A 55,147-nucleotide genomic window follows, 5' to 3' on the forward strand; every position below is an offset into this window, starting at 1 on the left:
GTGACTGCCGCGAACAGGCCGCCTCTTCCGGCAAGCCGCTGCCTGTACTGAGGTGACATGGATGGGCATTGCGCGTTAAGCATCTCAACGGAAAGGCTTTTCTGTGCGTCCGCCGGCTTGAGCTCACGCGTCGGCAGTTTTTTACACATTGCTCGTCACGTACTCGTACCCCGAAGATGCAGCGAACCACGTGCAAGGGGGGCCGCCGCTGACCCAGGATGAGCAGACCAGGGTGCGCATGGGGTACAAACCTACGTGTATGCTCGGGGCAATCATACTCGAACGAGTGGGCGTCCTTCCAGGCGCCGTTGTCCCAGGCGCAGTTGTCGCGGGCACGCGGTTTTTGACGACACCTCCGGAGGCGATGCGTGCCGCCTGTCTTCGGGATGGGCGGTTGGGCCGCGTGTTCTGGAGCGGTCTGGACGCACCGGAGCCGTACGAGGGACAGTCCTGCCGCGACCCGGGCCTCGCAGGCGCCTGTCGCGGCCAGAGGCCGCTCCCACAGCGCGCTGGCTCTGTGGGAGGGGCATTCCTGCCGCGACTCGGGCTTCGCACGCGGCTGTCGCGGCCAGAGGCCGCTCCCACAGCGCGCGGGCGCTGTGGGAGCGGCATTCCTGCCGCGACTCGACCTCGCACGCGGCTGTCGCGGCCAGAGGCCGCTCCCACAGCGCACGGGCTCTGTGGGAGCGGCATTCCTGCCGCGACTTCGGCATCGCACGCGGCTGTCGCGGCCAGAGGCCGCTCCCACAGCGCGCGGGCTCTGTGGGAGCGGCATTCCTGCCGCGACTTCGGCATCGCACGCGGCTGTCGCGCGACCTGAGCACAGGATTGGAGACATGCACATCCATCACCACGGCGCCGGCAACGGCGTCACCAGCTCCTGCCACCAACTGACGCTGGATGCCGGCCGCGCGCTGCTCATCGACTGCGGGTTGTTTCAGGGCGACGAGGCGGGGCCGGTCGGCGCGCGCCGGGCAGCTCGAGATCGGCTTTGCGGTGGCGCCCATCACGGCGCTGATTGTCACCAACGTGCACATCGAGCACGTCGAGCGCCTGCCATAGCTGCCGGCGGCCGGCTACCGCGGGCTGATCCTATGCAGCCCGGCGTCGGCGGCGCTGCTGGCGCTGGTGCTGAAGGACCCGCTGGAGATGGGCTTTACGGGCAACGGGCGGCCGATAGAGCAGGTCCTCGCCGTCCACGCCGGCGCTTACTTGACTCGGGCTTCGGCACCCAGCGTGCACGCATGACGCAATGGGGTACACTCGACCCCAGGACGTGTTGCGCTGACGGACATGCCGAGCCGTCGCAGGATCTGCATCATGCTGCATGAGCGTTTCGAGGCGATCCTCGCGGCCCTGAAGTCGGCATGCGTTGAGCACTACGGCGACCGACTGGTCAGCGCCGCCGTGTTCCGGTCGGTGGCGCGCGGCACGATGCGTCCGGATTCTGACATCGACCTGCTGCTGGTGGTGGGCGGTCTCCCGCGGGGCCGGATGCCGCGGGTCGGAACGTTTGACGCGGTCGAGTCCAGGCTCTGCGTACGCACCGCGAAAACGGCGGCCAGATGCTGGTCCCGGTCCTGGCACAGCTTGGCTGTGTACGCCGGACCGCAGTCCTGACACGGCTTGTTCTCCGTGAGACGCCGTTCTATTCTGACCACATCGTCACGCTTCAGGATGCCCTCATGCGCCAAGTGCAGATAGCAGAAGCCAAGGCAGAACTCTCCGGATTGCTCGCCGCCGTCGAAGCGGGCGAGACGGTCGCCATCATGCGCCGCGGCCGAGTCGTTGCCAGATTGGTGCCGGAGGCGCAGATCATGGCGGCGGAGGCCTTCCGGCCGCTGTGGCAAACAGCCGGCGAGATCGACCTGGTCGCGCCTGATGATCGCCCGCCCGAAGCCGCGACCACGCTTTAGTATGCGCTGGCTGCTCGACACCAACATCTTCATCGCTGCCATGAAGGGCGCCGATGCAGTGCGCCCAAGGCTGGAGCAAACGCCGCTGAGTGCCATCGTGCTCTCGCCCGTTGTCTTGGGCGAGCTTGAAGTGGGTGTGGCAAAGAGTGCCTAGCGGGAGCGCAACGCGGCTCGCCTGGCGAAACTGGTCGAGAGGATCGAAGTGGCGCCACTGGACGGCCGGGTCAGCCGAACGTACGCGCAGGTCCGAGCCCACCTGGAGCGCCTCGGTACCCCGATCGGCGCCAATGATTTTTGGATCGCCGCGCAGGGTCTCGCGTTGGGCGCGGTCGTCGTGACGGACAACCTCGCCGAGTTTACGCGCGTCCCGGGCCTGATCACGGAGAATTGGCTGTAACCCCGCCTGCGACCTGGAAGGCCAAGGCCCGAGAGCGCCGCGCGATCACGAGGGGAGCATCCAAGCGCATCCACCACCGCTTCGGCGTCGGCGGCGTCACCGGCTCCTGCCACCAGCTGCCGCTGGACGACTGCCGCGCTGCGCGCATCGAATTGCGGGGACGGTAAACTTAATTGGCCGGTCTGGATGCCGCTTGCGGAGCCGTCCACTCCTTGGAAGACGTGGTGGACTGCGCTTCGCCTGTCCACTCTCCGGGCTGCGGGCCTGCGTTGCATGGGCTTCGGCGTTGTGCTCGGGCTGCGGTGACCACTTTTGAGGTCATTGCGGGCAAGCCTCCCCCTGTATCAGGCTGGTTGTCGCGGCAGGGATGGCGCTCCCAAGTCCGGCCCGTGCTCTGTGGGAGCGGCATCCTTGCCGCGACGCGGACCTCGGCGCTGGCTGTCGCGGCCGGAGGCCGCTCCCACGATCTGGATGATCGGAAGCTCAGTGCTCGTCGAAGACCTCGGCGAGGCTGGCTGCATCGAGCAGGCGCTTGGCCCAGCGCTCAAGCTGGGCGGCGTCGGCCTGCTCCAGGCGCGCGCGGGTGTCCTCGCTGAGCGGGCCGAAGCGTTGGGATAAGAGCATCACAAGCAGGGCGGCCTCGCCTTCTTGCTTGCCTTCCTGCTTGCCTTCCTGCTTGCCAGCGAGTTGGCCTTCCTCCCAGCCGATGCGGCGGCCGATGCGTTCGACACTGGTGATGTAGCGCATTGTCTGGGCTCCTTCGAGGGCTTGGATGTCTTGCCACAGCTGCTGAGCCAGATTCTCCGGCAGGCGCATCATCCAGTCCAGCACCGCGAACAGGTCCAACACGCGCTGGCGTGTCCAGCCGTGGCGATAGAGCAACTGCACCAGCCGGCGCTTGAAGCGGTAGCGGGCGTTAGGGTCCTCGCGCGTGCGGGCAGTGTAGAGATGTGCGGCGGTGACAAGCGCGAAGGGGTTGGAATCACGCTCCAGTTGGTGGAGCCGATCAGTGAAGTCGAGCAGCTTCACGACCGGGAAGCGGAATTGGTGCGTGCAGCCCAGTTGCTCCAGGTCGAAGCCGGCGGGCTTCCACTCGGGGCTCAGGTCGGCGAGGATCGCAAGGCTGGCGATGGGTTGGTCGTAGCGGTCGTAGAGTCGGTAGTTGTAGGTGAACATGCGCTTGGCGAAGTCCGCATCGCGCTGGCCTTGGACTTCGATGTGGATGTAGACCCACTGCTCGGCGCCGTCCCGGCGCGTGACCCGCACCAGGGCATCGGCGTCGCGTTTGCCGAGCTCGGCGTCGCGGACCACCTGACGCAGCTCGGTATCCAGAAAGCTGTGCTCGTGGGTCCAGTCGATGCGGGCATGAGCACCGGGGAAGTAGAACGCCATCAGCTCCGGGAAGGCATGGGCCAGCATGGTCTTCCACGGGTTGTCGTAGTCGTCTGCCGGTGTTTCGGGCTCGGTCATCGGGCTCGATGTCGGACCGTGCTGGGGCGAGAGGCGCACTATCGTACACGCCAATAGGCTCGGCGTCTTGGCAGGGAGGCCGCCGCCACGGCTCGGAACGGGTCGTGGGAGCGGTATTCTTGCCGCGACGCGGGCCTCAGTGCTGGCTGTCGCGGCCGGAGGCCGCTCCCACGATCTGGATGATCGGGAGCTCAGTGCTCGTCGAAGACCTCGGCGAGGCTGGCTGCATCTAGCAGGCGCTTGGCCCAGCGCTCGAGCTGGGCGGCGTCGGCCTGCTCCAGGTGCGCGCGGGTGTCCTCGCTGAGCGGGCCGAAGCGTTGGGATAAGAGCATCGCAAGCAGGGCGACCTCGCCTTCCTGCTTGCCTTCCTGCTTGCCAGCGAGTTGGCCTTCCTCCCAGCCGATGCGACGGCCGATGCGTTCCACACTGGTGATGTAGCGCATTGTCTGGGCTCCTTCGAGGGCTTGAATGTCTTGCCAAAGCTGCTGCTCCAGATTCTCCGGCAGGCGCATCATCCAGTCCAGCACCGCGAACAGGTCCGAATTGCGGGGACGGTAACCTTAATTGGACGGTCTGGATGCCGCTTGCGGAGCCGTCCACTCCTTCGAAGACGTGGTGGACTGCGCTTCGCTTGTCCACCCAACGCTTCGCTTGTCCACTCTCCGGGCTGCGGGCCTGCGTTGTATTGGCTTCGGCGTTGTGCTCGGGCTGCGGTGTACACTTTTGAGGTCATTGCGGGCAACGCTGCCGCTGTCTCAGGTTGTGAGCGGAAGTGGAATTGAGATCATGCAGATTCTCCACCACGGCGCCGTCGACGGCGTCACCGGCTCCTGCCATCAGCTGACGCTGGATGACGGGCGCGCTGTGCTCGTCGACTGCGGGCTGTTTCAGGGTGCCGAAGCCGGGCCGGACGGCGCCCGGGCGGAGCAGTTGGAGATCGGCTTTGCGGTCGAGCCCATCGCGGCGCTGGTGGTGACGCATGTGCACATCGACCATGTGGGCCGATTGCCGTACCTGCTGGCGGCGGGCTACCGGGGGCCCATCCTGTGCAGCCCGGCGTCGGCAGAGCTGCTGCCGTTGGTGCTGGAGGATGCCCTGAAGGTGGGCTTCACGCGCAACCGCCAGCTCATCGAGCAGGTGCTGGAGGTGCTGCGCGCGCGCATCGTTGCCGTGCCCTATGGACAGTGGGTGGACCTGTCGGGCAAGCCGATGCCGGGGGACGGCGGCGATGGGCAGGTGCGGCTGCAGCCGGCGGGGCACATCCTGGGCTCCGCCTATGTGGAGTGCCAGGCCGATGGCCGGCGTGTGGTGTTCTCCGGTGACCTGGGCGCGCCGGACACGCCGCTGCTGCCGGCGCCTGCGTCACCCGAGCGCGCCGACGTGCTGGTGCTGGAGAGCACCTACGGCGACCGCCGTCACGAGGACCGCACCACCCGCACCGAGCGCCTGCGGGAGGTGATGGAGCACGCCCTGCGCGACGGCGGCACGGTGCTGATCCCGGCCTTCAGCATCGGGCGCACCCAGGAGCTGCTGTATGAGCTGGAGGCGCTGTTCCATGCCCACGGCGACGAGGGCGACATGCCCCGCGCGGCCTGGCAACGCCTTCAGGTGGTGCTGGACTCACCCCTGGCGGCGGATTTCACCGCCGGTTACCGGCGGCTGCGCGACCACTGGGACGCGGAGGCCCTGCGGCGCGTGCAGCAGGGCCGCCACCCGCTCGCGTTCGAGCAGCTGGTCACCGTGGACGGCCACGACGACCACCTGCGCATGGTCAACTACCTGGCCCACAGCCGCCAGCCGGCGGTGGTGATCGCCGCCAGCGGCATGTGTGCGGGCGGCCGGGTGGTGAACTACCTGAAGGCCCTGCTCGGCGACCCGCGCCACGATGTGCTCTTCGTCGGCTACCAGGCGGCGGGCACGCCGGGGCGCGACATCCAGCGCTACGGGCCCCGCGGCGGCTATGTGGTTCTGGACGGGGAGCGTTACGACATCCGTGCCCGGGTGCAGACCATCGGCGGCTACTCGGCGCATCACGATCAGCAGCACCTGATGGACTTCGTCACCGGGATTCCGAGCGCGCCCGGGGAGATTCGCCTGGTGCACGGCGACGACGGCGCCAAGGCCGAGCTTGCCTCCAGATTGCGGGCAGCGCTGCCGCAGAGCCGGGTCTTGGTGCCGGGCTGAGCGGGCTGCGCATGCGCTGTGGGAGCGGCATTCCTGCCGCGACTTGATCCTGCTCGCGGCTGTCGCGGCCGGAGGCCGCGCCCACAGCGCGCGGGCTTTGGCCTAATTGCGGGGACGGTATATTGAATTAATCCGCATCGGCCGACCACGTCTGGTGGATGCGCTGCGGTTAGGAATGGTTCAAAAACAACTGAAACGGAGGAGCTGTAGGGTGCGTCAGCTGGTACTCCCACTTCAGCAGATGGCCGAGCAGTATGTTGAGCCGGCTGCCAAGCTCTTGGTGATCGCGACGAGCCAGGTTCTCCAGCTCCTCGGTCAGATGCTCGACATCGATGTCCTGACAGCGACGCGCCTTGGGCAGCTCAGCGGTCTGCCGAGTCCAGGCATGGATATCGTGCTGGTACAGGTTGATCGTGGTCATGTCTGTAGGCGCAAGCTGTAGGGTGCCGATGGGGCGGCGTTGGCGACGACGGCACGTTGCCCCACCACGTCAGCATCGACCACCACCGGATCGGGTTCCGGGCGCTCGGGCGCCCGCGCGGGTCCGACTCTGCTCTGTCGGCTTCGAAATCAGTGATCTCCTCTTCGCCCTACAGTCATTCAGCAAGGGGCAGATGTCTCGCCTACATTGGCACAGAGGGCCGGAGCTGCTCGCCGCGCTCGACCGGACGCTGGCCTATGCGAAGGATCGGATCGGCTTACACGTGGCCGCAGGTCGGCGGTGAGGACTCCTGGCAATGAGACTCGATCCGGCAACGATTGCCCCGGTGTTGCAGGCGGTCCGGGAGAGCTTCGGCGACACTGCCCAGGTCTGGCTGTTCGGCTCCCGCACCGACGACGCCAAGCGCGGCGGGGATATCGACCTCTATATCGAAACCGACTTGGACCGGGATATCGTCACCCGGCGCTCGGACCTGTTGCGGAGGCTGGAGGCGATCTACGGCGAGCAGAAGATCGACCTCGCCATTCGGCCGCGCAGCCGCGCGCCACATCCGCTGCACGAGATTGCGCGTGAGCGGGGCATCCGGCTCAGCGATGCCGCGCGCTGACACCCCGCGCTGATGTGGCAGCGGCATGCCTGCCGCGAGCGCGCGTAGACGCCGAAACGGATCCGGTTACTGGTCAGGCCCTCGCCCGATGCCGGGAAAGTAATCCGGATTAAGCACCTGCTCTGTGGTGTAAGGGCAGATAGCGGGCACCCGGACATCCGCGCGATGCAGATCGAACGTGCGCTGGGCTGCTCTGCGCGCCCGCTGCCATGCCTTGTCGAACAGCTCCGGCGCATGGTGCTTAGGTTTGCTGGATCATCGTGGCACCTTTAAACCGCCCCGCTCGGCTCCGGGGACCTGTTCGGGAACGGCTGCGACGCTGTGTCTCCAGGCTGCACGTCAGCCGATGAGTCCGCCGGTCGGCGAGGCGGGCTGTGGCGGCCGCAGGCCGCTCCCACGTCAGCCGGTGTTGCGCATGCCGGCGGCGACGGCGTTGATGGAGCGCAGCAGCGGGTCCAGCCATTGCTCGCGGCCGTCGTCATCGCCGCTGCTGCGGTAGCGCTGCAGCAGCGCGATCTGCACGTGATTCAGCGGGTCCAGGTAGGTGTTGCGGCGCGCGAGCGAGAGCTGCAGATCCGGCGTTTCCTCCATCAGCCCATGCAGGCCCGCGATGTTCAGCACCTGGGTGCGGGTGCGCTCGTACTCGGCGGCGATGAGGCCGTAGATGCGCGCGGCGCGGTCCTTGTCGGTGGCGAGCTGGGTGTAGCTGGCGGCGATGTGCATCTCCGCCTTGAACAGCGACATCTGGGTGTTGCTCAGGATAGCGCGGAAAAAGGGCCACTCCTCGTACATCTTCTGGAGCTTGGCAAGGCGCTCCACGTCGCCGGCGCGCCAGCGCTCGATGGCGCTGCCGATGCCGTACCAGGCGGGCAGGGTGTGGCGTGACTGCGCCCAGCCGAACACCCAGGGGATGGCGCGGATGGAGTTGAGCGAGCGGTCCGCCTTCTTGCGATGCGAGGGCCGTGAGCCGATGTTGAGCAGCGCAATGGCGTCCACCGGCGCCACCTCGTAGAAATAGTCGAGCAGGCCCTCGGCGTCCACCAGGCTGCGGTAGGCCTCCTCGCCGTAGCGCGCCAGCTCCGCCATGATGCCCAGGAAGTCCTTGCGCGGCTTCGGCGGCGGCTCGATGACACAGCGGCTGGCCTTGATGAGGCCGCTGATGCCCATGGTGAGCTCGTAGAGGGCGGTCTCGGGGTTGGCGTAGCGGTAGGACAGCACCTCGCCCTGCTCGGTGAACTTGATCTGCCCGTGCACCGTGTCGTCCGGCTGCGACAGGATGGCCTCGTGGGTGGGGCCGCCGCCGCGGCCGATGGTGCCGCCGCGGCCATGGAAGAGCCGGCAGTGCACGCCGCGCCCTTCCGCCAGGGCCACGATCTTCTCCTGCGCCTCGTACAGGTTCCAGGCCGACGACAGGATGCCGCCGTCCTTGCAGGAGTCCGAGTAGCCGAGCATCACCTCCTGCAGGTTGCCTGACGCCTTGAGCAGCGCGGCATAGGTGGCGTTGTCGAACAGCGCCGACATCACGGTGTCGATGCGCTCCAGGTCGTCGATGGTCTCGAACAGGGGGGCGATGCGGATGTCGCAGAACCAGCCCTGGGGCGTCTTGCCGGCGAGCCCCGCCAGGCGGGCCAGCAGCATCACCTCCATCACATGGCTGGCGTGATGGGTCATGGAGATGACATAGGACCCGAACACGTGCTGGCTGATCTCGGCGCGCATGCGCGCCATGACCTCGAACACCTCCAGCGTCTCCCGCGTCTCCGGGGTCAGCGTGCCCTTGTCGATGAGGAAGGGATAGGGGTGCGCGATGGCCTCGGCCAGGGCCTGGAGCTTCTGCTGCTCGGAATAGGACTCGTAGAAGGGCGCCCCCGGCTGGCGGGCGAACAGCTCGGTGACGGCTGCCGTGTGCCGGGTGGACTCCTGGCGCACGTCGAGCTGCACCAGGTGGAAGCCGAAGCTCTCCACCAGCCGGATCAGGTCCGCCAGCGGGCCGTCGCCGGCATTGGCATCGCCGTGGCTCTCCAAGGAGTCGCGGATCAGGTACAGGTCCGCCAGCAGGGCGTCGGCGTCGTCGTAGCCCTTCACCGTGTCCGTCGGCGCCTCCGGGTGCTCGATGCGCGCCTGCACCCGCGCCAGGTTGGTCTCCAGCCGGTGGCGGACGATGGCGAGCTTGCGTCGATAGGGCTCGTGGTAATAGCGCCGCGGGGTCTGGCCCATGGCGCCGAGCCAGTAGTCCTCGTCCTCGTCCAGGCTGTCCAGGAAGGCCTGGGACGGCTGCACCAGGGTGCTGGAGTGGCTCAGGATGCGGGTGAGTGCCTTGACCCGGCGGATGTACTCCGTCAGCGCCTCCTCGCAGTGCATGCGCACGGCGAGCGCCGTGGTGTCCGGCTTCACGAAGGGGTTGCCGTCGCGGTCGCCGCCGATCCAGGAGCCGAAGGCCACGAAGCTCGGCACCCGAATACCGGAGTCCGGCCCGTAGGCGCGGCGCACGGACTTCTCCAGGTTCTGGTAGATGCGCGGCAGGGTCTCGAACAGGGAGGCATGAAAGAAATACAGCCCCTGGCGGACCTCGTCCGTCACCTGCGGCTTGTGCACCCGCACCTCGTCCGTCTTCCAGAGGATCTGGATCTCGCGCAGGATCTCCGCCATGCGGTCCTGCTCTTCCTCGGCGTTCAGCACCGAGCGCCGCCAGTCCAGCATCAGCAGAAAGATGCGCCGCTGCGTCTCCAGCGTGGTGCGCCGCTTGGCCTCGGTCGGGTGTGCCGTGAACACCGGCAGGTAGAGCAGCCGGTCCAGCAGCGCCTGGAAGCGCTCGGCGCTCACGCCCTCTTCGGCGAATTGCCGCAGGGTGTGGTCGAAGGAGCCCCGCCACAGCCGCCCGCCGGCGCTGATGCGGGCGCGCCGCGCAAGGAAGCTCTGCACCTCTTCGGCGATGTGCGCGAGCGAGAAATAAATGGTGTAGGCGCGGATCACGTCGGAGAGCGTCTGCGGATCGAGCTGGTCGATGCGCTTCATAAGCTTCGCTCGCAGCTCCGGGTCGTCCTGCTCGCGCAGGGTCAGAAAGCCGTCGCGCAGGCGCTCCACCACCACCAGCACACGCTTGCGGCTGTGCTCGCGCAGCACCTCGCCCAGCAGATTGGCAAACAGCGTGATGTCCTGCTCCGCATTGGGGGCGGACACGTCGAGGCGCTCGGAGGGGTCGGCGGCGAGATCGGTCATGGTGCGGGTACTGCGGCGGGGGCCGAGCGGCGGCGCAGACGCGCTGCTCAGCGGGATGGGACCGCCAGTCTAACCCGGCACCCGAGGTGGGCAAAGGGCGGCGGCGCGTCGTGGGAGCGGCATTCCTGCCGCGACCCGCTCTCGCACACACCCGTCGCGGCCAGAGGCCGCTCCCACAGCGCGCACTGGCTCTGTGGGAGCGCCATTCCTGCCGCGACCCGCTCTCGCACACACCCGTCGCGGCCAGAGGCCGCTCCCACAGCGCACTGGCTCTGTGGGAGCGGCATTCCTGCCGCGACCCGGCCCCACACACACCCGTCGCGGCCAGAGGCCGCTCCCACAGCGCACTGGCTCTGTGGGAGCGGCATTCCTGCCGCGAACCGGCCTCGCAGGCACCCGTCGCAGCCGCAGGCCGCTCCCACAGCGCACTGGCTCTGTGGGAGCGGCATTCCTGCCGCGACCCGGGCGCCGCACACACCCGTCGCGGCCAGAGGCCGCTCCCACAGCGTGCTGGCTCTGTGGGAGCGGCATTCCTGCCGCGACCCGGCCCCGCAGGCAGCCGTCGCGGCCGGAGGCCGCTCCCACAGCGCACTGGCTCTGTGGGAGCGGCATTCCTGCCGCGACCCAGGCCCCCGCCGACAGTCAGATCGCCGTGCATGGCTGCCGTACACAGGCTATCCTTGCCCCACATCGTGCTCGCATTGAAGGATCGACAAACTGGACCGCACTGCGCATGACCCGCACAGCCGCGCCCTGCGCAAGGGGCGCTGCTCCGAATCCGGGCGCATCTATCATCTGCGCACGTCCACCGCGCGACGTGAGCCCTTGGTCGCAGATCTCTTCCTCGGCCGGGAAGTGGTAGCCGCTTTGCGGCATCAGCATCAGCAGGGCGCGGTGTTGAGCCTCGCCTTCGTCGTGATGCCGGATCATCTGCACTGGCTGGTACAGCTGCGCGGAGACACGTCGCTGGATCGGCTGATGCGGGCTGTGAAGGGCTTCAGCGCCCATTGCATCAACGAGCGCCTGCAACGCCGCGGCGCCGTGTGGCAGGAGGGCTACTTCGACCGAGCCCTGCGCGCAGAAGACGATGTTCGGGCCATCGCGCGATACATCGTTGCCAACCCGCTGCGGGCGGAGCTGTGCGGTGACATCGGCGCGTATCCGCTGTGGGATGCGATTTGGGTGTGAGTGGACTCTGTGGGAGCGGCATTCCTGGCGCGACCCGCTCTCGCACACACCCGTCGCGGCCAGAGGCCGCTCCCACAGCGGGCGCTGACTCTGTGGGAGCGGCATTCCTGCCGCGATCCCGGCCCCGCATACGGCCGTCGCGGCCATAGGCCGCTCCCACAGCGCGCTGGCTCTGTGGGAGCGGCATTCCTGCCGCGAACCGGCCCCGCACACACCCGTCGCGGCCATAGGCCGCTCCCACAGCGCGCTGGCTCTGTGGGAGCGGCATTCCTGCCGCGACTCGGGCGCCGCAGATGGCCGTCGCAGCCGCAGGCCGCTCCCACAGCGCCGGCTGTCGCAGTCTGCGCGCCGCTCCGCCAATGGCCATTGGCGGTTTCAATCCGCGGGGACTTATGTTACGAATTCGTGACATACCCAAGTCCGCCGCTCAGGCTCTCCACGCAGCGGCCGGCAACCTGCTCGCGACGGAGGCCCGCCGATGCTGCTCCCCCGCCCATCCGACCGCCACCCGGGCTCATTTGGCCGCCACCGCCCATGGCCCATGCTCATGTTGCTGGCAGCCGCGGTGGCGCCACAGACGCAGGCCGCAGACGCCGCTTCAGCGGCGCCCACGCTGACGCCCACACAGGCGCCGGTCGCGCCGACGGAGCCCGCGGCCTGCGGGACGCCCTTCTCCGCCGCCGCCACCACCGCTGCGCCGCAGGAGCTGCTGCAACTCGCCGCGCGCTGCCGGGACCCGGCCGTCGCGGCACTGCTCCAGCACCGCGCCGAGCATGCCGAGCAGCTGCGGCAACTTGAGCTCATGTCCAGGCTGATCCGCCACGGTGGCAACAACGACCGGGTCCGGCTCACCCAATGTCGGCTCTACACGGGGCTCGCCGAATCCTTCGCCGCGCGCATGCACCGCGAAGACCCGGCGGCGCTCGCAGACCTGCTCGCGCAGCTCAACCTCGCCTACGAGCAGGCCATCCACATCGCCGAGCGCGCCATCGCAGGGCGCGAGCGCATCGTCGGCCTGCCCACGGCACCGCCCTGATGCCAGCCAACGCCGGCGGACACGCGCGATTGCCTGCGGGCGCTTGCCATTTCCGCCCCATCGCGCAGACTTGGAGTCAGGTTCTCCCGGATTCTGTGGGGGCCGCCAACCGACGGAGTGCGCGATGAACGACAGCAACCAGGGCCATGACCGAGACCGCACCACCGACCACCTGGTGGATGCCTACGATGAGATGCTCAAGCGCACGCGCGAGGGCATCGAGCAAGCTCAGGAGTCCGCCCCCAAGCTCCGCCACATGCTGGAGCAGGTCCGCGACAACATGGTGGAGCTGGGCGAGCTCACCCGCGAGGAGGCAGCCAAGATCACCGACTATGTGGAGCGCGACATCGAAGATGCCGCCCATTGGCTGGCGGACACGGGCGAGGATCTGCGCGAATGGTGGCGCTTCGACTTGGAGCTCATCGAGCAGCGCATGCTCGACGCCTTCACCAGCGTTGCCGACCAGACGAGCCTGCAGCTCAAGCAATGGGCGGAGCGCGCGCGCCAGGCGAGCCTCTACCAGGCAGGCCAGATCACGGGCCCGGGCACGCTCATCTGCGACAAGTGCGGCGCCGAGACCAACTTCACCCGCACCGGGCGCATCCCGCCCTGCGCCGAGTGCGGCAATCTCACCTTCCGCCGGCCGCAGCCAGAGGACAAGGCGTCCGACTGACGGCCGCAGCCGCACAGGGACTGTTCTCGTGCAGCGCGCGAGAAACACGATGCCGTGCGATCACTTGCCGGCGGCGTACTGAAGTCCACCTGCCCCAGGATGCCGACTGACGTCGGCGTACCCTGGGCGGCCTCGACACGTCCGCATCGGAGCATCAGGGCATGGTCTAAGGTCGCGGCGCTGATGACCCCTGCGGCGCCGCAGCCGACATCCCCTGGATGTGGATCACCCCGAGCCTGACCGCTCAGCCAGAGGGGTTAAGTATACCGTCGCCATTTTTTGGGGAGTTAAGTATACCGTCCCCGTTTTAGTTGACTGCGGTGGGTGGGCGCTCTGCGAGCAGGGCCTCAATGCGCGCGAGGCGCTCCTCCAGTGCCGGGGTGTCGCTGGGCTGCGTCGGCTGGGGCTGGTCGGCGCGCTCCGGAGCGGGGGCGTCGGCCGCCGCCGCCGGGGGTCTGCCGCGGGCACTGGTGTCGAAGGCGGGATTGCCGCGCCACCAGTCGAGGCCCATCTCCACCGCCTTGTCCACGGAGCAAATCAGCAGGCGGATCTCCAGCGACAGCAGCTCCACCTCCACGAGCTTGACGCGGATGTCGCCGGCGACGACGACGCCCTTGTCGAGCACGCGCTCAAGCAGGTCCGCGACCGTGGTGCTGCTGGTGGAATGGGACGGGCTTCTTTGGTTGACGGTGACGGCCATGGGGGCTCTCCGGGTGACCGGCCGCGGGCGGCTTTAGAGCAGCCGGCCCAGGGGGCCGAGGTCGATGTTCAGGTCTTCGTCCGCGAGGCCGAAGACCTCTTGGACGCGCTTCAGCTCCTCGGCCTGGCGCATCAGGGTGGTGCCGAGGCGCTCGATCTCCTCATCACTCAGGCTGCCTGAGTCCATGCGGGCGATGGCCTGGCGCTCCAGCAGCTCATGCAGCAGTTTCACCAAAGTCAGCACGAGCTGTGCCAGGCCGTTGCGCACGCGCTCGCCGTCGATATCCACCCGGGCACCGGGTGCCGTTGCGGCGGCCGGCGGGCGCCCCGGCAGGCCATCCGCCGGTCGGGCGGCGTCGGCGGTGGCCCGCGGGTCGAGGTACCGAATGTCATTGCTCATGATTCGCCATCTCCCGCTGCATTTGGTCCTGCAGGCGCCGCCCGGTCTCCACCGAGGTCACCAGGGCCTGCAGACTGAGATAGACAAGGTCCACGTCGGCGACGCTGATGGTGATCTCCGCCGCCACCACGGCCCCCTTGTTGAGCACCCGGTCCAGCGCCTCGCACAGCGAGATGTGCTGGCTCTCGGGGCAGGCCTCCGGCGCAGCCGTCGCGGTGTCGTGACTCATCGGCCAAGCTCCAGGGTCCGTTGCCCGTAGAAGGCCGCGCCCAGGGCCGCCAGGTCATCCAGGCCCGCGGGCTCGTGCTGGCGATAGACCAGGGTGCGGTGCATGGGTGCGAAGCGCGCCGCGGCCGCCACCTGCTCGGACTCCCGCCGGCGCAGCGCGCTGCAGAGCGCGCAGCGGCAGTCCGCAGGGCCGGGCGGCGTCAGCTGATTCAGGGCCAGCACCGGGGCGGCGATGGACAGGTCCGCGAGCGCCGCCGTCAGGTCCCCGGTCTCGGCAAGCCCCAGCGCCGTGGCCACGCTGACCACCTGCACCCGGGTGCGATGGGGGTCCGCCAGCAGCGCCCGCAGCCGCTTGGTGGCGCGGGACAGGGCCACCAGCTGCTCGGAGAGCCGCGGCAGGCGCAGGATGTCGCGATACTTGAGCAACAGCTGGAAAAAGAGCTTGAGCCAGTCGCCGATGAGCTCCGGCAGCTCCAGCAGGCGCAGCAGATGGCCGCTGGGGGCGGCGTCGAGCACGATCAGGTCGTAGCGGTCGGCGTCCAGGTGGTCGATGGCGGTGGTGAGCGCCATCACCTCGTCCAGGCCCGGCGGGGCCAGGTCCAGCAGCCGCTCCATCACCTGGCGGTCGAAGGTGATGTCCAGACTGCCCAGGTGATTCATCAGGAGCCGCTCCAGCTCGTCACGGTAGGCGGCGCGGATGGCGGCGAAGGCGCCTTCGGCGTCCACCTCCTGGGCCTCCAGGCCCGGGCGCACCAGGGTCGGCTCGCTGCCCACCGGGCGGCCGAGGGCATCCGCCAGGGAATGGGCCGGGTCGGTGGAGAAGAGCAGCAGCCGTTGTGCCGGGCGCACGCGGTTCAGGTGCAGGGCCGTGGCGCAGGCGAGCGTGGACTTGCCCACGCCCCCCTTGCCGGCGAAGACCAGGAGCCGCAGCCCGGGGGGCGGCAGCGGTGCCGCATGCGCCACCTGCACCGGCAGCGTCCACGGCGCTGTTGCCGCCGCCGACGCGGCTGCGGGGCGTGCGGCCTCGGGCACCGTTGTGGCCTGCTCGAAGAGCCCGGCAAGGTCCGCGCCGCGGGGCTCGTCCGCCAGCAGCGGCAGCCCCAGCAGTCGGGCGTCGGGCGCCAGCGCCCGCAGCGGCGCGAGCGCTGCGATCTGACGCTCGCGCTCGGCGGCGCACACCGGGCACAGGTCGTGCGCCGCTGCCTCAGGGCCGTCCCCGGCGGCGTGCTCGCAGGGGGAAGCGGGCACCAGGCGGTTCACCACCAGGTCGGACACCGGGATGGCCTGCGCGCCGAGCAGGCCAAGCAGATCCTGGGTCTCGGCAACGCTCATGCGCTCGGCCAAGGTCACGGGCACGAAGCGGCAGCGCTCGGCGTCGGTGAGACGCTCCACCAGGGTCCCGCGCGAGCGGTCCAGGCGGGCGAGGAAGTCATCGAGATGGTCGGGGCGGGCATCCCCACCAAAGCGCCGGCGCAGGTAGCGGTGCTTGGCGAGCAGGGCATCCAGCGCATCCAGCCAGCGCCGCACCAGCCCGGGCATGGCGAGCAGCCGCAGGGCGTGGCCGGTGGGCGCCGTGTCCACGACGATGCAGGCGTAGCGGGCCTGCTCGATCCAATCCGCCAGCTCCAGATAGGCGGCCAGCTCGTCCAGCCCGGGCAGCGCGACCTCCAGCAGCGCATCGATGTCGTCGTTGTCGAGCAGGGTGCCGCGCTGCGAGATCTCGCGCAGCAGTGCGCGGTGCCGCTCGCGGAACGCCCTGAGGGAGGCATCGGCGTCCAGCTGCAGCACCTCCAGGTTGCCGGGGGCGTGCAGGCTAGCCAGTGCGTCGCTCACGGAATGGGCAGGATCCGTGGACAGCAGCAGGATCGGCTCGTCGGGCCGACGGCGCGCGATGGCGAACGCGGCGGCACAGGCACAGCTGGTCTTGCCGACGCCGCCCTTGCCACCGAAGAACAGCAGCATCAGCCCGGCAGCCTCCAGGAAGCCGGGCACAGGGGCGGGGGTGGACATGATGTCACCGGCTGGACAGCTGCGCGCTCAGTGCCGCTCGGACTCCAGGACCCGCCGGGCGTCGGCGTCGGCATGCGCCTGGGTGCCGGCGTCGGCATCGGCGTCGGCATCGGCGAGGAGCCAGCGGCGGCTGCCGGCGTCGTCGCCGGCCTCGTCGGCCGCTTCTTCCGCGTCGGCGTCCTCCGCGTCGTCCTCGTCCCCCAGCCCCTGTGCTTCCAGCTCGTCGAGCCGGTCCAGCAGCGCGGACTCGCGCCGGTCGAACTCGGCGTCGTCAATCTGCTCCGTCTCGAGCATCATGTAGAGGTCCGTCAGCTCGTTGCGGATGCGCTCCGCCTCGCCTTCGAGCTCGTCCACGGCGGTGTTGTGGATCTCTTCGAAGACCCAGAGCAGCCCTTTGTACGGGGACAGCAGAATGTCGTCGATCAGCAGCATGCGCGTCTCCTCAGCGGGGCCGCCCGGCCCGCCGCATGCGCTCGCACGCGGCGGTGTCTGCCGGGGCCGCCCGGGTGTATCTGGGCTTTGGTGTGGTGTCAGCCGGCCTCTTCCTCGGCCGCTGCGGTTGCCGGTGTCTTCAGATCCAGCTCGACGAAGTTGTGCGGCGCCCAGGGGCCGTTGTAGTCGAACAGATAGTCGTTGTTGAACAGTTTGGAGGCCTCGAACACGCCCCGCTCGAACTCGGCCTGGGCGTCCCGCTCGATGAGACAGGCCAGATTCATGACCTCCTTCTCCTTCTTGGTGGGGTTGGACATCACCTCTTCGCAGTGATTGCGCATCACCTCCATGACCTGCTCCGTGTACTGCTCCCGGGCCTCGTTCACCAGCCGGTCGAACAGGCGGCCGACCTCGATCTTCTCGTCGCGCGGCGCGTTGTCGCCGAGGGCCAGGAGCCGATCGCGCGCCTCCTGAAGCAGCGGGTGCATGCCGACGAAGTACTCGTAGATGTTGGCCACGTCCCAGGATACGCGCAGACCCATTTCGATACGGTGACGCACGCGGTAGAGCTGCTCGGTGATGGCCTCGTTGTTGACCCGCAGCAGGTCGCGCACCGCCTCGGCATTGGCGGCCACCACGCCGAACCGCATGGGCAGCACCGAGCCCACCTCCAGCAGGTGCGCGAGCACGGCGCGGTGGGCCATCAGATTGCGCCGCTCGGGCCGGACCTTTGGGCTGTGGATGTCGCTGACCACCGCCGAGACATCGCCGGTGCTGATGCTGTAGACGGTATTGCCGCCGATTCCCTGGACCTTGTAGATCTGCTCGTCGCTGCCCTCGCCGAAGTCCGTGAGGGCATAGATGAGCTTGCCGCGGGAGCTGTTGGTTGTGCGGGGCATGGGACTCTCCTTCAGTGCGTCGGCGCCGGCCGGCGGAACGGACGGCGCTGCGCCACGGGCATGGTTTGGCTTATGTCTGTACAGGTCTCTGGGCCGGTCTCTGTGCCCATCTCCGGACCCCATTGCTGGGCCGGTGTCTGAGACCATCTCTGAGCCCGTCTCTGGGCGTATCTCTGGGCGCATCTCTGGGCGCATCTCTGGGCGTATCCCCGGGCCCATCGCTGGGCCCACTTCTAAGCCCTTCTCTGGGCGGACATCTGGGCCGGCATCTGGGCCGGCCTGCTGCCGGCGCCGACGGCAGCGGGTGTCAGTCCGCCAGCACGCGCAACGCATGCCGCAGCCGGCGTGTGCGCAGCTGCAGGCGGCGGCGCACGGCCGGTGCCGCGGCGGCATGCAGACGCCGCTGCCGCCGCTGCTCGGCGAGCATGCGGGCGCCGGCCGCATGCCGGCGGCGATCCCGCCCGGTGACCGTGAGCAGCGCATCGGCGCCTTTGACGTGCAGGCGGGTGCGCAGGTGTTGTTGTGTCAGAATCATGCTGGGCCTCCCCTCAGTAGCGGATGCGCAGTCCGCTGCGTGGACTGGGCTCGCTGGGTTTGGCCCGTGCCACACCGCCACGCAGGGTGTCCGTGGCCCCCCCCACGGAGCCCTGCGGCGCGGTGCGGCGACGGGTTTGTTGCGCCGTGGCGGGCACAGCGGCGCCGTCCTCCTTGCGGGCGCGCTCGGACTGGGTGACTTCCACCTCGCCACGCAGCCGTGCCATTTCGGCGTCGATCTCGCCGATACGGCGGTCGATCTCCGCGATGCGGCGCATCGCGGCTTCGCGCTCCTGGCTGCGGCGCAGCCGCTCCAGCTCCAGGGCGCCCATCTCGAAGTAGTTGGTGTAGCCCCGCTGCGCTGCATCGCTGCTCTTGCCCGCGAGGGTGCGGATGTCCGTCAGGCTGCGCGCCGGGCGATTGCTCTTGGTGCTCATCGTGGGTTCTCCGCGGCCTCTTGCGTCCCGAGGTTCTCGATTCCGGCCAGCTTCGGCGTGGTCGGCTTGCCCTCACCGCCGGCGGTCAGGGCAGACGCCGGCATCGCCTTGGGCGTGCCTGCGCTGCGCGGTCGCGGCCGCTCGGCGCTGCTGGGCGGACACACCTGACGGATGATGCCGTCGATGAGCTCTTGGTAGACGGAGCGGCCGTCATGGCGCACCTTGGCGGTCTCCATGCTCAGCACGTCGTAGCAGATGTGATGGAAGAGCATGTCCCCGGCGCGGGCCTTGCCGGTGCCGTTGGCGAGCACCTTGGCGATGGCGATGCCGGCCCTGAGCGTGGGCTGGGACTTGTTCTCGTTGTTGCCGCGCAGTTCCCGCACGATGTCCACGATGTAACCGGCCTCGCGCTCGTCCAGACCCGACTTGGCCTTGGTGATGGCAAGCTCCGTGTTGCGGTCCGGCGGGTTCAGCCGGATGGTGATCATGCGGTCGAGCAGCGCGTCCTGGGTCTTGTGGGTGCCCGCGTACTCCTCCGGGTTGGAGGTGAAGATGGCGCGGAAGCTCTCGGCCACGTCCAGATAGCCCTCGCCCGCCGTACGCAGACCCGGAAGGTTCAGGATGCCTTCGGAGAGCACCGACAGCAGCACATTGTTGGCCTCGGGCCGGGAGCGGTTGAATTCGTCGTAGATCAGGGTGTCGCCGTTGCGGCAGGCGGTGGTGAGGCGGTCGTCCACCCAGACCTGGCGCATCTCCTCTTCGGTGCGCAGCACCGAGTGGATGTAGTTATCCACCACTTTGCTGCGGCGGTAACCGGCGTCGTTGGTGCCGATGAGGTCAGACACCTCGAACTCGTCGTTGCCGTGGATCAGTGTCACAGGCTGGCCCCAGAGCGCCGCCAGGTGAAACGCGAGCGTGGTCTTGCCGGTGCCGGACGGCCCGGCAAGGTGCACGGGATAGCCGGCGCGCAGATAAGACAGCGCGCGCTCGGCGACGGTGGCGATGTAGCTTGTGGTGACGAAGGAATCGCTCGCCTCGGGGACGACGCTGTCGCCGGCGGCGGCGGCGTTGCTGTCGGTGGCGGTCATGGATGGGTCCTCGCGTGTGCGTGCCCCCTGCGCGCTGAGGCGCGGGCTGGGCATGGGCCGGGCATGTACTCGGGTTGTTGTCTGTGCTCGCAGCGCGGCATCTGTTATGGCTGGCGTCGGTGCATCGCAGCGCCCCCGAGGCACGGGCTGTGGTCAGAACCGGTGGCGTGGGCTGAGCCCATGCTCCGGTCAAAAAGCCGGGCCGTGACCCTCCGATCGCGGCCCGTGGGGCGCTGTGCGGCGCGTCTGGCGCCGGGGGAGATGGCGCGCGACGCCGATGCTGTCCGTCACATCAGTCCGCGGCGTCCTGCCCGCGCCGATGAAATGCCCGTGCTCCGGAAACCCCCGAAGCGAACGCGCTGCTTGCCAGCCGTCAGGTCTCCGCTTTGTTGCCTTGCTTCTTGGCTGCGCGCTTGCCGCCTTTGTCGCCGTCCATGTCCTTGTCCATGGCAGGCGTCATACCGACGGCGGCGTTGCCACCGCTGTCGGCATCGGCCGCCTTGGCGACGGGGGGCGGCTGCTGCTCGGCAGGCCTGGCCGCGGCGGGCTGCGTCTTCGGGGCGGGCTGGCTCGGCTTCGGCTTCGCGGCCGGCTTGGGCGCCACCCGCATACCGCCGTCGAACAGCGCCCGAATGCCCGCAAGGTCCGCGGACACATCGCTTTGCAGCGTGCGCACCTGGGAGCTGATGTCGGCGATGAAGTCGCGCCGGGCATCGGCGTCCGCTTCGGTCTGCTCCGCGTGGGTCTTGCGGAACTCGCCGAGCATGTTCGCCACCTCGTGCGCCTTGTCGGCGACGAAGCCCAAGCGCACCCGCGCCTCCTGCTCGGAGGCCGCCGCAAACTCGTCGCGGAAGGCCGCCATCTGCTCTTGGAAGTCCCCCAGCTTGGCGCGGATGTCCTGGACGCGGTCCGCCACCTCGTGCTGACGCGCCGCGGCGTCGGCCCGGGCCGTCTCCATGCGGTCGTCGTGGACACGCTCCATCATTGCCCCCACCTCCCTGGTGAGGTCCTGCACGCCCTGCACGATGTTGCCGATGAAGGCACCGCGTGCGGCCTGGTCCTGGCCGAACTGGACCTGCCGGGCTGACGCGAAGCCGCCGATCATGTCGGCAACGCCGCGGCCGAGCTCGGCCATCTCGTCGGCTCGTGCCTGACCTGCGGCACGCCGGGCCTCGTGGCCACGGTCCATGTCCCCGCGCAGACGCGTCATATCGTCTAGAATTTTCCCCATCGTCTGCCCTCCTGCGCTGTGAAGAAGCCCCTGCGCCGCCGGAGTCAGCGGCGGCGCAGGGGCCGCCTGGGAGCCTCAAGCTCCGGAACTGCCTCAGGCAGGAGCCGCGGCGCTGGAGGTCAGACCGATGGCCTCGGCATACTTGAGGTACGTCTCGACGGAGGCCACCACCACGCGGGCCTCAACCGAGAGCAGCTCGATGCCGACCAGGGAGACCTTCGCCCACGCATCGATCACGATGCCCTTGTCGAGCACGCGGTCAACGACTTCGGCCAGGCTTGAGGAATCGGTCGAGTTTGCGACTTTTGCCATGTTTAAGCTCCTTACGCTGTGTGTTTGCGTTTCAAGTTAGGACGGTGCTGCCAGCACCGTCACCCGTATAGAAGCAAAGGGGATGCCAAGCTCGCTGACGCCGACCGCGGCCAAGGAAGGCCCTTTATTCCGTCCATCGGGGGAAGAATTGTCGTGGACATAGGTGTTTTCCCCAGCAGGGTACCCCAAAGATAGGTCTCGGCGTCCATGGAAAGATTTCCATAAGTATGGAAATGCATCCCTACTCCGTCACCTGCGGTGAGATGCAGCGCAGAATCTCGGCATGGGTGAAAGGCTTGGAGATGAAGCCGTCGATGTGTCCTGCCGCCAGCGCCCGGGCGATGTCCGGGTCATCGCGGTAGAAATAGGCAGAGATGAGCAGCACCACCGCACCGGGGTTGCGGGTACGCGCCTCCGCGGCGAGGGCGAGCCCGTCCCAGTCCTGAAGCTTGGCGTCCAGCAGGATGTGCGTGAAGGCCTTGCGCCCCAGCGCTGCCAGCGCCTCGGCCCCGCTCTGCACCGCGCAGGCGGGGTAGCCCTTGGTGTGGAACAGCCAGGACAGCGCCCAGCACACCTCGGGCTCGTCGTCCACCACCAGAATCTCCGGCGTTGTCCTCGCCATGACCGACCTCGACCTCACCTGCGGGCGCGTCACCGGCGCCCGGCTGCTGCTACAGCAACGGCAGCCGTACGCTGAAGCGGCTGCCCTCGTCCACACGGCTCTCCACACTGATGCTGCCGAGGTGGCGCTGCACGATGGAGTAGGAAATGGACAGGCCGAGCCCCGTCCCCCAGCCGGGGCTGGAGCCCGTGTGGAAGGGGTCGAAGATGCGCTCCAGCTCCCCCTCGCTGATGCCGACGCCCGTGTCCGCCACCGCCACCCAAACCTCGCCGTCCGCCACGAAGAGGTCCACGGTGAGATCCCCGCCGTCCGGCATGGCCTTGATGGCGTTGAGCGCCAGGTTCATGAACACCTGCTGCAGCAGCGAGGACACCCCGCGCACCAGCACGGGCTGCTCCGGCAGGTGCTGCCGCACGCGGATCTTCTGCACCCGCGCCTGATTCTCGATGAGGGTGAGGGTTTCGCGCAGCACCGCCACCAGGTCCAGCTCGGTCATGTCCTCCTGCGCGGACGGGCGCGCGAAGCGCAGCAGATTCTCGATGATGTCGGACGCCTTGCGCATACCGTTCTGGATCTTCTCGGCGCACTCCCGGCGGAAGTCCGCCGGCAGGTCGTCTTCCATCAGAAACTGCGCCGCCGATGAGCACACCGCGAGCGGATTGCGGACCTCATGGGCGATGCCGCCGGCCATGACGCCGAGCGCCGCGAGCTTGTGGGACTGGCGCAGCTGGTGCTCCAGCTTGCGCCGCTCGGTGAGGTCGCGGCCGACGGCGACGGCGCCGATGATGGCGCCGTGGTCGTCCTTCATGGGCGAGAACAGCCAGGACACGAGGATGGGCTCGCACCCCGACGGCACCAGCCGGCATTCGCAGGTGCGCGGGCCATTGCCGGCCGTCAGCGTCTGCAGCAGCACCCGGCGGGAGTCCCACTGTGCCGGGGCCTCGCAGATCTCCCACAGGTAGCGGCCGCGCACATCCACCGCCGTCAGGCCCGAGAGGGCCTCCGCGGCGCTGTTCCAGGTCAGGATGCGCCCTTCGGTGTCCACGGACAGCACCATGTCGCTGGCGCTCTCCACCACCGAGGCCAGATGGCGCTCCACCCGGCGTACTTCCTCCGACAGGCGCACCTGCTCGGTGACATCCTCCAGGAACAACATCACCGTCTCGGTACCCTTCGGCCCGCCCAGCGGCACCACCGAGTAGTAGTAGATGCGCAGCGGAATGCCCGGTGCCCGATAGGTGATGCGCTGCCCGCGCACCGGCTGGCCGTCGCGAAACACATTGCGGATGCGCGCGGCCATGTCCGTCCGCTCCAGGATCACCGTCGGGAAGACATCGGCCAGGCGCCGCCCGATGGTCTGGGTCTCGCTCAACTGGCTCTTGGCCAGAAAGTTCCGGTTGACACAGGTGATATGCAGGGCCTCGTCCACCAACAGCACGGACGAGGGAATGGCGTCCAGCAACTGGCGGAAGGCGGCGGTGCCGCGCTTGCTGCCGCAAAGGGTAGTCATTGAGTCGTATCTGTATCTGTGGGGCTCGTATCGGGGACGCATGTCTCTGAAGGGCTCGTTTCCGGGGCGCTCGTATCTGGGGGGCTCGTATCAGGGGCGCTCGCATCTGAGGGGGGGCGTATTTGGGGGGGCGTATCTGGGGGGCTCGTATCGGGAGAGCGCGCAGCCGCGGAGGCCGTATCCTGAGGGCGCGTATCCGGGGTGGCGGTGTCTGCGTCGGTGCCGTCCGTGCCGCCGGCGAAGCTGTGCGGCGGCCATGGACCGCTGGTGAGCGGCGCACCGGCCGCCGTGGTGAGCCTGCCCGCCGCCACTGCCGCCGCGAGCCGTTGGCGGAAGGCCGCGAGCCGCGGGCGCGGCACCAGGTAATGTGCCGAGAGCCTCCGTCCGCCGGCGAACCAGCCCTGCTCCCGGCGCGTGTCGCGGTAGAGTCCGGCGAGGTCGGCGTCGAGGCGCTCCAGCGCGGTCTCGGCGGCGGTCGCGGCCTGAAGCTGGGCGCGCCGACGCAGCAGATAATCACGGCCGCTCGCCGTTGCCCCCGGGCCTGCGGCGCCGGCGGCGGTACCCGCCGGCGGCTCCGGCAGGGGCAGGCGCACGCCCATTTCCACGCAATCCGCAAGCGCCGCGAGGACGCACCGGTAGCGCTCGGCTTCGGCGCGCAGGTGCGCGGTGACCGCCGCCGTGTCCGCCAAGCGGCTGCCCCAGCGCATGGGCACCACATCGAGCCGGGCGTGGTAATGGGCGACGACCTCGCCGAAGGCGAGCATGGCGGCCACATCCTCATGGGCGGGCGCCGGCGCCACCAGCGCCGCCAGGCTGCCCGCCTCCACCCAGCGCAGTCCGGCCGGCGCCGTGGGCGGCGGTGACGCCGCCCGCCGCAGGTCCGAGGCCGCGCAGACGCAGTAGAGCATGAGGGTCAAGGCGTCCCACCGGTGAAGCTGTAGCCCGGCCACGGTCCTTTGAATTCCAGGGTCAGGCCGCATTCGGCGAGCTCCGGGGCCGCCGCCGTCAGGACTTCTTCGACCGCGGCACGCGCCGCGTCCGGCACCAGCAGCGCCCAGTTGAAGGCCAGCGCCTGACCGCTTGGAATGCGGCGCTCCACCAAACCGCGACACTGTGGTCGCAGCGCGTCGGCAAGCGCCGCTGCACGCCGTGCCGCCCAGGCCTCAAGGTCCGGTGTGAGCGCCCGGCGCAGCCGCTGCTCCTCCAGGTGGCGGCGCCCGGCAGCGGCGGGCGGGACGAAGCGGCCGGCAGCGATGGCCTCGGCCACCCGCGCATCCAGCGCGCGGGCGCGATCCAGCTGCCCCTGCACCGCCCATTCCGCGCAGCCGGCGAGCCGGTCGAGGGCCGCAAGGATGTCAGTGCGGCGGCTCGCCATCTCGGCCTCCAGCACCGCAACCGACGAAAACAGGGTCGCGAAGGGGAGCGGGAACACGGTGGTCGCGGCGAGTGCGGCGTCCAGGACCGTCTGGTGGCGCAGGGCGCGCGGGCCGACCCAGCCGATGTCCGCCAGGTTGGCGACACCCTGCTCGCCCTCGTAGTCGGCGCGTCGTACCGGGCTCACCAACGCCGTGAGCCCGGCGTGGCGATGCACCGACAGGCCGCCGCCGTCCACGGCGGGCGCTTCGGGCGGCAGGCCGGCGGCGTCCGCCGGCGCGAAGCAGTACAGGTACAGCGCCATCGCATCGTCGCGGGCGGCGCCGTCGGCTTGCGCCGCCGAGCCGGCCGCACTCATACCAGCCCCGGCCCGAGCACCTCGGTGAGGGCCTGCTCGAAGTCGGCACGCGTGAGCGCCACCGCCGGCAGGGCCTCGGCATCGAGGGACTGCGGGCGACCGTCGGCACCGGCGACCACGCGGCGGATGGCGAAGAGCGCCGCACGGTTGCAGATGGCCGCGAGCTCGGCGCCGCTCGCCCCCTCGGTGCGGGCCGCGAGGTCCGCCGCGTCCACCACCTCGGCGCCGGGCTTGCCGCGCAGGTGCACGGCGAGGATCTCGCCGCGGTCCTGCTCGCTCGGCAGCGGCAGCTCGATGACCTCGTCGAAACGCCCGGGGCGGAGCATGGCGGCGTCGATGAGGTCGGCGCGGTTGGTGGCGCCGAGCACGAACACGCCCTTCAGCTCCTCCAGGCCGTCCATCTCCGCCAGGAACTGGCTCAGCACCCGCTCGGAGACATGCGAGTCGCTGGCACCGGCGCTGCGTGCGGGCACCACGGCATCCACCTCGTCCAGGAAGATGATGCAGGGTGCCGCTTGGCGGGCCTTGTGGAAGACCTCGCGCACACCGGCTTCCGATTCACCGACGAAGCGCGACATCAGCTCCGGCCCCTTGACCGCAATGACATTGACGCCGCTCTCGTTGGCCACGGCCTTGGCGATCAGAGTCTTACCGATGCCGGGAGGCCCCGCCAGCAGCAGCCCCTTGGGCGGCGCCACACCGGCCTGCTCGAACAGCTGCGGATACTTGAGCGGCCATTCCACGGCCTCCACCAGGCGCTGGCGTACACCGGACAGGCCGCCCACATCGTCCCAGCCCACATCCGGCACCTCCACGAAGACCTCGCGGATGGCCGAGGGCTCCACCTCCCGGTAGGCGGTCAGGAAGTCCTCCATGCCGATGGTGACGGCGGCAAGCTCGTCGAAGGGCAGGTCTTCCAGCGATGCGCCGATGTTCGGCAGCAGCCGGCGCAGCGTGCCCATGGCCGCCTCGCGGCACAGGGCCTCCAGGTCGGCGCCGACATAGCCGTGGGTGATCTCGGCGAGGTGGTCCAGCGAGACATCCTCGTTGAGCGGCATGCCGCGCGAGTGGATGTCCAGGATCTCGCGGCGCCCGTCGCGGTCCGGGATGGGAATGGCGATCTCGCGGTCGAAGCGCCCGGGCCGGCGCAGGGCCGGGTCGATGGCGTTGGGCAGGTTGGTGGCGGCGATGACGATGAGGTTCTGCCGCCGGTTGAGGCCGTCCATCAGCGCCAGCAGCTGCGCCACCACGCGCTTCTCGACATCGCCCACCACCTTGTCCCGGCGCGGCGCAATGGCGTCGATCTCGTCCAGGAAGATGATGCTCGGCCCCTTGCGCGACGCCTCGTCGAAGATCTTGCGCAGGTGCGCCTCGCTCTCGCCGTAGAACTTGTGGATGATCTCGGGGCCCGAGACGGTGTAGAAGGCGGCGTTGGCCTCCTGGGCGATGATCCGCGCAATCAGGGTCTTACCGCAGCCGGGCGGCCCGTGCAGCAGCACGCCCTTGGGGGCGTCTATCCCTAAGCGCTCGAACACCTGGGGATGGCGCAGCGGCAGCTCGATCATCTCGCGGATGCGCTGCACCTGGTGGCGCAGCCCGCCGACATCCTCATACGTCATGGTGCCGCCGCCGCGCTGGGCCGACCCGGCGCCGCCACCGGCGGCCTGGGCCTTGCCGATGACCAGGGCAGTAGTGGGGTTGATGACCACGGCGCCGCCGGGGCTCGTCTCTTCCACCCGAAAATCCGCGCTGCGGCTGCCGAACAGGGACGCCCGCACCAGATCGCCCTTCACCACCGGCACGCCGTCCAGCAGGCTGCCGATGTAGGCCATGTCGCGCTTGCCCGGGGTCACCGTGGTGGGCGTGAGGGTGATGCGCGCTGCGGGCTGGTAGGCGCAGGGCGCAACCTCGGCCTTCTCATCCACGCCGATGCCGGCATTTTTGCGCGTGATACCGTCCAGTTGGACGCAGTCCTTGCCGCGCATGTCCTGGTAGGCCGGCATCACCTTGGCCACACTGGCGCGCTTGCCACGCACCAGCACCACGTCACCGAGCGCCAGACCAAGCCGCTGGATGTCCGCCGGGTCCAGGCGCGCATAGCCGCGGCCCGCGTCCTTCGCCATACCCTCGGCGACCTTGAGCTTGACAGTTTCCGTCTCAGACATTGCCGACCTCCCGCCTCAGACCAGCTTCACTTCTAGGATGCCGTTACGGCAGCTGTACGTCATGCCCTCGGCAGCGAAGCTGCGCGGCAGCAGAACCTCCTTGCGGTACTTCTTGTCGCCCCGCGCGGCCTGGATGTCGAGCACGTCCCCGTGCAGCTGGAGCTGCACGTCCTCGTCAGCGATGCCGGGCAGCTCCGCCACCACCTGCACATGGGCGTCCTCTTCGAACACGTCCACCATGGGCTCGGTGACCTCCTGCACCGTGGATGCGCCCGTCTCCTCGTCGCGGCGGATGTTGCCGAAGGGCTCCACCTTCGGCGTGGACTCGCCATCCTCGCCGAGCCCCACCTTGACGGTGAAGCCGTAGACGCCCTTGACCTCGCGCCCACCGCTGGTCTTGGACTCGATGACGCCTTCGCGCTTGAGCTGCTCGCCCGTCTCGGCGAGGTCGCCGAGCTTCTCCACCAGATCGCCGAGTCCGCGCAGGATGCCTTCGATGCCGCCGCTGTCAGTCTTTTTCTCGGTCACAGCCGATCTCCTCTCGTGTAATGTCGAACCTCTTCAGCTTGTTGTAGATGGTCTTGTAGTCCACCTTCAGCAGCCGAGCCGCCTCTGCCTTGTTGCCACGGGTGTGGCGCAACGCCTTGACAAGCATCGCGCGCTCAACGCGCGCGATGTTGTCGCTGACGATCTGGCTCAGCGACAGTTCGCCAAGAGGCAATTCCTGTGCCTCATTCCCGGGACAGGGCTCGTGACGGGGGCGGCTGCGCAGCCGCAGGTCGTCAGCCTCGATCTCGGGTTTGTCCAGCAGGCAGGTGCGCCGGACGACGCTGCGCAGCTCGCGCACGTTGCCCGGCCAGTCGAAGCCCACCAGCCGCTGCCGCGCCGCCCGCGAGAACGCCGGCACCGGGCGGTCCAGCTCCTCGGCGAGCTGCCCGCGGAAGATCTCGGCAAGATGCAGGATGTCGTCGCGGCGATCGCGCAGGGCCGGCAGGCGGACGTGGAACTCGTTCAGCCGGTACCAGAGGTCTTCGCGGAAGCTGCCGTTGGCCACGGCCTGGTCGAAGTGCTCGTTGCTCGCCGCCACCAGCCGCACGTCCACCGGGATGGGCGTGGTGCCGCCGACACGGCAGATGACCCGCTCCTGCAACGCGCGCAGCAGCGCCGCCTGGGCCTTGAGCGGTAGGTTGCCGATCTCATCCAGGAACAGGGTGCCGCCGGCGGCGGCCTCGAACTTGCCCATCTCGCGCCGGTCCGCCCCGGTGTAAGCGCCGCGCTCATGGCCAAAGAGCTCGTTCTCCAGCAGGTTCTCGGCAATGGCGCCGCAGTCCACCGCAACGAAGGGTCCGGCGGCGCGCCGGCTGAAGCGGTGGATGGTGCGGGCGATAACCTCTTTGCCGGTGCCGGTCTCGCCCTGGATCACGATGGAGAAGTCCGTGCCCACCACCGGCTCCAGCTCGTCGGCAAGCGCCATGACCGCCGCGCTCGAGCCCATCATGCCGGCGAGTGAGCGGCGCAGCCCGGTCTCGCCCGCGCCACCGCCCGACGCCGCCGCGCCGCCGCCGCGGCGGGCGACGGCCTCGCGCACCAGCGGCACCACCTTGCGGTTGTCGAACGGCTTCGGCAGGTAGTCGACGGCGCCGATCTTCATGGCCTCGACGGCCTGGGAGACGCCAGCGAAGGCCGTCATCATCACCACCGGCAGGCCGGGGTGAGTACGGCGGATGCGCCGCAGCAAGTCCATGCCGTCGCTGTTGGGCATCTTGATGTCCAGGATCAGCACGTCCGGGCGCAGCCGGTTCACCAGCTCCAGCGCCGCGTTGCCGTCATGCGCGGTCTCGACGGCAATGCCCTCGCGGTCCAGCAACCGTCCGAGCAGACTGCAGATGTCCCGGTCGTCGTCGACGATCAGGGCCTGCGCTTGGGGCACGCTGTTCATGGCGCTCAACCTCCGCCATGATCAGGTCTGCCCGCGGGTTGCTGCACCTCGATGTCCGGCGGCAGATGCCGCTCAAGGTCGTGCACGAGACCGAGGAACAGGATGCCCGTCTCGCCGGGTGCGAGGGTCTGATCGATGCGCTCTGCGATGAAGCGATCACGCCGCACCAGAATCTCTGCGGCGAGGCGGCGCGTCTCCTCCCCGTTCCCGTCACCGTCCTGCTCCAGCAACTGCTTCTGGAGCTGGTACTCCTCCACCAGCAGCTCGGCGGACTCCGTGCCCATGAGCCGGGCGCCCCGCTCCACCAGGCGCTGTACCAGCCGGTGATTGCGGCTGCCGCCGGCGGCCAGATCGGCGACGATGGCCTGCTCGTGCTCGCAGACGGGCAGTCCATCCTGGTAGACGCGCCAGCCCTGTGCAGCGACCGGCAGGGCCGCGGCGGCCCGCTCGATGCCGCGCCAGACCTCGTCCAGGACCTGATGCCAGCGTTGCCTGTCCATCGCCGTGGGCCGTGCCTGCGCCGCAGCGTCGGCGAGCCCGCCCAGATCCTCGGGCGTATGCACGATTGGGAAGAGGATCAGCGTGCGTCTGTGCGTCATCAGCACCCCCCAAGCCTTTACACGCGTTTTTATAGTGCCTATAGTTTCGGTGATGAGCGGCATCTTTTCAACGACAATTGACTAGACGTGTACCTTCCCTATGTGATAAGCAGACGGGCTGATTAATGGTTGTGATCGAGCTCACAGTTCCTTCCCGGCATGCGCGCCCGTGCCCTGAACGGCCATCCGACCGCCGCGCCGACGCTGCTCCAGCTCCCGCTTCCAGCCCGCCCGTCCAATCCTTTGCACGCAGCTGCGGCGCCGCTCCCATAAGCCCATCGTTGCGCTTGGTTATACTCTAGGTGATCCGCTGCCTGATCCCAGCCGCCCCCCTGGCTGGGGCGGCATCCGTCCTGTGCCGGGCCGCCGTGGCGCCCGCACCCCAGCCAGACGAGGACACCCCATGGCCATCGACATCGAAGCGCAGGTGGACCGCATCCTGGAGGAAGCGCGCGAAGAGCTCATCGCCGTCGTCCGGGCCGAAGCCGCCCGCGCGGAAGACAAGCAGGCAGCAAGACCCGCAACCGACGCCGCCGGGGCCGACGAGCCGGCAACCGCAGACGATGCGCAGGCAGCCCTGCCGAACCATCCGCCGCGGGTGGAGATGGAGCATGAGGCACCTTTCGTGTACACTTATCCCAATCAGACAGAAGACGGGCGCTTCATCCCCGTCTCCTGGACCGGACCAATTCCCGGACAGGCCGCCATCAGCGACGACGACATCACCGAGCTCGCCGACACCTGGAACGTGAATCCCTGTCACCTGCGCGCGGTGCTGCGGGTGGAGTCCGCAGGCTCCGGCTTTCTGCTCAGCGAGCCGCCGCCGGCACGCCCGAAAATCCTGTTCGAGGCACATTGGTTCTACAAGCTCACCCCGCTGCCGGTGAGCAGGACCCGCCCCGACTTGAGCTCCCGGCGCTGGAACCGAGGCCTCTACAAGGGCGGCAGCGCCGAGTGGGAGCGCCTGCACGACGCCATGGAGTTCGATCCGCTGCAGGCATTGAAGTCCGCCAGCTGGGGGCTCGGGCAGGTCATGGGCTTCAATTACACGGTGGCGGGCTGTGCAACCATGGAGCAGTTCGTGGTCGAGAGCTTCACCGGCGAAAAGGCCCAGTTCAATCACATGCTGAATTTCATCGATAACAACGAGCTGATGGGCCATTTGCGCCGCGGGCGCTGGGCGAGCTTCGCCAAGGGCTACAATGGTGCCGGCTACCGCGCCAACCGCTACGATGAAAAGCTCGCTGCCGCGGCCCGGCGCTGCCGGTGACGCGCCGATGCGGCGCGGCTGTGGACATGCGCATCGGGCCACAGCCGACGGCGGGAATCTTACCGGCGCCGCGTTGCGGTTGCGTCAATCTTTGTAAAGCTGTGCCTTGGCACAGCGCGGCAGCACGTTTATAGTCCGCAAACGGTTTCGGAGCCGCGGGAGAGACCGGCAGCCTCGGGCGACACAGTCCAGCGCAAGGCCGGCGCCGAAGGCGCAACACCGCCCGGAATCGCTCAGGCAAAAGGACCGCGGCACCACGCACCGACTCTGGAGAGCGGCCGGCGCAGACAGCATCGCAGCCGGCCCACCGACGGGGCAGCAGCAGACGCCAGACCAGGTATCGACCCGAGACCCTGGCATCGCTGCAAACTCTCAGGTTCAGGACAGAGGGGCGGCGCGCCGGCAGCAATGCCGGCGCGCCGCCGCTTGTCCAATCGCCGGCCGCACACCGGCCCGACCCGGGAGGCCCGCATGGGTTCCAGAACACCCCTTTTCGATGCCCACGTCGCCCTTGGTGCCAAGATGGTGCCCTTCGGCGGCTGGGACATGCCGCTGCACTACGGCTCCCAGCTCGACGAGCACCACGCCGTGCGCCGCAACGCCGGCGTCTTCGACGTCTCGCACATGCAGCCGGTGGACGTGACCGGGCCCGCCGCAAAGCCCTATCTCCAGTTCCTGCTGGCCAACGACGTGGGCAAGCTCGCCCAAACAGACGCCTGGACCGGCCGTGCCCTCTACAGCTGCATGCTGAACGAGCGCGCCGGCGTCGTCGATGACCTGATCTGCTACCACCTCGGCCCGCAACGCTACCGGCCGGTGGTCAACGCCGCCACCGCAGACAAGGATCTTGCCTGGATGCAGGAGCGCGCCGCCGGATTCGACGCCACCGTCACCCGACGGGACGACCTCGCCATGCTCGCTGTGCAGGGCCCGAGCGCACGCAGTCTGGCCGAGCCGCTGCTGCCGGCGTCCATCCGCGCTGCGGCCATGACACTGAAGCCCTTCCATGCCGCGGAAGGCGACGGCTGGCTCGTGGGCCGCACCGGCTACACGGGCGAAGACGGCTTCGAGATCATCCTGCCGGCGGAGGCCGTCGGCGCCCTGTGGCAGGGCCTGCTGGACGCCGGCGTCGCGCCCTGTGGCCTCGGCGCCCGGGACACCTTGCGCCTGGAAGCCGGTATGAGCCTCTACGGCCAGGACATGGACGAAGACACCGACCCCCTGTCTGCGGGCCTCGGCTGGACCGTCGCCTGGCAGCCGCCGGAGCGTCATTTCATGGGGCGCAAGGCGCTGGCAGCGCGCCGCGAGGCCGCCGACCTGCCGCGGTGTGTCGGTCTGCTGCTCACCGGGCGCGGCGTGCTGCGCGCACACCAGCAGGTGCTCCTGGACGGCAAGCACGTCGGCGAGATCACCTCCGGCGGCTTCTCGCCGACGTTGGAGCGCTCCATCGCGCTGGCACGCATCGACGCGGCCGCCGCGGCGGCCGGCGAGGTCGCCGTGGACATCCGCGGCAGGGCCGTGCCGGCACGCATCGTCAAGCCCCCTTTCGTGCGCAATGGACAGCCCAAGATCGACCTCTGAGTCCGCCTGCCGCTGACGCGGCGCGTCCGGCGGCACCCAACTGCACCCCTTCCGGAACCGAGCCTACAGGAGTCCGCCATGAGCGACATCCCAGCCGACCTCAAGTACACCGAGAGCCACGAGTGGGTCCGCGACAACGGCGACGGCACCGTCACCGTGGGCATCACCGACCACGCCCAGGACGCCCTGGGCGACCTCGTCTTCGTGGAGCTGCCGGAGGTGGGCAAAGCGCTCGCCGCCGAGGACGCCTGCGCCGTGGTTGAATCGGTGAAGGCGGCGTCCGATATCTATGCGCCATTGGAGGGCGAGGTCGTGAGCGTCAACGAGGCGCTCGACGGCGCCCCTGAAACCATCAACTCAGACCCTTACGGCGAAGGCTGGATCTTCCAGCTGAAGCTCGCCGGCGACGACCCGGCCGCCGGGCTGCTGGATGCAGACGCCTACCAGCAGGTGGTCGAAGAGGAAGCCTGAGCCGGGCGGCGCGCTGCGCAACGCGCCACGGCGCCACTGCGCCACCGTACAGGCCCCGGCGCGGCGCGCGCCGACGCCCCGGCAGCGCGCCCGCAGCCGCCGGCTGCCAACTGCGCCGGGTTGCGCCGCCGCCGGCCAGCCCAAAGCCGATCCACCCGCGACGACGATACGCAGACCCCCATCATGCCCTTCATCCCCCACACCGAAACCGATGTGTCCGAGATGCTCGCCGTCATCGGCGCCGAGCGCATCGACGACCTGTTCGACGAAATTCCGCCGGCGCTGCGCGCGAAGGGGCTCGACGGCATTCCCGCGGGCCTGTCCGAGATGGAGGTCACGCGGCTGATGCAGGGTCGCGCGCGCGCAGACGGCGAGCCGCTGTGCTTCATCGGCGCCGGTGCCTACGAGCACCACATCCCCGCCGCCGTCTGGCAGATCACCACCCGCGGGGAGTTCTACAGCGCCTACACGCCCTACCAGGCGGAAGCGAGCCAGGGCACGTTGCAGGTGCTCTACGAGTTCCAGTCCATGATGACGGCGCTGACCGCCATGGACGTCTCCAACGCCTCGCTCTACGACGGCGCCTCGGCGCTGGCCGAGGCGGTGCTGATGGCAGTGCGCGCCAACCGCAAGTGCAAGAGCAAGCGGGTGCTGGTGCCGAAGTCCCTGCACCCATCCTACCGACGCACCGCGCGCGGACTGGTGGGCAATCAGGGCATCGAGCTCATCCCCGTGGACTTCGACCGCACCACCGGCCAGACACCCGTAGCGCACTACGCAGCCGCCGCCGGCGACGAGGAGGTGGCCGCCGTGGTCCTGCCGCAGCCGAACTTCTTCGGCGTGCTGGAGGACGTGCACGCGGTCACCGACTGGGCGCATCAGCACAACATGCTGGTCATCGGCGTGGTCAACCCGGTGGCGCTGGCGGTGCTGAGCCCGCCCGGCGACTGGGGCGGCACCGGCGCCGACATCGCCTGCGGCGAAGGCCAGCCGCTTGGCATGCCGCTCGCTTCCGGCGGGCCCTATCTCGGCTTTTTGACCTGCAAGCAGGACTTCGTCCGCCAGCTGCCGGGGCGCATCGCCGGCAAGACGCTGGACGCCGACGGCAAGGTGGGCTACACACTCACGCTGCAGGCCCGCGAGCAGCACATCCGCCGCTCCAAGGCGACCTCCAACATCTGCACCAACCAGGGTCTGCTGGTGACCGCCGCCACCATCCACATGGCCATCCTCGGCGCGGACGGCCTGGAGCGCGTCGCCGCCAGCTGCCATGCCAACACGCGTCGGCTCATGGAGCTGCTGTGCGGGATCCCGGGGGTCGAGCCGCTCTTCGACAGCCCGGTGTTCCACGAGCAGGCGCTGCGGCTGCCCGCATCCACCGCGGAAGTGCTGCACGCCCTGGCCGAGCACGACATCCTCGGCGGCTTCGACCTCGGCGCGGAGTATCCCGAGCTGGATCCGGCGGTGCTGGTGTGCGCCACCGAAATGCGCACAGAGGAAGACATGGTCGCCTTCCGCGACAAGCTGGCAGCGGTACTGAGCAACCAGTGACGAGGGACGCGGCGTAGGCCGCCCACCCCGAGCCTCACGACTCGCAGCCCGCGCCCAACCCCCAGTCCCCAGCCCCCAGTCCCCAGCCCTTCTCCAAGGAGACCACCCATGGCCCAGACCGCACTGCAAGGCAACCCCGTCAACCTCGCCGGCGAGCTGCCCGCCGTCGGCAGTCCCGCACCGGACTTCAAGCTCGTCGATAAGGACCTGGGCGACAAGACGCTCGCGGAGCTCGCCGGCAAAAAGGTTCTGCTCAATATCGTGCCGAGCCTGGACACGCCGGTCTGCGCCACTTCCACCCGCAAGTTCAACGAATCCTTCGCCGGCCGTCAGGACGCTGTCTGTTTGGTGGTTTCCGCCGACCTGCCCTTCGCCATGGGCCGCTTCTGCGCCACCGAGGGCATCGAGAACGTGCATCCGCTGTCCATGATGCGCTCCAAGGCCTTCGCCAAGGACTACGGCGTGCTCATCGAGGACGGCCCGCTTGCCGGCATCACCGCCCGCGCCATCGTCGTGCTCGACGCCGACGGCCGGGTCATCTACACGCAGCTGGTGCCGGAAATCGGCGAGGAGCCAGATTACGAGGCCGCGCTGAAGGCGCTCGCCTGAGTCCCCGACCGCATCGTGACGCAGCAAGTAGGCCCACCGGGGGTGCCGCCACCGCTGGTGTTCATCAGCCACGCCGGCGAGGACATTCTTGCCCTTAACGACGCCGATCGATACTTGGCCGATCTGGCATGTCGCCTCACGGAGCTCCGCGATGCACCGATCACATGAACCCCTCGTGTACCTCGCCTACGCAGCTGCGGACAAGGTGTGGGCCGCGCAGTTCAGCACTGCTCTGCGCGATGCCGGCGTCAAGCTTTGGTTCGATGCGGCTGAGATTCGCCCCGGAGACGAGTGGAAGGATGCGACGGAGAGAGCCCTTCGGGACAGCAACATACTCGTCTTCGTTTTAACACCAAACAGCGTTGACAACCCTTGGGCGCTGTTCGAGCTGGGCGCTGCCGTAGCCGACAATAAGCGCGTCATTCCCATTGTTGCGAAGCCATTCGACCCGAGCGAAACACCGCCGCTGATCGGGCGATATCGATTCCTCGATGAATCCTCCCCAACAGAAGCGGCGCGCCGCGTCGCCGAGGTCGTCGCCGAACCGGCCTGAGGGACGAGCATCGCCCGACACTTCGACCCCTGTCAGCCTTCGACTGCTCCCGGAAGCCCTATGCTGATCCAAGAACAATCCCGCCCCGGCCGCACGGCCCCCGCCCAGGCCCCGCTGCACGAGGCCGATATTTCGGATTTGCCCGCCGGCCTGCGCCGCAAGACCCGTGCGCCGCTGCCGGAGGTCTCCGAGCTGCAGGCCGTGCGCCATTACACGCGCCTGTCGCAGCAGAACTTCGCCATCGACACGCACTTCTATCCGCTTGGCTCGTGCACCATGAAGTACAACCCGCGGGCCTGTAACAGCCTCGCGTCCCTGCCCGGCTTTCTGGCCCGGCACCCGGCGGCGCCGGAAAGCCACAGCCAGGGCATCATGGCCTGCCTGCACGAGCTTCAGGACATGCTGAAGATCGTCACCGGCATGCATGCCGTGTCGCTGGCACCCGCCGCCGGTGCCCAGGGCGAGCTGGCGGGCGTGATGATGATCCGCGCCTACCACGATGCGCGCGGCGACCACGACCGCCGCGAGATCCTGGTGCCGGACGCCGCCCATGGCACCAACCCGGCCTCGGCCATCATGGCCGGCTTCCAGGTGCGCGAGATCCCCACCGGCAGCAACGGCGACGTGGACATCGCGGCCCTGCGTGACGCCGTCGGTCCGCAGACCGCCGGCATCATGCTCACCAATCCGAGCACCGTCGGCGTCTTCGACCGCAACATCCAGGCCATTGCCGAGACGGTGCACGAGGCCGGCGGCCTGCTCTACTACGACGGCGCCAACCTGAACGCCATTCTGGGCAAGGTCCGGCCCGGCGACATGGGCTTCGACGTCATCCACATGAACCTGCACAAGACCTTCTCCACGCCCCACGGCGGCGGCGGGCCGGGTGCAGGCCCGGTGGGCGTTTCCAAGCGCCTGGAGCCCTACCTGCCCGTACCGCTGGTGGTGAAGGACGACGATGCCTACCACTGGCAGGTGGAGCAGGACCGCCCCGAGTCCATCGGCCGCATGACCGCCTTCGGCGGCAACATGGGCATCCTGCTGCGGGCCTACATCTACGCCCGGCTGCTGGGGGCCGAGGGCATGCGCCGCGTCTCCGAGTACGCCACCCTGAACGCCAACTACCTGCTGGCCCGCCTCAAGGACGCCGGCTTCACGGCTGCCTATCCGGAGCGTCGCGCCAGCCACGAGTTCATCGTCACGCTGAAAAAGGAAGCCAAAGAGTACGGCACCAATGCAATGGACTTCGCCAAGCGCCTGCTGGACTATGGCTTTCACGCGCCGACCACCTACTTCCCGCTGCTGGTGCCCGAGTGCCTGCTGGTGGAGCCCACCGAGTCCGAGCCCAAGGAGGCGTTGGACGGCTTCGTGGACGCCATGACCAAGATCCGTGCCGAGGCCCAGGAAAACCCTGAGACCCTCAAGCAGGCCCCCTACACCCTGCCCGTGCGCCGCCTGGACGACGTGCGCGCCGCCCGCCAGCTGGACCTGGCCTGGAAGCCGGAGCGGGGGGAGGATTGAGCGAAAGCGCCCACAGACACGCCCGCGAGGGAATCCAATGGCCAACGACCTCGACAACCTGGTGCTCGGGCAGCTGCGGGCGATCCGTGCCGATATCGCAAAGCTGAAACGCCACGCGGAATCGACCAAGGCCCAGCTCGCCGGCATGGGCCAGCAGATCGGTGCCCTGACGATAGGCGTGTACGGCGGTCGTTCGGATATCGAAGAACTGCGCCGCCGTCTGGACCGGGTGGAGCGGCGCTTGGAGCTGGCTGACGGTTAGGCGGGCCGCTTCCCCGGCCCGCAACAGCAACATGGCCCACCGCAACGTCCACGGCTGGAAGCGGGTCATCTACGCCTTCGGCTATTCCATGCAGGGGCTCAAGGCCTGTTGGGAAGGCGAAGAGGCCTTCCGACAGGAGCTGCTGGTGCTGATCCCGCTGCTGCCGCTCGGGCTCTGGCTCGGCGACTCGCCGGTGGAGCGCGCCATGCTCGTGGGCAGCCTGCTGCTGGTGCCCATCGTCGAGCTGCTGAACTCCGCCATCGAGGCGAATGTCGATCGCATCGGCTCCGAGCGTCATGAGCTGTCCGCCCGCGCCAAGGACATCGCCTCCGCCGCGGTGTTCGTCAGCATCCTGTTTGCGGCCGTCATCTGGCTGCTGATTCTGGTGCCGAAGTGGCTCTGACGCACCGCTCGTTGCCGGACATGGGCCGCGCGGCTGGTCTTCGCCTTGGCCCCAGTCCATTTGAGCCGTCTATAAGCAATACCGTCAATGTCCACGAGGCGAAGCCCCTCTTCTCCAGACTGCTGGAGCGCGCGCACCAGGGGGAGGAGATCATCCTCGCCAAGGCAGGCAAACCCTAAGCTCGGCTGGTGCCCCTGGCCGAATCGCCGCCGGCACGCCGTCCCGGTGGTCTCAACGGTCGCGTGGATGAAGCCTTCTTCGGGCCGCAGCCGGATGCCGAGCTGAACGCTTGGGAACCGGCCTGATGCGGCATCATCGCAGCTCGGGCATGCCGCTCCCACAGTCTTGACCTTTGCCGCGTGACCGCCAGAATCCAGCGTTACAGCATCAACGCAGCCGATCCACGCATGAGCCGCACTCCCGACGACGCCCCGTTCCAACCGCTGGCCCTCGCGGTGCTCACGGTCTCCGACAGCCGCACCGAGGCCGACGATACCTCCGGCGACTATCTGCGCGAGCAGGCGCAGGCCGCCGGCCATCGCGTGGTGGAGAAGGTCATCTGCCGCGACGACCGCTACCAGCTGCGCGCCCTCTTCTCGCGCTGGATCGCCGATGACGACGTGCGCGTGGTGATCAGCACCGGCGGCACCGGCATCACCGGCCGCGACAGCACCCCCGAGGCCGTGCTGCCCCTGTTCGACAAGACCATCGACGGCTTCGGCGAGCTTTTCCGGCACATCTCCTACCAGGAGATCGGCGCCTCCACGGTGCAGTCCCGGGCCTTCGCCGGCATCGCCAACGGCACCCTCGTCTTCTGCCTGCCCGGCTCCACCGGTGCCTGCCGCACCGCCTGGGAGGGCATCCTCGAGAGCCAGCTGGACAGCCGCACCCGGCCCTGTAACTTCGCGCAGCTCATCGCGCGCTTCGGCGAGCGCTGACCATGGCGGGCGCCCACGACTGTGGAGAGCCGGCGCAGCCGCCGCTGTCGGTGGAGGCGGCGCTGGATCTGCTCCTCGCCGAGGCCCGGCCCGTCGCCGGCACGGCGCAGGTATCCCTCACCGACAGCCTGGGGCGCGTCCTCGCGGCCCCCGTCGTGAGCCCCATCGACCAGCCGGCCTGGGACAACAGCGCCATGGACGGCTATGCGCTGCGCGCCGCCGATGCCGGCACAGGTGTGCTGCCCGTGAGCCAGCGCATCCCCGCCGGCAGCAGCGCCGAGCCCCTGGCACCCGGCACTGCGGCGCGCATCTTCACCGGGGCGCCGGTGCCCGCGGGCGCCGACACCGTGGTGGTGCAGGAGGCCTGCGAGGTCCTCGACGACGCCCGGGTGCAGCTGCCCGCTGAGATCCAGCCCGGGCGCAACATTCGCCGCCGGGGTGAGCAGCTGCGCGCGGGGGAGGTGATACTGACAGCTGGTCAGCGCCTCGGCCCACAGCACCTGGCGGTGGCCGCCTCCGTGGGTGCCGCGGCGCTGACGGTCCACCGCCGGCTGCGGGTGGCCATCTTCGCAAGCGGCGACGAGCTTGTGGAGCCGGGGGCGCCGCTGGGCCCGGGGCAGATCTACAACTCCAACCGCACCCTGTTCCAGGCCCTGCTCGCAGGGCTCGGCTGCGAGGTCCTGGACCTCGGCATCGTCGCCGACACCCGCGACGCCACCAAGGCGGCATTGGCCGACGGCGCCGCCCACGCGGACCTGGTGCTCGCGAGCGGCGGTGTCTCCGTCGGCGAGGAGGACCATGTGCGCCCGGCGGTGGCGGAGCTTGGCCGGCTCGACCTCTGGAGCGTCGCCATGCGCCCGGGCCGGCCCCTGGCCTTCGGCCACATCGCCGACACACCCTTCATCGGCAGCCCGGGCAATCCGGTGTCGCTGTTCGTCACCTTTTGCCTGTTCGCGCGCCCCTTCATCCAGCGCATGCAGGGCATGGACCCACTGCCGGCACCCAAGCGCATCCGCGCCGCCGCCGGCTTCGACTGGCCCAAGCCGGACAAGCGCCGCGAGTACCAGCGCGCCCGGCTCCGGGCGGATACCGCCGGAGATCCCTTGGTCGAGGTCTTCGCGAGCCGTTCTTCGGCGGATCTCACCTCGCTCACCTGGGCGGATGGGCTGGTGGAGCTGGTGGAGCATCAAGCCTTCCGCGCCGGAGAGCCCGTGAGCTTCATCCCCTTCACGGAGCTGCTGCCATGATCCGGGTGCGCTACTTTGCGAGCCTGCGCGAGGTCGTGGGCACATCCGAGGAGCAGCTGCCGCCGGAGCACGCCGGCACCGTCGCCGAGGTCCGCGCCCGGCTGCGAGCCCGCGGCGGCGCCTGGGCCGCAGCCCTGGATGACTATCGGCCCGTGCTCACCGCCGTGAACCAGCAGCTGGCCCAGCCCGACACGCCGGTGACCGACGGTGACGAGCTGGCCTTCTTCCCGCCGGTGACCGGCGGCTGAGTCGCCGCCCGCCGGCGCCCGAGCGCAGGCCCCCGTGCCGCGCCGCACCCGCCCGCTGACCGCCCTGCCCCGCAAGCTCTGGGGCCGAGCGATTCAGCTCGCGCGCCGGCTGCCCGCGGTCGCGGACCTGGAGCTGCGTCACTATGTGGCACTGGAGGCACGCCTGCTCCACCTGCCTGCGCCCGACACAGCCAAGCCCGCATGCCCCTGGCCCCTGCCGCCGGCACCGGTGCTACGGCAGGCCCTGGCCGCGACGCCGGACTACCGGTGCATCGATCTACGCAGCCCAGGCGGCGGCGACGCCGCATGGCTCAGCAGCCACGCCCTGAAGCCGGCACACATTGCCGCCAACCGCGGGCTGATCCCCGAGTCGCACCTGCCACCGCAGCGCATCGCACGCCGCCGCCAGCTCGGCCTGGAGCCGGATACGGACGGCACCGCCTTTCAGCTGGAGGCCCTGGACCAGGCCGCCGTGGAGGCCGTCTGCCCGGTGACGGGCCGGCTCCGCCGCGCCATTCACGGGCTCCTGGCCGCGCAGAATCAGCCCATCTTCTACTGGTTTCCAGCCGACGGAGAAGCACCCGCGATGCTGCTCGCCGCCGGCCGCGAGGGCCGCGGCTGGATCAAGCTCTATCTCTTCCTGCCGGCGCTGCGCACCGCCCTGCTGCTGGCGGATGCCACGCGCTGGCACGGCCGGGACGAGATCGACCAGCTGCGGGCCCACCTGCTCGCCGAGCACCGGGCCGTAGACGCCTATCTGCGCCGCACGGACCCGCCGCGGCCTTGGGTCCTGCTCGACAACCGACAGTTCGCACATCACCTCTGGAACGCCCTGAGCGGCCTGGAGCGTCTCGCGGCATCCTGCCACAAGGGCGACAGCACGCCGCCGGCCGGCCTCCTCGTCTGCGCCGAGCCCTGGGGTCCGCCGGAGGCGCTCTTTCCGGAGCTTTCCGCAGCGGGCATCCAGGTGGAGCGCGCAATCTTTCCGGCACCCATCCAGGCCGCGCAGCGCGAGCACCGCCTGTTGCTGCGCGTCGGCGGCACGCGTATGAGCGAGGCGCTGCTCGCGCGGGTGCATCGGCTCGCCGCACAGCGCGTGCCGGACGCCGTGCTTGCCCGGGCGGCGGGGCTGCGGCGCAACCACCACCCCATCCTCTGGGTGACGCTGCGCATGGACAACCGCACCTGGGTATCGCAGGTGCCGGGGCTCATCGCCATCGGCCGCCGGCTCGCGGCAGACTACCCGCATGCGGCACTCGTCATCGACGGCTTCTCCGTGCCCTACGGGCCTGCCAACGCGCCCGACGCCGGACACGCAAGGCTCATCGCCGCGGAGCAGCGGGCCGCGACGGCCATCGCCGCCGCCCTCGCCGGCGTGCTGCCGGTGGTGAGCCTGGTGGGCCGCCCGCTGTTCGAGGCGGTGGTCTTCACAACGGTTGCGGACTGCTGTTTCGCGCACCAGGGCAGCCTCCAGCACAAGATCGGCTGGCTCGGGAACTGCCCCGGCGTGGTCCACGCCAACCGCACGGTACTGACCACACCGATGCTCTGGGAGCCGGCCTTGAGCGCTCGTGTCGCCCAGACCCCGCCCACCTATCTGGACCCGGCACTGGTGCGCGACGTCCCCGGCGCCAAGCGGGTGGCGAAAAACCGCTGGATGGATGATCTGGACAACTACGAGCTGGACCCGGACGCGGCCTATGAGGTGCTCGCGCCGCTGCTCGCTGACGGCCGGGAGCGCGGCTTGCGTTGAGGTTTCGCGGGACACTGTCCCTGCTCTGACGCTGGGGCTGGGGCTGGGGCTGGGGCTGGGGCTGGGGCTGGGGCTGGGGCTGGGGCTCGCAAGAGGATTCGCGCAACGGCGCCACGACGCAACGCGGTGGCCGATATGTGAGCCAGACCGACTGAAGCCGGTGTGCCCGGGCGGCGTCGCGATCTCCGCACTGATGCACTAGCGCGCCAGAATCCGATCCACCGCCCGCTGCACCCGGTTCGACGGCACCGAGAAGCCGATGCCGACGTTGCCGCCGGTGGGGCCGATCAGCGCGGTGTTGATGCCGACGATGCGCCCGGCGAGATCGATGAGCGGGCCGCCGGAATTGCCGGGGTTGATGGAGGCGTCGGTCTGGATCAGCTCGCCCAGGCTGTCGTCGGCGATGCCGGTGCGCCCCACGGCGCTGACGATGCCGGAGGTGACGGTCTGGCCCAGGCCGAAGGGGTTGCCGATGGCGAGCACGAAGTCCCCCACCTCCAGATCGCGGGAGTCGGCGAAGGCCAGGTCCGGCGCATCCAGCGGCATGATGCGCAGCACGGCCACATCGGTACCCGGATCACGGCCGATGAGCCGTGCCTTGAAGCTGCGCCGGTCCTTGAGCGTCACGGTGATGTCGCGGGCGTCCTCGATGACATGCGCGTTGGTGAGGACGATGCCGCGGCTTGCGTCTACGATGACGCCGGAGCCGACGCTCTCGCGCCGGCGCAGCTCCTCCGGCGTCGGCGGCTCGATGTCGAACTGCTCCAGGAAGCGCTGGAAGGCCGGGTCCGTCAGGAAGGGATGGTCCTCGAGACTCACCTCGGAGATCACCGCGACATTCACCACCGCCGGCGTCACCCGCCGCAACAGCGGGGCGAGCGACGGATAATCGCCGTCAACTTTCCAATAGGGCGTGGCGGCCATGGCGGCGCCAGTGCCCTCGGGCCTGCCGCCCCCGGACTGTTGCGGCGGCAAGGTCTCCAGCGCGCAGCCGGCAAGCCAGCAGGCAGCGGCCAGGCTGCCCGCGAGCCCCGGCAGCCGGCGCGACCATCGGCGCACACAGCGGCACGCGCCCGTCGCCCCGCGCTGCCGCGACCTCCTCCCGGCGCCCGATACCACCGGCCGCTCAGTACCGCGCCAGTGTCGGCGCGGTCGCCAGCGCACTCGCCACCTGGTTGCGGAAGCCGTAGGACACGGGCTGGTTGATGAGCAGGCTGAAGGGGGTCCAGCCAGCGTTGCGGCGCACCCAGCCGGCGTAGCAACTGACGCCGCGCAGCGTACCGGTCTTGGCGCGGACATTGGGGTTGCCGTCCTGCGCCGGCACCAGGTTGCGGTAGGGCGCCATGGCGTCCAGCACGTCGATGAGCTGACGCCCGCTCAGGCGGTTGCCGCGGGACAGGCCGGCGCCGTCCTCGATGACGAAGTCGCGCCAGCCGAACTTGCGCCGCGCCCAGTCCTCCAGAGCGCGCTGCGACTGGGCCATGCTGCTGCGCCCGCCGCGCTCGCCGAGCAGCAGAAAGAGGTCGTTGGCGACGAAGTTGGTGGAGTATTCCAGCATGTTCTCCACCACCGTGGACAGGGGGCGGCTGTTGCGATGCGTGAGCAGCAATGTCGCGCCCGCCGGCACCCGGCCCACCGTGACCCCGCCGTTCACCCGGATGCCGGCGGCCTTGAGCTTCGCGCTCAGCAGCTCGCCGAAGTGGCTCAGGGCGTTGTCGCGGGTCCTGAGATTGATGCGGTGCTTGCCGGCGCCCATGGCCGCACCCATGCGCTGGGCCGTGCGCGTGAGCTGGGTCTGCGTCTCGGCCGTGCTGACCCGGCCGCCGGAGACAACGACGTTCACCGTGTTGAAGTTCACCGCAAGCGCCGTCACCGGCGCATCATAGGGGTTGTGGCTGGACGAGCGCCCGGGGATGCGGTCGCCGGCCGCGAACAGCGTATCGTCCAGGCCGATGCCGCTGACGCTGCTGACCCCCTGGCGCCTGAGCGCCCGCACGGCCTGGTCCAGCTCCTCCGACACCAGATAGGGATCGCCTTGGCCCACCACCCACAGCCGACCGTCGCCACCGCGGCGGAATTGCGTCGTGAAGCGGTGGCTGAGCCCCCAGCGCTCGATGGCGGCGAGCGCCGTCAACAGCTTCATGGTGGACGCCGGCACCATGCCGCGGTCGGCGTTGTCTGCAATGACGGTGCGCCCGCCCTCCTCCACCACCAGGCTCGCGTTGCCGAGCGCCAGCGCCTGGCCGATGGGGTCCGCCGCGGCGCAGGCGGCCCAGAGCATGAGCAACAGACCGATCCAGAGCGGCACCCAGCCCGCCGCCCGCGGCCGGGCCGGCGGAGCGCCGGGATGGACACCCATCCGGCGGCGGCCGGGGGACGCCGCCCCGCAGCGGCGGAAAGTCGAATCGGACATGGTGTGGTTCCTGGATCTAAACAAACGCAGGTCGGCGCAGTCGGCCCGACGCATGCGCGTCGCACACGGGCCGCCCGTCGCCGGATTGCGCCTGAGCTTAGCACGGGGCGGGGCCGGCCCCGCATGCCGGCGGCAAGCGGCAGGGATCACTGCAGCAGCGGTTCCAGGTCCAGGTACTCGGCCACCACCTCCGGCTTGGGCAGGTCGAAGCGCGGCACGACACCGAGGGTGGGTGCGTCGATGAGGGCCGCCAGGGTGGCGATGTTCTCGTCCTTGGCGCGCATGTCGGGGTCGATGTCATTGGCGATCCAGCCCACCAGACGCACGCCCCGGGCGCGGATGCTCTCGGCAGTGAGCAGGCTGTGGTTGAGGCACCCGAGCCGCAGGCCCACCACCAGGATCACCGGGATGCCCAGCGCGTTCGGCAGATCGCTCACCGACAGCGCCGGCCCCAGCGGGACCCGCCAGCCGCCCACCCCCTCCACCACCACCCGCTCGGCGCGCTGGGCGAGCGCGGCATAGGCATTGCGGATGCGCCCGAGGCGGATGTCCACGCCCGCCTGACCGGCGGCGATGTGCGGGGCAATGGGGTCCGCCAGGGCGTAAGGATTCACCTCGTCGTAGGGCAGGTCCAGGCTGCCGGCGGCCATGAGCCTGACGGCGTCGTCCGATTGCAGCCCGTCGTCGCCGGGCGCACAGCCGGACGCCACCGGCTTCATGCCCACCGCCGGGATGCCACGGGCCTTGAAGGCGGCGAGCAGGCCGGCGGCGACCTCGGTCTTGCCGACACCGGTGTCGGTGCCGGTGATGAAGACACCGCTCATCGCCCGCCACCTACAGCCGGCCGCCGCCCGGCGAGGGCCTCCACCGGAATCGCGACGCCGTCCGCCGTGGCGAACTGGCGCTGGGCCTTGGCCGTGACCCAGGCATGGCCGTGTACCACCTCGTAGGTGGCGGGCAGGCGCCCGTCGCGGCGCTCGCGCTCGTAGGCCTGTGCCAGCGCCGTCAGGCGCCGCCGGCCGGTTAGCCCGCGCGAGCGGCCGGCGAGTGCGTTGTGGGCGCCGAGCTGCTTCAGGTCCCGCATCAGCCCACGCATATCCGGATAGGTGAGGGTCATGCGCTCCACGTCCATCACCGGGTCCGCGAAGCGCGCGCGCACCAGCGCATCGCCGATGTCGTGCATGTCGAGAAACGGGCTCACGTGCTCACCGTCGTCCACGGCGGCCCAGGCCGCGCGCAGCTCCCTGAGCGTGTCGGGGCCGAAGGTGCTGAACAGCAGGAGTCCGCCCGGGCGCAGCACCCGCAGCAGCTCGCTAAAGGTGGCATCCAGGTCGTTGACCCACTGCAGCGTGGCATTGGAGAAGACCAGATCCACTGTGTCATCTGCCAGCGGCAGCTGCTCGGCATCGGCGCAGAGGAGCCGCGGGCGGTTCAGCCAGTAACCGCGGCGGCGGGCGTGGGTGAGCATGCCGTGGGCAAAGTCGAGCCCGATGATCTCGGCGCGGCGCCAGCGCTTGGCCAGGTGGTCCAGTGTCGCGCCGGTGCCGCAGCCCAGGTCCAGCACGCGCTTGGGCGTGAGCCGAATGTAGTCGAGCCGCTCCAGCATGCGGCCGCCGATCTCGCGCTGGAGCACGGCAACGGCGTCGTAGCCGTCGGCGGCGGTGTCGAAGGCACGGCGCGCGGCGGCCTTGTCGATGGCGTTCATCACCTGATCCGGCATGACCTCCCTCACAACCCGATGGCGTCAGTGAATTCCAGCACGGCCGTTGCCGTGGCCTGCCCGTGCGAGAGCCAGGGCGCGTGGGCGGCACCCGGCACCACCTGCACCCGCGCCTGCGGCATCAGCAGCGCCACCCGCTCTGCCGCCGCCGCCGGCACCAGGGTGTCGCGCGCGCCGAAGAGCCAGAGCGCGGGCGGGCGGATGTCCGGCAGCGGCCCGCGCAGGTCCTCCTCACGCAGGAACATGAGCCCCTGCTCCAGCGCCGCCGGGTCCGGCGCCGGGCGCTCGGCGATGCCGGCCCGCAGCCGCCGCAGCAGGCCGCGTGTATCCTCTGAGCCTCGGACCTGCAACGCGAGGAAGCGTTCCAGCGTGCGGGCGGGGTCAGCCAGCAATCCGGCGTGGAACTGCCCGAGCGTGCCCTCGGGCACCGCCACCTGCCAGTCCACGGCGCGCACGAAGCGGGGTGTGGCGGTCATGAGCACCAGCGCCGCGATGCGTGCCGGTGCCAGCCGCGCCGCCTGCAGGGCGATGAGCCCGCCCAGGGACCAGCCGAGCCAGACGGCCCGGGCGCCGTCCTGCGCCGACAGCCGCTCGGCGGCCTGCTCCAGACAGGCCTGGGCCCAGTGGTCGAGGGACCATTGCTCGAGTGAAAAGGCCGCGCCGCCGTGGCCGGGCAGGTCCAGCGCCACCGGCTCGAACCGCTCGGTGAGCGCCGCCGGCAGCCCCGCCCAAACCCCGGCGTTCATGCCCCAACCGTGCACCAGCACCAGGGGCCTGCGTGGCGATTTGTGCTGTCCCGATGCGCTGCTCATGCGCTCGAATCCTCGCAATTCTGCCGCTCTTCTGCGCACGGCAACCGCTCCAGCAGAGCCAACAGCCGGTCCACGTCCTGCTCGGCATGAGCGGCGGACAGGGTGATGCGCAGCCGTGCGGCGCCCTTGGGCACGGTGGGCGGGCGGATGGCGGTGACGAGCACGCCCTGCGCTTCCAGCGACCGGCTCCAGGCCAGCGCCGTCTCGGCATCGCCCGTCAGCAACGGCTGGATGGGGGTCGCGGAGGCCATCAGCGGCAGGCCGAGATCCGCGGCACCGGTGCGGAAGCGGGCGATGAGCGCCTGCAGGTGCTCGCGGCGCCAGTCCTCCCGCTGTGCCAGCGCCAATGCGGCGGAGGTGGCGTGCGCCAGCGCCGGCGGCAGGGCCGTGGTGTAGATGTAGCTGCGGGCGCGCTGGATGAGCGTCTCGATGACGGCATCGCTGGCGGCGACGAAGGCGCCGAAGGTGCCGAAGGCCTTGCCCAGGGTGCCCACGAGAATCACCGAGCCGTCATCGTCCCAGCCCAGCTTGCGATAGACGTCCAGCGTGCCGCGGCCGCCGCTCCCGACGACGCCGAGCCCGTGGGCATCGTCCACCAGAAGCCGGGCGTCGGCGGCCTCTGCAATGCGGGCCAGCGCCGGCACCGGCGCCAGATCGCCGTCCATGCTGAAGACGCCGTCGGTGGCCAGCAGGGCGGCATCACCGCCGGCGCGCATGCGCTCCAAGGCCGCCGTATCCGCGTGCGGGAACCGGCGCAGGCGGACCCCTGCGAGCAGGGCACCGTCGTTGAGGGAGGCATGATTCAGCCGGTCCGCATAGACCGCCTCGCCCCGCTCGCAGAGCGCGCTGATGACGCCGAGGTTGGCCATGTAACCGGTGGAGAAGAGCAAGGCCCGCGGCCGGCGGACGAAGGCCGCGAGGTCCTCCTCCAGCCGGCGATGGGCCTGGCTGTGGCCGGTGATCAGGTGCGCGGCACCGCTGCCGACGCCAAAGCGGCGGGCACCCTCGCGCAGGGCGTCGGCAAGCACCGGGTGTGCGGCGAGGCCGAGATAGTCGTTGCTGCAAAAGGACAGCACACGGCAGCCGTCGATGACCGGGCGCACGCCCTGGGGACCGTCCAGCAAGCGGCGGGCGCGGTGGAGATGGGCATCGCGCAGGCGCTCCAGATCCGCCCGCAGCGCGGCGTCGTCGCGCCGGCGTCTGCCGGCCGCGCGTTGACCCGGGTCGCCGGTGCTGCCCGGCCGCAGCAGGGCCGTGGCCATCATCCCGCGGCGGAAGGCGCGGCTGGGGTCTCGGCCTCGGGCGGCGTGTGGCGGTGGCAGGCGCCGGGCGCATCGCGGTCCGGCAGCTCGGCGGTCTCGAAGGCGAGGCCCAGGCGCTGGAACAGCGCCCGGTCCCGCGCGCTGCCTGCGTTGGCCGTGGTGAGCAGGCGCTCGCCGTAGAAGACGGAATTGGCGCCCGCCAGGAAGCACAGCGCCTGCAGCTCGTCGCTCATGTCGTCACGGCCGGCGGACAGGCGCACATAGCTGCCCGGCATCATCACCCGGGCGGCGGCGACGGTGCGCACCAGCTCGAAGGGGTCGAGGGCTTCGGTGCCGAAGAGCGGCGTGCCCTCCACCTGCACCAGCAGGTTGATGGGCACCGACTCCGGGTGTGCCGGCAGGTTCGCGAGCTGGCAGAGCATGGAGGCCCGGTCCCGGCGCCCCTCGCCCATGCCGAGGATGCCGCCGGCGCAGGTCTTGAGGCCTGCCGTGCGCACGTGGTCGAGTGTTTCGAGCCGGTCCTGGTAAGTGCGGGTGGAGATCACCTGGCCGTAGAACTCCGGCGAGGTGTCCAGGTTGTGGTTGTAGAAGTCGAGCCCGGCGTCCGCGAGCCGCTGCGCCTGCTCGGCGGTGAGCATGCCCAGCGTCACGCAGGTTTCGAGACCCAGGTCCTTCACGCCGGTGACCATCGCCAGCACGGTGTCCAGGTTCCTGTCCGTCGGATTGCGCCAGGCGGCGCCCATGCAGAAGCGTGTCGCGCCGGCGTCCCGGGCACGGCGGGCGGCGTCGAGCACCTCGTCCAGCGGCAGCAGGCGCTCGCGCTCCAGCTGGGTGTCGTGATGGGCGCTTTGGGAGCAGTAGCCGCAGTCCTCCGGGCAGCCGCCGGTCTTGATGCTCAAGAGCGTGCTGAGCTGGATGCGATTGGCATTGAAGCGCGTGCGATGCGCCGTCTGCGCGACGAACAACAGGTCGTTGAAGGGCTGCCCGAGCAGTGCCTCGGCCTCGTCGATGGTCCAGTCGTGGCGCTCGGGGGCGGTGGCGGGCAGATCGGGGACGGATGCTTGCATGGGACGGGCGTCGAATCGGCAGGGCCGCTGCGGCGACGGTGGGCTCGGATACCGGGCCGGCAGTGGCGGCATGAGAACAGGGGGAAATCCTCCCGTGCCCACCCCGGGCTGTCAACCAATGGCGGGCCGAGCGGTTGACTGCGCGCTCGTCGTCGCCGCTGAGCCTCCGCCTGGCGTTGCGATGCGCTGGCCGTGCGCGCGATTGCGGACTGGGGCGGCACCCCGCATGCAGGGGGCGCCACGGGCAACGCCGAGCCGCGCGGCGACGGCCGGAAGACCCGATCAGCGCCTGTGCCGAAAGCCTCAGTCGCCGAGCACCAGTACCGCGTCCATTTCCACCTGCGCCCCCTTGGGCAGGCTCGCCACACCGATGGCGGCACGGGCGGGATAGGGCTCGGTGAAGTAGGCCTGCATCAGCTCGTTCACCAGCGGGAAGTGGCTGAGGTCGGTGAGATAGATGTTGAGCTTGACGACGTCGGCGAGCTCGCCGCCGGCGGCGCGGGCGACGGCCTGGAGGTTGTCGAACACGCGGCGCACCTGCGCCTCCATGTCGCCGTCCACCAGGGTCATGCTGGCCGGGTCCAGCGGAATCTGCCCGGACAAGTAGACCGTGTCGCCGGCGCGCACGGCCTGGGAGTAGGGACCGATGGCCTCGGGCGCCTGGTCGGTGTGGATGATCTGCTTTGCCATGGGAGTCTCCGGATCGGCTTCAGGACGGCGCTGGACGATAGGCAGTCGCTGGCCGGCGGTCAATGATGGTGGCGGCGCGAAGAACGCAGCCGCGGCGCGGCTCAGCCGAACAGGCGCTGCCACCAGCGCCGCCGTCCCTTGGGCGCAGGCTGCGCTGCAGGCAGATCCACCGGCTTGAGCTTGCTCATGACCCAGCCCGGCAGCGGCGGGCTGTCGCTGAAGCCGCAGACGACGCCCAGGTTGTTCGGATCGTAGATCTTGACCAAGGCCGGCGCCTTCAGGTCGTCCGCATAGACGATGCCGCAGTAGTCCTCGTCGTGCTCACGGCGCAGCAGGGCGTCCATCTCGTCGATGAAGCGGTGCACCTGCTCTGCGCTCGCCGGTGCCTCGGGCGGCGGCTCGCCGACGGCATACAGATACCAGCCGCCGTCGGCATCGGCGCGCAGCACGGCCCAGAGGGCGTCCAGGTGATGCCAGCGCAGGGCGGAGGTGAAACTGCCGCGGAAGGCCTGCTGGAAGGCGTGCTCTTCAGCGGCGCTGGCTTCGGCGCTGGCTTGGGCGCCGGCTCGGTCGGCAAGGGTGGCGTCGGCGCCGTGCGCATCGCCACCGGTTGCATCATGCGGTGCAGCGGCTTGGGGCATCTCGGGGTTTGCTCCGATGGACTGCTTGGGTTGACGGCCTCGTCGCGGGCACAAGTTGGCGTACTGCGCAGGACCAGCCGGCTGGGCTTAGGCGCGCCGGTGGATGCGCTTCGTGTGTCCATCCCAGTTTATCCGCCCCAGTTCATCCGCCCCAGTTTATGCCTCCAGTTCGGCAACATCCGGGTTGTCCTTGGAGCCCGCCTCAACGGCGGGGTTGGTGCGCGTGGGCTGCTATAGTCGCAACAGCATACGCGCGGGGCAACGGGCCGAGGCCCGATGCCGACGTGCAGCCTTCGATCGCAGCTCGAGCCGGCGCCCACTGCGGGCGCCGGCGCACCCAGGCCCCACTTCCATGACCGCCATGCCAGACGCCCTTTACCATTCGGAGCTGAAGCATCTGCCGCTCATCAACCGCGGCAAGGTGCGCGACATCTACGGCCTCGATGACGATCACATGCTCATCGTCACCACCGACAGGCTGTCGGCATTCGACGTGATACTGCCGCAGCCCATCCCGGGCAAGGGGGAGGTGCTGACGCGGGTGTCCAACTTCTGGTTCGCGCGCACCCGGGGGCTGGTCCCGAACCATCTCGTCGAGATCCCGCTCACCCAGGTCGTGCCCGACGCGGACGAGCGCCGCACCCTGGGGGAGCGGGCCATCGTCGTGCGCCGGTTGCGCCCGCTGCCGGTGGAGGCCATTGTCCGCGGCTACCTCATCGGCTCCGGCTGGAAGGACTATCAGCGCACGGGCGCCGTCTGCGGCATTCCGCTGCCCGCCGGGCTGCGCCAGGCCGACAGATTGCCGCAGCCCATCTATACGCCCTCCACCAAGGCCGCCGTCGGCGACCACGACGAGAACGTGAGCTTCCAGCACACCGCGGACCTGATCGGCACCGACCTGGCCGGCCAGATCCGGGATATCAGCCTGCGCATCTATGCCGAGGCCGCGGACTACGCCCGCAGCCGCGGCATCATCATCGCCGACACCAAGTTCGAGCTCGGCCTGGACGAAGCAGGACGCCTGCACCTCATCGACGAGGCGCTCACACCCGACTCATCCCGCTTCTGGCCCGCGGACCAATACCGGGCCGGTATCAGCCCGCCCAGCTTCGACAAGCAGTTCGTGCGCGACTACCTGGAGACGCTCGACTGGGACAAGACCCCGCCCGGACCCGAGCTGCCGGCAGACATCATCGCGAAGACCGCCGAGAAATATCGCGAGGCGGAGCAGCGGCTCATCCCGGCCGCGGGCGCGTAGAGAAGCGCTTGAACCGACGCCGTCGGCCGACCGCGCGCTGAGTTGCGTGTACCCTCCTCGATAATGGTTGAGTTCAGCATACCGTCACCGTTACTGTCACCGTTACTGGAACAGCGATGTTCAGTATACCGTCCTCATTACTTTGTGGGTGCCATCCCCAACAACGGTCGGCCTAAGGCGTTTGGCGCCGAGCGCCTGTGGCGGCAGGCCACTCAGCGCTGAGGCGCGGCGCTCAGGGCTTGGCCCTGAGCCGACGCATGCCGGCCATGCCCGCCAAAGCACCGCCCACGAGCCAAAGGGTTCCGGGCAGCGGGGCCTCGGCCGCAACCAGCTTGAAGTTGTCGATGCGCGACGTGTGGGTCTTGTCGCTGTCCCACCAAACGCCAAAGGCGTTGATGGTCCCCGCCGGCAGGGAAGCGAACAACGGACCGGAATCGCCACCCGGCAGGATCGTCTGGTCACCGCCGCCGTCGATCTGGAAGAAGCTCAGCGACGCCAGAGACGCCGACTGGGCGATCCACTGGCTCGCGTCCGGTTGCGTAAACGTCTGTTCCGAAATGTACCAGTCGTCCAGAATGCGGAAGGCCAAGTGCATCGCATCTGCGCTGCTGTCGCGCTGATCCCACATCACGGCGTCCAGCATAGCCACATCGAGCATGTACTCTTGGGTGTACATGAAGCTCTGCGCATTCGTGCCGGTCTGCGACCAGAAGGCAAAAGCATCGACAGCGAGCGGCCCCTGGGGATTGTTGTTGATATCCAAACTGGGCGTGACAGTGGAGCCCGGTGACGCGCTGATGGCCCCTTCACCGCCCTGATTCGGCGAACCGGGGCCCGGAACCTGAGGGTTATTGCAGAACGCATCGCCGGCATTGCCGCCGCACCAGCCCTGGTTGCGCAGCTCGGCGTCCTGGGTCAGCTCACGCGTAAAGGGAAAGGTCTCTTGGTACACGATGTTGCCGTTTGCGGCGCCGGTAATGAGTGCGAGTGCACCGCAGCACAGCAGCGGCGGCAGGGAGCGGATCATGACAGTCGGCCTCTGATGAAAAGTCAGGTGCCGACGATAGGCACCTGGCTTGACACCGAGGACCGGGGCTTAACCGCTGCGTGTACTCAGGCGTTCGCTGCCTGCATCTGCAATGGGAACACCGATGGGGTCAGATTCTTTGAGCGGATCAAGCAACCGCACAGGGCGGGCAGGGCGCCGACCCTGTGTGTGCGGGACACCCAGGACTCTGCACCGGGCGTTTCGAGGTCTCAGTCCTCCCGACCGCCGAGCAGGGCCGGCACCTCGCGGCGACGACCGGAGCGGTTGTGGCGATGGCCGCGCTCAGGCTGGGTGCCGGCAGCGGCCTGGGGGTTGCGGTGCACATGGCCCGGCTTTTGGCTGCGCTTTGCCGGCGGTGCCGATCTACCGGTGTCGCCCACCCGGCTGTCTGCGGCGGCGCTGTGGTGGCGTTGCCGGCCGCCCGGCGCCCCGGCTGGGTCCGCCGGGCTGCGGGCCTTGCGGGGACCGGCCTCGCTGCGCCCGGCGCCGCGGCGCTGACCACCACGGCGGGCACCGTCGGTGGCGCGGTCGTCGCCCTGCCCGCGGCGCCCGCCCTTGCCGCGCAGAATGGGCTCCGCGGGGATGCTCGGGTCCGGCGCATAGCCGTCCAGCACCACCTGCGGCACCGGGCGCCCAAGCAGCCGCTCGATGTCCCGCAGCAGCTTGTGCTCGTCCACACAGACCAGGGAGATGGCCTCGCCGGCGTTGCCGGCACGGCCAGTGCGGCCGATGCGGTGGACATAGTCCTCCGGCACGTTGGGCAGCTCGAAGTTGACCACGTGCGGCAGCTGGTCGATGTCGAGGCCGCGGGCGGCGATGTCGGTGGCCACCAGCACGCGCACGTCACCGGTCTTGAAGCCGGCCAGCGCCCGGGTGCGGGCGCCCTGGCTCTTGTTGCCGTGGATGGCGGCGGCGGTGAGACCATCCTTCTCCAGCTGCTCGGCGAGGCGGTTGGCGCCGTGCTTGGTGCGGGTGAAGACCAGCACCTGGCGCCAGTCGTTGGCGCCCACGAGGTGGCTCAGCAATTCCCGCTTGCGGTGGCGGTCCACCGGGTGCACGGTCTGCCGCACGGTCTCGGCGGCGGTGTTGCGCCGGGCCACCTCGATGAGCTGCGGGCTGTTCAGCAGCCGGTTCGCGAGGTCCTTGATCTCGTCAGAGAAGGTCGCGGAGAAGAGCAGGTTCTGGCGCCGATGCTTGTCCGGCAGCAGCGCCAGCACCCGGCGGATGTCATGGATGAAGCCCATGTCGAGCATCCGGTCCGCCTCGTCCAGCACCAGGATCTCGATGCGGGACAGGTCCACCGTGCCCTGCCCGGCATGGTCCAGCAGCCGGCCGGGTGTAGCCACCAGCACATCCACGCCGCGGCGCAACTGGGCGATCTGCGGGTTGATCTTGACGCCGCCGAAGATCACCGCCGACGTAAGGGGCAGGTGACGGCCATAGGTCTCGACGCTGTCCTGCACCTGGGCGGCGAGCTCCCGCGTCGGGGTCAGCACCAGCGCGCGGATGGGCCGCTGTCCGCGGCGCGCGGCGCCGGGCGGACAGGACGCCATCAGTCGCTGCAGCAGTGGCAGCGTGAAGCCGGCCGTCTTGCCGGTGCCGGTCTGGGCGCCGGCGAGCACATCGGCGCCGGTGAGAATGGTCGGGATGGCCTGGCGTTGGATCGGGGTGGGCTCGGTGTAGCCCTGCTCGCGCACGGCACGCAGCAGCTCGGCGGCGAGGCCGAGGTTTTCGAAAGACATGGGATCAGCTCCAAAAATGCCCTCCCTGGAATGCGCGCGCCGCATTGGCTGCGCCGCCGGGAGCCGGTCCGGGCGGGTGTGTGGGTTGCTTGGCTGAAACGGGAGGCGCCCGGCGGGT

The 55,147-nt window shown here is 69.5% G+C and carries 56 protein-coding genes, 3 pseudogenes and 1 riboswitch; of the genes and pseudogenes, 24 read left to right on the forward strand and 35 right to left on the reverse strand.

Annotated elements, in window-relative coordinates; genetic code table 11:
• The first annotated feature begins 1,320 nt into the window (after nt 1-1,320).
• The 4 genes and pseudogenes from QZ607_RS18720 to QZ607_RS18735 form a co-directional block, all read left to right on the forward strand.
• A complete protein-coding gene (locus QZ607_RS18720) occupies nt 1,321-1,620 on the forward strand; it encodes a nucleotidyltransferase family protein (protein WP_295885802.1) in 300 nt (99 codons plus the stop codon).
• A 65-nt stretch (nt 1,621-1,685) separates the two neighbouring features.
• Complete coding sequence (locus QZ607_RS18725) at nt 1,686-1,916, forward strand: type II toxin-antitoxin system Phd/YefM family antitoxin (RefSeq protein ID WP_295885805.1); 231 nt, start codon at nt 1,686-1,688, stop codon at nt 1,914-1,916.
• A gap of 1 nt (nt 1,917) precedes the next feature.
• Entirely contained in the window at nt 1,918-2,070 is a 153-nt protein-coding gene (locus QZ607_RS18730; protein ID WP_295885807.1) for a PIN domain-containing protein, read from the forward strand.
• Between the two features lie 15 nt (nt 2,071-2,085).
• A pseudogene (locus QZ607_RS18735) lies at nt 2,086-2,313 on the forward strand (PIN domain-containing protein); the annotation flags it as partial.
• Between the two features lie 483 nt (nt 2,314-2,796).
• Here QZ607_RS18735 and QZ607_RS18740 read toward each other — a convergent pair.
• Both QZ607_RS18740 and QZ607_RS18745 read right to left on the reverse strand, forming a co-directional pair.
• Complete coding sequence (locus QZ607_RS18740) at nt 2,797-3,783, reverse strand: DUF4351 domain-containing protein (protein ID WP_295885811.1); 987 nt, start codon at nt 3,781-3,783, stop codon at nt 2,797-2,799.
• A gap of 191 nt (nt 3,784-3,974) precedes the next feature.
• Complete coding sequence (locus QZ607_RS18745; protein ID WP_295885813.1) at nt 3,975-4,298, reverse strand: DUF4351 domain-containing protein; 324 nt, start codon at nt 4,296-4,298, stop codon at nt 3,975-3,977.
• Between the two features lie 271 nt (nt 4,299-4,569).
• Between QZ607_RS18745 and QZ607_RS18750 the strand changes: the two genes are divergently transcribed.
• Nucleotides 4,570-5,967 carry an MBL fold metallo-hydrolase gene (locus tag QZ607_RS18750; RefSeq protein WP_295885815.1) on the forward strand — a complete coding sequence of 466 codons (1,398 nt, stop codon included), beginning with the start codon at nt 4,570-4,572 and terminating at the stop codon, nt 5,965-5,967.
• Between the two features lie 169 nt (nt 5,968-6,136).
• Here QZ607_RS18750 and QZ607_RS18755 read toward each other — a convergent pair whose 3' ends face one another.
• Nucleotides 6,137-6,388 carry a DUF29 domain-containing protein gene (locus QZ607_RS18755; RefSeq protein ID WP_295885816.1) on the reverse strand — a complete coding sequence of 84 codons (252 nt, stop codon included), beginning with the start codon at nt 6,386-6,388 and terminating at the stop codon, nt 6,137-6,139.
• Nucleotides 6,389-6,704: 316 nt separating this feature from the next.
• Here QZ607_RS18755 and QZ607_RS18760 point away from each other — a divergent pair, with 316 nt between their 5' ends.
• Complete coding sequence (locus tag QZ607_RS18760) at nt 6,705-7,016, forward strand: nucleotidyltransferase domain-containing protein (protein WP_295885820.1); 312 nt, start codon at nt 6,705-6,707, stop codon at nt 7,014-7,016.
• A 66-nt stretch (nt 7,017-7,082) separates the two neighbouring features.
• On the opposite strand, the pseudogene QZ607_RS25945 reads toward QZ607_RS18760, so the two are convergent.
• Nucleotides 7,083-7,247, reverse strand: a pseudogene (locus QZ607_RS25945) (DUF29 family protein); the annotation flags it as partial.
• A 168-nt stretch (nt 7,248-7,415) separates the two neighbouring features.
• Complete coding sequence (ppc, locus tag QZ607_RS18765) at nt 7,416-10,235, reverse strand: phosphoenolpyruvate carboxylase (RefSeq protein WP_295885822.1); 2,820 nt, start codon at nt 10,233-10,235, stop codon at nt 7,416-7,418.
• 753 nt (nt 10,236-10,988) lie between these two features.
• Between ppc and QZ607_RS18770 the strand changes: the two genes are divergently transcribed.
• The 3 genes from QZ607_RS18770 (at nt 10,989) to QZ607_RS18780 (ending at nt 13,132) form a co-directional block, all read left to right on the forward strand.
• Nucleotides 10,989-11,423: a transposase gene (locus QZ607_RS18770; protein ID WP_295885913.1), complete on the forward strand. Its 435-nt coding sequence runs from the start codon at nt 10,989-10,991 to the stop codon at nt 11,421-11,423.
• A 541-nt stretch (nt 11,424-11,964) separates the two neighbouring features.
• The gene (locus QZ607_RS18775; protein WP_295885824.1) at nt 11,965-12,459 is read left to right on the forward strand and encodes a hypothetical protein; all 495 of its coding nucleotides are present in this window, start codon (nt 11,965-11,967) and stop codon (nt 12,457-12,459) included.
• Between the two features lie 124 nt (nt 12,460-12,583).
• A complete protein-coding gene (locus tag QZ607_RS18780) occupies nt 12,584-13,132 on the forward strand; it encodes a zinc ribbon-containing protein (RefSeq protein WP_295885826.1) in 549 nt (182 codons plus the stop codon).
• A gap of 307 nt (nt 13,133-13,439) precedes the next feature.
• Here QZ607_RS18780 and QZ607_RS18785 read toward each other — a convergent pair whose 3' ends face one another.
• From QZ607_RS18785 to QZ607_RS18875, 19 genes are all read right to left on the reverse strand, one after another.
• A complete protein-coding gene (locus QZ607_RS18785; RefSeq protein ID WP_295885828.1) occupies nt 13,440-13,832 on the reverse strand; it encodes a gas vesicle protein in 393 nt (130 codons plus the stop codon).
• Nucleotides 13,833-13,865: 33 nt separating this feature from the next.
• Complete coding sequence (locus tag QZ607_RS18790; RefSeq protein ID WP_295885830.1) at nt 13,866-14,231, reverse strand: gas vesicle protein K; 366 nt, start codon at nt 14,229-14,231, stop codon at nt 13,866-13,868.
• Nucleotides 14,221-14,460, reverse strand: coding sequence for a gas vesicle protein (locus tag QZ607_RS18795; RefSeq protein ID WP_295885832.1), 240 nt, complete (start codon nt 14,458-14,460; stop codon nt 14,221-14,223). Before QZ607_RS18795 ends, QZ607_RS18790 begins: the two co-directional genes overlap by 11 nt.
• The gene (locus QZ607_RS18800) at nt 14,457-16,469 is read right to left on the reverse strand and encodes an ArsA family ATPase (RefSeq protein WP_295885834.1); all 2,013 of its coding nucleotides are present in this window, start codon (nt 16,467-16,469) and stop codon (nt 14,457-14,459) included. The genes QZ607_RS18795 and QZ607_RS18800 overlap by 4 nt, the downstream gene beginning before the upstream one ends.
• Before the next feature lie 27 nt (nt 16,470-16,496).
• Nucleotides 16,497-16,901, reverse strand: a complete 405-nt coding sequence (locus QZ607_RS18805; RefSeq protein WP_295885835.1) for a gas vesicle protein GvpG — start codon at nt 16,899-16,901, stop codon at nt 16,497-16,499.
• A 98-nt stretch (nt 16,902-16,999) separates the two neighbouring features.
• Complete coding sequence (locus QZ607_RS18810; protein ID WP_295885837.1) at nt 17,000-17,800, reverse strand: GvpL/GvpF family gas vesicle protein; 801 nt, start codon at nt 17,798-17,800, stop codon at nt 17,000-17,002.
• A gap of 307 nt (nt 17,801-18,107) precedes the next feature.
• Nucleotides 18,108-18,335, reverse strand: coding sequence for a hypothetical protein (locus QZ607_RS18815; protein WP_295885839.1), 228 nt, complete (start codon nt 18,333-18,335; stop codon nt 18,108-18,110).
• 13 nt (nt 18,336-18,348) lie between these two features.
• Nucleotides 18,349-18,771 carry a hypothetical protein gene (locus tag QZ607_RS18820; protein WP_295885841.1) on the reverse strand — a complete coding sequence of 141 codons (423 nt, stop codon included), beginning with the start codon at nt 18,769-18,771 and terminating at the stop codon, nt 18,349-18,351.
• A complete protein-coding gene (gvpN, locus tag QZ607_RS18825; protein WP_295885843.1) occupies nt 18,768-19,859 on the reverse strand; it encodes a gas vesicle protein GvpN in 1,092 nt (363 codons plus the stop codon). Before gvpN ends, QZ607_RS18820 begins: the two co-directional genes overlap by 4 nt.
• Nucleotides 19,860-20,232: 373 nt before the next feature.
• Nucleotides 20,233-21,090, reverse strand: a complete 858-nt coding sequence (locus tag QZ607_RS18830) for a hypothetical protein (protein ID WP_295885846.1) — start codon at nt 21,088-21,090, stop codon at nt 20,233-20,235.
• A gap of 93 nt (nt 21,091-21,183) precedes the next feature.
• Complete coding sequence (gene gvpA, locus QZ607_RS18835) at nt 21,184-21,402, reverse strand: gas vesicle structural protein GvpA (RefSeq protein ID WP_295540625.1); 219 nt, start codon at nt 21,400-21,402, stop codon at nt 21,184-21,186.
• A 241-nt stretch (nt 21,403-21,643) separates the two neighbouring features.
• The gene (locus QZ607_RS18840; RefSeq protein ID WP_295885849.1) at nt 21,644-22,024 is read right to left on the reverse strand and encodes a response regulator; all 381 of its coding nucleotides are present in this window, start codon (nt 22,022-22,024) and stop codon (nt 21,644-21,646) included.
• A 49-nt stretch (nt 22,025-22,073) separates the two neighbouring features.
• Nucleotides 22,074-23,534, reverse strand: coding sequence for a PAS domain-containing sensor histidine kinase (locus tag QZ607_RS18845; RefSeq protein ID WP_295885851.1), 1,461 nt, complete (start codon nt 23,532-23,534; stop codon nt 22,074-22,076).
• Complete coding sequence (locus tag QZ607_RS18850) at nt 23,531-24,442, reverse strand: GvpL/GvpF family gas vesicle protein (protein ID WP_295885915.1); 912 nt, start codon at nt 24,440-24,442, stop codon at nt 23,531-23,533. Before QZ607_RS18850 ends, QZ607_RS18845 begins: the two co-directional genes overlap by 4 nt.
• A gap of 5 nt (nt 24,443-24,447) precedes the next feature.
• Complete coding sequence (locus QZ607_RS18855) at nt 24,448-25,266, reverse strand: GvpL/GvpF family gas vesicle protein (RefSeq protein WP_295885852.1); 819 nt, start codon at nt 25,264-25,266, stop codon at nt 24,448-24,450.
• Entirely contained in the window at nt 25,263-27,431 is a 2,169-nt protein-coding gene (locus QZ607_RS18860) for a CDC48 family AAA ATPase (protein ID WP_295885853.1), read from the reverse strand. Before QZ607_RS18860 ends, QZ607_RS18855 begins: the two co-directional genes overlap by 4 nt.
• A gap of 15 nt (nt 27,432-27,446) precedes the next feature.
• Entirely contained in the window at nt 27,447-27,959 is a 513-nt protein-coding gene (locus tag QZ607_RS18865; protein ID WP_295885854.1) for an Hsp20/alpha crystallin family protein, read from the reverse strand.
• Entirely contained in the window at nt 27,940-29,370 is a 1,431-nt protein-coding gene (locus QZ607_RS18870) for a sigma-54 dependent transcriptional regulator (protein WP_295885855.1), read from the reverse strand. The genes QZ607_RS18865 and QZ607_RS18870 overlap by 20 nt, the downstream gene beginning before the upstream one ends.
• Nucleotides 29,371-29,375: 5 nt before the next feature.
• Nucleotides 29,376-29,969 carry a hypothetical protein gene (locus tag QZ607_RS18875; RefSeq protein WP_295885856.1) on the reverse strand — a complete coding sequence of 198 codons (594 nt, stop codon included), beginning with the start codon at nt 29,967-29,969 and terminating at the stop codon, nt 29,376-29,378.
• A gap of 403 nt (nt 29,970-30,372) precedes the next feature.
• Here QZ607_RS18875 and QZ607_RS18880 point away from each other — a divergent pair, with 403 nt between their 5' ends.
• From QZ607_RS18880 to QZ607_RS18945, 14 genes and pseudogenes are all read left to right on the forward strand, one after another.
• The gene (locus QZ607_RS18880) at nt 30,373-31,239 is read left to right on the forward strand and encodes an N-acetylmuramidase family protein (protein ID WP_295885857.1); all 867 of its coding nucleotides are present in this window, start codon (nt 30,373-30,375) and stop codon (nt 31,237-31,239) included.
• 146 nt (nt 31,240-31,385) lie between these two features.
• Nucleotides 31,386-31,498: riboswitch (glycine riboswitch) on the forward strand.
• 212 nt (nt 31,499-31,710) lie between these two features.
• Complete coding sequence (gcvT, locus tag QZ607_RS18885) at nt 31,711-32,820, forward strand: glycine cleavage system aminomethyltransferase GcvT (protein ID WP_295885858.1); 1,110 nt, start codon at nt 31,711-31,713, stop codon at nt 32,818-32,820.
• Between the two features lie 78 nt (nt 32,821-32,898).
• Nucleotides 32,899-33,291, forward strand: a complete 393-nt coding sequence (gene gcvH / locus QZ607_RS18890) for a glycine cleavage system protein GcvH (protein WP_295885860.1) — start codon at nt 32,899-32,901, stop codon at nt 33,289-33,291.
• Nucleotides 33,292-33,474: 183 nt separating this feature from the next.
• Nucleotides 33,475-34,842 carry an aminomethyl-transferring glycine dehydrogenase subunit GcvPA gene (gcvPA, locus tag QZ607_RS18895; RefSeq protein WP_295885861.1) on the forward strand — a complete coding sequence of 456 codons (1,368 nt, stop codon included), beginning with the start codon at nt 33,475-33,477 and terminating at the stop codon, nt 34,840-34,842.
• A 108-nt stretch (nt 34,843-34,950) separates the two neighbouring features.
• On the forward strand, nt 34,951-35,451 hold the full coding sequence (gene tpx, locus QZ607_RS18900; protein WP_295885863.1) for a thiol peroxidase: 501 nt from the start codon (nt 34,951-34,953) through the stop codon (nt 35,449-35,451).
• Nucleotides 35,452-35,626: 175 nt separating this feature from the next.
• A complete protein-coding gene (locus QZ607_RS18905; protein WP_295885865.1) occupies nt 35,627-36,004 on the forward strand; it encodes a toll/interleukin-1 receptor domain-containing protein in 378 nt (125 codons plus the stop codon).
• Between the two features lie 60 nt (nt 36,005-36,064).
• Nucleotides 36,065-37,525, forward strand: a complete 1,461-nt coding sequence (gene gcvPB, locus QZ607_RS18910; protein WP_295885867.1) for an aminomethyl-transferring glycine dehydrogenase subunit GcvPB — start codon at nt 36,065-36,067, stop codon at nt 37,523-37,525.
• A gap of 37 nt (nt 37,526-37,562) precedes the next feature.
• Nucleotides 37,563-37,787, forward strand: coding sequence for a hypothetical protein (locus tag QZ607_RS18915; RefSeq protein ID WP_295885869.1), 225 nt, complete (start codon nt 37,563-37,565; stop codon nt 37,785-37,787).
• A gap of 31 nt (nt 37,788-37,818) precedes the next feature.
• Nucleotides 37,819-38,190, forward strand: a complete 372-nt coding sequence (locus tag QZ607_RS18920) for a diacylglycerol kinase (RefSeq protein ID WP_295885871.1) — start codon at nt 37,819-37,821, stop codon at nt 38,188-38,190.
• A gap of 71 nt (nt 38,191-38,261) precedes the next feature.
• Nucleotides 38,262-38,495 (forward strand): annotated as a pseudogene (locus QZ607_RS18925) (type II toxin-antitoxin system Phd/YefM family antitoxin).
• 102 nt (nt 38,496-38,597) lie between these two features.
• Nucleotides 38,598-39,128 (forward strand): molybdenum cofactor biosynthesis protein B, encoded by a 531-nt coding sequence (gene moaB, locus QZ607_RS18930; RefSeq protein WP_295885872.1) that lies wholly within the window; start codon nt 38,598-38,600, stop codon nt 39,126-39,128.
• 2 nt (nt 39,129-39,130) lie between these two features.
• A complete protein-coding gene (gene glp, locus QZ607_RS18935) occupies nt 39,131-40,375 on the forward strand; it encodes a gephyrin-like molybdotransferase Glp (protein WP_295885874.1) in 1,245 nt (414 codons plus the stop codon).
• On the forward strand, nt 40,372-40,623 hold the full coding sequence (moaD, locus tag QZ607_RS18940) for a molybdopterin converting factor subunit 1 (RefSeq protein ID WP_295885877.1): 252 nt from the start codon (nt 40,372-40,374) through the stop codon (nt 40,621-40,623). The genes glp and moaD overlap by 4 nt, the downstream gene beginning before the upstream one ends.
• A gap of 34 nt (nt 40,624-40,657) precedes the next feature.
• Nucleotides 40,658-42,376: a hypothetical protein gene (locus QZ607_RS18945; protein WP_295885879.1), complete on the forward strand. Its 1,719-nt coding sequence runs from the start codon at nt 40,658-40,660 to the stop codon at nt 42,374-42,376.
• A gap of 198 nt (nt 42,377-42,574) precedes the next feature.
• On the opposite strand, the gene QZ607_RS18950 is transcribed toward QZ607_RS18945, so the two are convergent.
• The 9 genes from QZ607_RS18950 to QZ607_RS18990 form a co-directional block, all read right to left on the reverse strand.
• Nucleotides 42,575-43,300: a trypsin-like peptidase domain-containing protein gene (locus tag QZ607_RS18950; protein ID WP_295885880.1), complete on the reverse strand. Its 726-nt coding sequence runs from the start codon at nt 43,298-43,300 to the stop codon at nt 42,575-42,577.
• Nucleotides 43,301-43,502: 202 nt separating this feature from the next.
• The gene (locus QZ607_RS18955; RefSeq protein ID WP_295885883.1) at nt 43,503-44,789 is read right to left on the reverse strand and encodes a D-alanyl-D-alanine carboxypeptidase/D-alanyl-D-alanine-endopeptidase; all 1,287 of its coding nucleotides are present in this window, start codon (nt 44,787-44,789) and stop codon (nt 43,503-43,505) included.
• A gap of 146 nt (nt 44,790-44,935) precedes the next feature.
• Complete coding sequence (bioD, locus tag QZ607_RS18960) at nt 44,936-45,613, reverse strand: dethiobiotin synthase (protein ID WP_295885887.1); 678 nt, start codon at nt 45,611-45,613, stop codon at nt 44,936-44,938.
• Nucleotides 45,610-46,509, reverse strand: coding sequence for a malonyl-ACP O-methyltransferase BioC (gene bioC / locus QZ607_RS18965; RefSeq protein ID WP_295885890.1), 900 nt, complete (start codon nt 46,507-46,509; stop codon nt 45,610-45,612). Before bioC ends, bioD begins: the two co-directional genes overlap by 4 nt.
• Nucleotides 46,510-46,517: 8 nt before the next feature.
• On the reverse strand, nt 46,518-47,321 hold the full coding sequence (gene bioH, locus QZ607_RS18970; protein WP_295885892.1) for a pimeloyl-ACP methyl ester esterase BioH: 804 nt from the start codon (nt 47,319-47,321) through the stop codon (nt 46,518-46,520).
• Nucleotides 47,318-48,583, reverse strand: coding sequence for an 8-amino-7-oxononanoate synthase (bioF, locus tag QZ607_RS18975; RefSeq protein ID WP_295885894.1), 1,266 nt, complete (start codon nt 48,581-48,583; stop codon nt 47,318-47,320). The genes bioH and bioF overlap by 4 nt, the downstream gene beginning before the upstream one ends.
• A complete protein-coding gene (bioB, locus tag QZ607_RS18980) occupies nt 48,583-49,650 on the reverse strand; it encodes a biotin synthase BioB (RefSeq protein ID WP_295885895.1) in 1,068 nt (355 codons plus the stop codon). Before bioB ends, bioF begins: the two co-directional genes overlap by 1 nt.
• A gap of 303 nt (nt 49,651-49,953) precedes the next feature.
• Nucleotides 49,954-50,340: a RidA family protein gene (locus QZ607_RS18985; protein ID WP_295885896.1), complete on the reverse strand. Its 387-nt coding sequence runs from the start codon at nt 50,338-50,340 to the stop codon at nt 49,954-49,956.
• A gap of 101 nt (nt 50,341-50,441) precedes the next feature.
• On the reverse strand, nt 50,442-50,981 hold the full coding sequence (locus QZ607_RS18990; RefSeq protein WP_295885898.1) for a hypothetical protein: 540 nt from the start codon (nt 50,979-50,981) through the stop codon (nt 50,442-50,444).
• Nucleotides 50,982-51,342: 361 nt separating this feature from the next.
• Here QZ607_RS18990 and QZ607_RS18995 point away from each other — a divergent pair, with 361 nt between their 5' ends.
• Entirely contained in the window at nt 51,343-52,239 is an 897-nt protein-coding gene (locus QZ607_RS18995) for a phosphoribosylaminoimidazolesuccinocarboxamide synthase (protein ID WP_295885918.1), read from the forward strand.
• A 232-nt stretch (nt 52,240-52,471) separates the two neighbouring features.
• On the opposite strand, the gene QZ607_RS19000 is transcribed toward QZ607_RS18995, so the two are convergent.
• Both QZ607_RS19000 and QZ607_RS19005 read right to left on the reverse strand, forming a co-directional pair.
• Nucleotides 52,472-53,266, reverse strand: coding sequence for a VPLPA-CTERM sorting domain-containing protein (locus QZ607_RS19000; RefSeq protein ID WP_295885900.1), 795 nt, complete (start codon nt 53,264-53,266; stop codon nt 52,472-52,474).
• Nucleotides 53,267-53,496: 230 nt separating this feature from the next.
• Complete coding sequence (locus tag QZ607_RS19005) at nt 53,497-55,029, reverse strand: DEAD/DEAH box helicase (protein ID WP_295885903.1); 1,533 nt, start codon at nt 55,027-55,029, stop codon at nt 53,497-53,499.
• Between the last annotated feature and the right edge of the window lie 118 nt (nt 55,030-55,147).

The sequence above is a fragment of the uncultured Thiohalocapsa sp. genome, assembly GCF_913063425.1.
Classification (GTDB): domain Bacteria; phylum Pseudomonadota; class Gammaproteobacteria; order Chromatiales; family Chromatiaceae; genus Thiohalocapsa.

Coding starts and splice junctions, on each gene's coding strand:
- ppc (WP_295885822.1), bottom strand. CDS start 10,235: ATGACCGATCTCGCCGCCGACCCCTCCGAGCGCCTCGACGTGTCCGCC.
- QZ607_RS18955 (WP_295885883.1), bottom strand. CDS start 44,789: ATGTCCGATTCGACTTTCCGCCGCTGCGGGGCGGCGTCCCCCGGCCGC.
- bioD (WP_295885887.1), bottom strand. CDS start 45,613: ATGAGCGGTGTCTTCATCACCGGCACCGACACCGGTGTCGGCAAGACC.
- bioC (WP_295885890.1), bottom strand. CDS start 46,509: ATGCCGGATCAGGTGATGAACGCCATCGACAAGGCCGCCGCGCGCCGT.
- QZ607_RS18755 (WP_295885816.1), bottom strand. CDS start 6,388: ATGACCACGATCAACCTGTACCAGCACGATATCCATGCCTGGACTCGG.
- gcvH (WP_295885860.1), top strand. CDS start 32,899: ATGAGCGACATCCCAGCCGACCTCAAGTACACCGAGAGCCACGAGTGG.
- QZ607_RS18810 (WP_295885837.1), bottom strand. CDS start 17,800: ATGCCCCGCACAACCAACAGCTCCCGCGGCAAGCTCATCTATGCCCTC.
- QZ607_RS18815 (WP_295885839.1), bottom strand. CDS start 18,335: ATGATTCTGACACAACAACACCTGCGCACCCGCCTGCACGTCAAAGGC.
- tpx (WP_295885863.1), top strand. CDS start 34,951: ATGGCCCAGACCGCACTGCAAGGCAACCCCGTCAACCTCGCCGGCGAG.
- gcvPB (WP_295885867.1), top strand. CDS start 36,065: ATGCTGATCCAAGAACAATCCCGCCCCGGCCGCACGGCCCCCGCCCAG.
- QZ607_RS18775 (WP_295885824.1), top strand. CDS start 11,965: ATGCTCATGTTGCTGGCAGCCGCGGTGGCGCCACAGACGCAGGCCGCA.
- moaB (WP_295885872.1), top strand. CDS start 38,598: ATGAGCCGCACTCCCGACGACGCCCCGTTCCAACCGCTGGCCCTCGCG.
- QZ607_RS18720 (WP_295885802.1), top strand. CDS start 1,321: ATGCTGCATGAGCGTTTCGAGGCGATCCTCGCGGCCCTGAAGTCGGCA.
- QZ607_RS18875 (WP_295885856.1), bottom strand. CDS start 29,969: ATGACGCACAGACGCACGCTGATCCTCTTCCCAATCGTGCATACGCCC.
- bioH (WP_295885892.1), bottom strand. CDS start 47,321: ATGAGCAGCGCATCGGGACAGCACAAATCGCCACGCAGGCCCCTGGTG.
- QZ607_RS18915 (WP_295885869.1), top strand. CDS start 37,563: ATGGCCAACGACCTCGACAACCTGGTGCTCGGGCAGCTGCGGGCGATC.
- bioF (WP_295885894.1), bottom strand. CDS start 48,583: ATGGCCACGGCCCTGCTGCGGCCGGGCAGCACCGGCGACCCGGGTCAA.
- QZ607_RS18730 (WP_295885807.1), top strand. CDS start 1,918: ATGCGCTGGCTGCTCGACACCAACATCTTCATCGCTGCCATGAAGGGC.
- gvpA (WP_295540625.1), bottom strand. CDS start 21,402: ATGGCAAAAGTCGCAAACTCGACCGATTCCTCAAGCCTGGCCGAAGTC.
- QZ607_RS18950 (WP_295885880.1), bottom strand. CDS start 43,300: ATGGCCGCCACGCCCTATTGGAAAGTTGACGGCGATTATCCGTCGCTC.
- QZ607_RS18795 (WP_295885832.1), bottom strand. CDS start 14,460: ATGAGTCACGACACCGCGACGGCTGCGCCGGAGGCCTGCCCCGAGAGC.
- QZ607_RS18725 (WP_295885805.1), top strand. CDS start 1,686: ATGCGCCAAGTGCAGATAGCAGAAGCCAAGGCAGAACTCTCCGGATTG.
- QZ607_RS18855 (WP_295885852.1), bottom strand. CDS start 25,266: ATGAGTGCGGCCGGCTCGGCGGCGCAAGCCGACGGCGCCGCCCGCGAC.
- QZ607_RS18985 (WP_295885896.1), bottom strand. CDS start 50,340: ATGGCAAAGCAGATCATCCACACCGACCAGGCGCCCGAGGCCATCGGT.
- QZ607_RS18820 (WP_295885841.1), bottom strand. CDS start 18,771: ATGAGCACCAAGAGCAATCGCCCGGCGCGCAGCCTGACGGACATCCGC.
- gcvT (WP_295885858.1), top strand. CDS start 31,711: ATGGGTTCCAGAACACCCCTTTTCGATGCCCACGTCGCCCTTGGTGCC.
- QZ607_RS18830 (WP_295885846.1), bottom strand. CDS start 21,090: ATGGGGAAAATTCTAGACGATATGACGCGTCTGCGCGGGGACATGGAC.
- glp (WP_295885874.1), top strand. CDS start 39,131: ATGGCGGGCGCCCACGACTGTGGAGAGCCGGCGCAGCCGCCGCTGTCG.
- QZ607_RS18840 (WP_295885849.1), bottom strand. CDS start 22,024: ATGGCGAGGACAACGCCGGAGATTCTGGTGGTGGACGACGAGCCCGAG.
- QZ607_RS18800 (WP_295885834.1), bottom strand. CDS start 16,469: ATGTCCACCCCCGCCCCTGTGCCCGGCTTCCTGGAGGCTGCCGGGCTG.
- QZ607_RS19000 (WP_295885900.1), bottom strand. CDS start 53,266: ATGATCCGCTCCCTGCCGCCGCTGCTGTGCTGCGGTGCACTCGCACTC.
- QZ607_RS19005 (WP_295885903.1), bottom strand. CDS start 55,029: ATGTCTTTCGAAAACCTCGGCCTCGCCGCCGAGCTGCTGCGTGCCGTG.
- QZ607_RS18780 (WP_295885826.1), top strand. CDS start 12,584: ATGAACGACAGCAACCAGGGCCATGACCGAGACCGCACCACCGACCAC.
- gvpN (WP_295885843.1), bottom strand. CDS start 19,859: ATGACCGCCACCGACAGCAACGCCGCCGCCGCCGGCGACAGCGTCGTC.
- QZ607_RS18740 (WP_295885811.1), bottom strand. CDS start 3,783: ATGACCGAGCCCGAAACACCGGCAGACGACTACGACAACCCGTGGAAG.
- QZ607_RS18845 (WP_295885851.1), bottom strand. CDS start 23,534: ATGACTACCCTTTGCGGCAGCAAGCGCGGCACCGCCGCCTTCCGCCAG.
- bioB (WP_295885895.1), bottom strand. CDS start 49,650: ATGCAAGCATCCGTCCCCGATCTGCCCGCCACCGCCCCCGAGCGCCAC.
- QZ607_RS18995 (WP_295885918.1), top strand. CDS start 51,343: ATGCCAGACGCCCTTTACCATTCGGAGCTGAAGCATCTGCCGCTCATC.
- moaD (WP_295885877.1), top strand. CDS start 40,372: ATGATCCGGGTGCGCTACTTTGCGAGCCTGCGCGAGGTCGTGGGCACA.
- QZ607_RS18785 (WP_295885828.1), bottom strand. CDS start 13,832: ATGGCCGTCACCGTCAACCAAAGAAGCCCGTCCCATTCCACCAGCAGC.
- QZ607_RS18790 (WP_295885830.1), bottom strand. CDS start 14,231: ATGAGCAATGACATTCGGTACCTCGACCCGCGGGCCACCGCCGACGCC.
- QZ607_RS18860 (WP_295885853.1), bottom strand. CDS start 27,431: ATGTCTGAGACGGAAACTGTCAAGCTCAAGGTCGCCGAGGGTATGGCG.
- QZ607_RS18805 (WP_295885835.1), bottom strand. CDS start 16,901: ATGCTGCTGATCGACGACATTCTGCTGTCCCCGTACAAAGGGCTGCTC.
- QZ607_RS18850 (WP_295885915.1), bottom strand. CDS start 24,442: ATGCTCTACTGCGTCTGCGCGGCCTCGGACCTGCGGCGGGCGGCGTCA.
- QZ607_RS18750 (WP_295885815.1), top strand. CDS start 4,570: ATGCAGATTCTCCACCACGGCGCCGTCGACGGCGTCACCGGCTCCTGC.
- QZ607_RS18745 (WP_295885813.1), bottom strand. CDS start 4,298: ATGATGCGCCTGCCGGAGAATCTGGAGCAGCAGCTTTGGCAAGACATT.
- gcvPA (WP_295885861.1), top strand. CDS start 33,475: ATGCCCTTCATCCCCCACACCGAAACCGATGTGTCCGAGATGCTCGCC.
- QZ607_RS18920 (WP_295885871.1), top strand. CDS start 37,819: ATGGCCCACCGCAACGTCCACGGCTGGAAGCGGGTCATCTACGCCTTC.
- QZ607_RS18760 (WP_295885820.1), top strand. CDS start 6,705: ATGAGACTCGATCCGGCAACGATTGCCCCGGTGTTGCAGGCGGTCCGG.
- QZ607_RS18870 (WP_295885855.1), bottom strand. CDS start 29,370: ATGAACAGCGTGCCCCAAGCGCAGGCCCTGATCGTCGACGACGACCGG.
- QZ607_RS18880 (WP_295885857.1), top strand. CDS start 30,373: ATGGCCATCGACATCGAAGCGCAGGTGGACCGCATCCTGGAGGAAGCG.
- QZ607_RS18990 (WP_295885898.1), bottom strand. CDS start 50,981: ATGCCCCAAGCCGCTGCACCGCATGATGCAACCGGTGGCGATGCGCAC.